Here is a 57,044-nt window from a genome sequence, read left to right as displayed (position 1 = left end):
CTTGTACGCCGCAGGCTTCACATCCGCAAAATTCGCGGCGGCAAAAGCATTGCCGCCGCGAGTTGCCGGGGGATTCCCCCATCAATTGTCTTTCACAAGTGCATCCAGCGTCTTTCGCAGATTTTCCGGATCATAGGGTTTGCGCACAAATCCGCTGGCCCCCATGCGAATGGTCTTTTCCTCGCTGTCCCGGCTCTCCGACTGGGACAGCACTAGCACCGGAATCCCCCGCAGCGACGGGTCCTGCGTCTTTTTCCGCAGAAACTCATATCCGTCCATAATGGGCATGATGATATCCAGCAGAACTGCGGCGATATGCTCCTCGCTATGTAACATATCCAGCCCCACTTTTCCGTTGGGCGCCTCTAAAATACTGTAGTCCTGCGAGAGGATTTTTCGCAGGACCAGCCGATTCACCTGATTGTCCTCCACAATCAGCACCTTGCGGCAGCTGCCGCAGCCCAGCGCCCGGGGTGGTGCTGCGGGCGCAGATACCGTCTCCTGAATGCGCTCCGCCGACAGCGTCAGCTTCAGCAGAGAAATGTCCCGGAACAGGGCCAAAAACAGCTTTCTGTTGTCCTTTCGCCCCATATAGCACACGCTGACCATCAAACTTTTCGTGCGGTCCACGTCCATATATCGCCGAACCACCAGTTCCTGCCGCTCTCCGGTCTGGGCGGCGGCGTCCAGCGCCTGTAAAAACAGAGGGCGATCCTCCCGGTGGCCAACTGGCTGCTGCGGAACAAAAGCTCCGGCGAGCTCTCCATCAGCCTGTAATAGGAGTCGTTCACACACAGGACCTCCGCCATGTCGCCGGACTGCTCATAGAGCGCCGCGGCATCCATCCGTCCCCGCATCATCCGGTCATAGGCCGTCACCGCGCCCCACACCTCGCCGGTGTCCGCGCTCCTGTCAAAAACCGGCGGCTTTTCGCGGACGGACGTATCCCGATAGTTTTCCAGAAGACGCAAAAACTCCCACTTGGGAATCGGGCGGGAAAAATAGTATCCCTGCACCCGGTCGCAGCCTATCGCACGCAGATAGTCAATCTGTGCCTGCGTCTCCACACCCTCAGCCACCACGCCCATTTCCAGCCATTTCGCCATCCGCAGAATACTGTTGACCACGCAGTTGGCGCGCTCGTCACTGCCCACACTCCGAACCAGGCTCATATCCAGCTTCAGCGTGGACACCGGCATATCCATCAGCATATTCAGGGAGGAATAGCCGCTTCCAAAATCGTCGATCAGCACGGCAAACCCCGCCGCGTTTAATTGCTTCGTCATATCCAGCAGCTGCTGGGGGTCATCCATATAGGCGCTCTCCGTCACTTCGATGCGGAAAGCGGAGGGACTCACGTCATACTTCTTTGCCAAAGACGTCAGCTGGTTGCACACATCCGTATTGTAGATGTCAAGTCTGGACATGTTGGCCGTGATCGTCAGATCCGGATAACCCTCCGCCTTGAACTCGGCCAGATACTGAAACACCTTTTCCCAGATATACTGATCCAGCCGTGTAATGAACCCGTTGCGCTCAAAAATAGGGATAAATTGATTGGGCGGGATCACCCCCCGCCCCGGATGAATCCAGCGCACCAGTGCCTCTGCCGATACCGGCGCATTGCCGGAGAGGCTGAAAATCGGCTGGAGATACGCCTGAAACTGCCCCTGCTCCAGAGCCTCATACATCTGGGAGACCACTTCCTGCTCCCACCGCAGACTCCGGCGCAGTTCCTCATCATAAAGTACCACGCTCTGGTCGCTCCGCCCGGAGATCGTCTCCTGCGCGATTTGGGCGCGGTCACAGATCTCGCCCACCGGAATCGTCAGATCGTCGATCTCATAAATACCGCAGCAGATATGCAACCCGTATTTCAGGTGCAGGCGGCGCATCAGCTCCGGCCCCAGCTGGCGGAACCGGCCCAGTTCCAACTCCTCCATGCGGCACAGCAGCACAAACCGATCTCCGCCCACACGGCCCACGCAATGGACGCCCTTCATCACGATCAGCCTCGCCGCCAGATTCCGCAGGAGTTGATCCCCCATCGTCCGTCCGAACAGGTCGTTAAACACCTTAAATCGGTCTACATTTAAAAAAACCATGGCCCATTGCTCGGGTCTTCTCTCCCGTTCCGACTGTTCCAGAATATCCCGGCATTTTTGTAAAAACGGCTCCCATTGCAAAACACCGGTCAGCATGTCGCAGTCCCGGTCAGACCAGACAAGACCCACCAGATTCTGAATTTGGTAAGAGATCAGATACGGTTCCTTGGGCTGCTGGACGAAAGCCACCGCGCCCAAAGACAATGCTTTCAGCTCATCCTCCGCCCCGCCCATGGCGATCACAGGGATGCCTACCAGTGACCGGTTCGTGTGAAGGAAGCCCATCACGTCAAACCCGCTGAAGTCAAACAAGCGGCACTGCAATACAATCGCCGCAAAATCCTGACGGCTGTGTAAAACATCCACCGCCATCTCTCCGTCAAATGCCGGTATCACATGGAACACGCTTTGCAGTACCTCGGTCATCTGTCGGCGGCGTTCGCCGTCTCCGTCCACCAGCAGGATCTTCTGCTTGCCCCGCGTGTTTTTCACGTCTCTCCCTCTTTCCGTTAGGACAAGACCCGTCCCGTTTTCTTTTCAATCCGTTTCACGATCCAGCTGGCTGCAAATCCCAATGCAGTTCCCAAAACCGCTCCGGCCAGCACATCGCTGGGCCAGTGAACGTACAGATATAGCCGGGAAAAGGCAATCAGTACCGCCAGAACAAAGGCCGGTTTTATGAGTGCGCTTCTTTCCGCCAGCAGCGCCCCCACCGCGGCGAAGGACGCCGCCGTGTGTCCGGATGGAAACGACCAGTCCGTTGGACGGGAAACCAGCAGCACGACCGCCTCATTCACATCGCAAGGACGCACCCGCGCCACCAACGGCTTGAGAATCCCGTTGCAGGAAAGGACGTCCAGCACCAGAGCCAGCATCAGCACGATGCCGGTCCGCCGGTGCCGCTTTATCATCAGCAGAATCACCGCCAATAAAATCCAAATTTCTCCGTGCGCGCACAGCGCGCTGATTGCCGGCATCACCGCGTCCAAAAACTCTGTCCGGCAGTTTGCCTGTATCCAATTCAAAACGCCAAGTTCAATCACTTCCACGCATGTACCCCATTCATCCGACCAGCGTAAACACCGCTTCGCCGGATCCTACCTTTCGTTCTCACTATACCATTTCCCTCCGGCTTTGAAAAGCATTTTTTAAAAATATAGCTGTTCCAACCAAAAACGAGTGAACGGATTGCGCGCATTTTTGCGCAGCGCACGGCGAAGGATGCAGACGGGCTGGCATCCGCCAAGGACTCCAACATCACAATGCAAAAAAAGCCACAGGCGTAAGGCTGCTTTTAATCGGAACAGCTATCGCTCCGCAGCAAAGAAAGGAGTCTGAATGTCTCATCTCCCCCGTTAAAAAAGTGTTGCACTTTGCACAAAAATGCAGAAAAACCTTGGGAGCGGAGTTGACAGAACCCATTTCCCGTGGTAGGATACGTAAAAATTGAATCGCTCAGATAGAGGCGCGAGGTTCATCAGTACCGCGGATTGACGGCAGGCAGCCGTCGCGGGAAAGGGAACATCGCCGAAGGGTTTTGGAGCTGCCTGCTCCGAAGTGCCTGGGCTGTCGGGGAATACCCGCCGGACTGTCACATTTTTTGTGAAGCGCTATCAATGGCTGAGAACGGATAATGACAATGGAACCGGGAGTACGGGTTCTGTTGTTTCCGCTGTTTCCATGAACCGCTTTACGCAAGCGGTTCATTTTTTTCGTCTTCCGCCGGAACAGCGCCGGCGGGAAACGGTCCTCTCCGCTGACCGATACGATTAGAAAGGAAGCAGTTTTCATGAAGAAGTTTTTAGCTCTTGCCATGGCTCTGGCCATGACCGCGTCTCTGGCCGCCTGCGGCGGCTCCGGTTCCGGGTCTGCGTCTTCGGCCGCCGGTTCATCCACTTCCGGCTCCGCCGCTCAGGGCGTTGCCTCCGGTGTGGAGGATGGCGTTCTGACTGTCGCCATGGAGTGCGGCTACGCACCCTATAACTGGTCCCAGCCCGACGATTCCAACGGGGCCGTTCCCATCAAAGACTCCAATGAATATGCCAACGGCTACGATGTGATGATGGCTCAAAAGCTGTGCGACGCCAACGGCTGGCAGCTGGAGATCGTCCGTCTGGACTGGGATTCCCTGATTCCCGCCGTCCAGTCCGGCACGGTGGACGCCGTTATCGCCGGTCAGTCCATGACCGCCGACCGCGCCCAGCAGGTGGATTTCGCGGGACCCTATCTATACGCCTCCATTATATGCCTCACGAAGGCCGACAGCGCTTTTGCCTCCGCCAAGGGTCTTAGTGACCTGAGCGGCGGCAGTGCTACCTCTCAGCTTGGCACCATCTGGTACGACACCTGCCTGCCCCAGATTGAGGGCGCGCAGATTCAGACCGCCGCAGAGTCCGCTCCCGCCATGCTGATGGCGCTTGAGACCGGCGCGGTGGACTTTGTATGCACCGACATGCCCACCGCACAGGGCGCTCTGGTGGCCTATCCAGACTTCAAGCTGCTGGATTTCTCCGGCTCCGACAACAATTTTGAAGTTTCCGACGAGGACGTGAACATCGGCATCTCCGTCATGAAGGGCAACACCGTTTTGAAGGACGCGCTGAATTCCGTCCTGTCCACCATGACTGCCGACGATTTCAACGATCTCATGGCGCAGGCCGTGGCGGTGCAGCCCATCGGCGGCTGAGGCATTTCCGCCTGCGCACATCCACTAAAATCTGAGGGAACGAGGAATATTTCATGGACTGGTCAAGATTTCCACAGCTGGCCGAGGACATTGCGGGCCTCTGGGCCAAATACGGCGTTGTCAATTACCTCAGCGGCATGGGCCGCACGCTGACGCTGGCAGTCGTCGCGACCCTGATCGGCTGCGCCATCGGCCTTGCCTGCGGCATATTGCAGACCATTCCCCACGTCAAAACCGACCCTCCCGCAAAGCGGTTCTTTCTGGCTGTGATCCGGGTGGTTCTGCGGATTTACATCGAGGTTTTCCGGGGCACGCCCATGATTTTGCAGGCGGTGTTCATTTTCTACGGCCTGCCCTACTTCACCAACAACACCGTCCGGTTTGACAGCATCTGGACGGTCTCCATTCTGGTGGTTTCCATTAATACCGGCGCATACATGGCCGAATCTGTCCGGGGCGGCATTCTCTCCATCGACCCCGGCCAGACAGAGGGGGCCAAGGCCATTGGCATGACCCATTTCCAGACCATGATGAGCGTGATTCTGCCGCAGGCACTGCGCAATATTATGCCTCAGATCGGCAACAACTTCATCATCAATATCAAAGACACTTCCGTTATGTTCATCATCGGCTTTACCGACTTCTTTGCCGCCCACAAGGCGGTGGCCGGGGCTACGTTCACCTACTTTCCCTCTGCCACCATTGAAATGGCGGGCTATCTCACCATGACGCTGATTGCATCCTTCCTGCTGCGGTGGATGGAAAAGCGGATGGATGGCTCTGACAGCTATGAACTGGTTCAGACCGACTCCCTGACCATGACCGCCGGAACCTACAACCACCCGGCCAAGGGCAGCAATTACGACGAGCACAGCAAAGAGTATCACACCAAGCAGAAACGGGCGGGCCGGAACCTTCGGAAGCACCGCCAAAATGACGGGGAGGAACGCTGAGATGGGTGAGATGATTTTGGAAATCCGGCACCTCGGCAAGTCCTTCGGCTCCCACGAGGTACTGCGGGATATTGACTTCACCGTGGCAAAAGGCGATGTGACCAGCATCATTGGGGCTTCCGGCTCCGGAAAATCCACGCTTTTGCGGTGCGTCAACCTACTGGAGACTCCCACCTCCGGCGAGATTCTCTACCACGGGAAGAACGTGGCGGATCGTGGCGTCAACGCCCCGGCCTACCGTTCCCATGTGGGGATGGTATTCCAGTCCTTTAATCTGTTCAGCAACATGACGGTTTTAAAAAACTGCATGGTGGGGCAGATGAAGGTGCTGAAAAAAAGTCAGGAGGAGGCCCGTGCCTCGGCGCTGAAATATCTGGATGACGTGGGCATGGGGCCTTATATCAACGCAAAGCCACGCCAGCTCTCCGGCGGGCAGAAGCAGCGGGTGGCCATTGCACGGGCGCTGGCCATGGACCCGGAGGTGCTGCTGTTCGACGAGCCGACCTCCGCGCTGGACCCCGAAATGGTGGGCGAGGTGCTTGCCGTCATGCAGAGCCTTGCTCAAGCAGGGATGACCATGCTGGTGGTGACCCACGAGATGGCCTTCGCTCGGGACGTCAGCAGCCATGTGGTCTACATGAATCAGGGCGTCATCTGTGAGGAGGGTGCGCCGAGTGAGGTCTTCGGCAATCCCCAAAAGCAGGAGACAAAGGACTTTCTCTCCCGGTTCCGCAGTGTTTGAACCGTCGAAAAGCAGTAAAAAATCCCGCCGCTGCCCCGAAAAGGGGCGGCGGCGGGATTCCTTTTATGGAAAGACATCCGCTTTTAGCCGTGTTCCATCGTTCAGCTCATTGCCTCCGGGATATACACCGCCACAGTGACGCCGGTGTAATAGTGGGTGATGATGTCCTTCCAGCCGCTGCCGTCCTTGGCCATCTGTTGTGCGCCATATTGGCTCATGCCCACGCCGTGGCCGTATCCGGTGACGAAAAAGACAATTTTTCCATCCTGAATCTCTGTTTCAAAGGTCGTGGAACGCAGCGAGAAGATGGTCCGCATCTGCGTCCCCCGGACGCTGACGCCGCCCACGGTAACGGAGTCCACATTCCCGTCCCCGCTGACCTTTCGCTCTCCAAACCAGCCGCTGACCCGTCCAGACAAATCCGCTTCGGGATACGCCGCCATGAACAGCTTTTTAAATTCCGCAAACGTAAACTCCACGCGGCTGTAATAATTGGGAACGCCCTCCCCCTCCGGACTGGAGACGCTTTGCAGATAGGGCAGGTCGCTGGTCCACACCTCGCCGGATTTTTTCGTCTGCCCCGCAGAGGAGGAATGGAACACCGCCAGAACCGGCACACCGTCGTACAAAATTGTCTGCCCATCGGTCAGCGAGACGGCGTTTTCCACCTTGGCCTCGTAATTTTCCGCGTTGTCTCCCCAGTTTTTGGTGGCAGTCTCTTTGTCCAGATACGCCTGACAGCAGGTGTGGTCCGTGCAAATATCGGCCAGATCACCATGGTTCCCGCCGGAGGCCATTTTATATAAGGTATACGTTCGCGCCGCCACCGCCTGCGCACACAGGGCCTGCTGCTCAAAAGAGGCGGGCATCTCCGCCCGCACCACGCCCTGCAAATATTCGCCCATGGTCATCGTCTCCACCTTGTCCCCCTTCAGGACCCGAATGGTGTAAGACCCGTCCGTCTCGCCCGGGGGCAACAGCTCAATCTTTGTCTCCTCTTTCGCCGCCGGCTCCTCCGCCGCCTCCCGGCGGACCACATGCGTCACCACCGTGGCCAGCGGCAGCAAAAAGAGCAGACACAGCAAGACAATTGAAACGCCCAGATACCGTTTCATTCCGTTTTTCCTTTCCCAAAGCAACTGTCAAAAGCGACCTCCGCACAGCGGCGGTCCGACAGCCTGTACATTTTTACGTCAGCGCTCACCGCGCCTTTTTTTCCAGCATATGCGCAACAGTCCAAAAACAGTCCTGTGCGAAAAGCGTCAAATCCTGTTGCAGACGTGATTATAGCATAAATTGTTTCAGCAGGCAACTTTGCCGCCTCTTCATGCTGCCGCCTTTCCAGCAGCGCCCCGGAGTAGACAAACCGGCAGGGCCGGAGTATAATGAATCCAAATTTGCAAAACCCGCCGGGCGCTTTGCGTTCCGGCTTCGGAGGCTGATCCATATGAAGAACACCACGGCTCTCACGGTTTTCACGGCAGTAGGCGGCGCAGCCGCCTTAATCCTGCGGCTGGCGCAGGAGCGCATCGGATTTTCGGCGGAAACCGGCCTGCTCGTCCCCGGAAGCCCCCTGACATGGCTGCTGCCCGTTTCTTTGATTGCTCTGGGTGCGGCGCTCTTTTTTTTGGCCCGCTGTCTGCCGTCCCGCCATCCCGATCCCCGTGCATTTGAGGATATCTTCTCCATACAGGGAAGCGCGACCCTTCTGCTCTGCGGGGTCGCCCTGCTGATCCTCTCCGGCGCGGTGGAGGTATTGTCCGTCCTCGCCGATTCTGCCGGTCCCCTGCCCGCCGGAGCGCTGCCGTCGGCGGTGCTTTTGCTTTCCGGCGGCCTGACAGCCCTTGCCGGACTCTGCCTTTTGCCCCATGTTCTATCCGCATCCAGAGGGCGGCGTTCCCGGGGACGCAGAACCGCACCCCCGGCTCTGCTGCTGCTTGCTCCGGCGGCAATGGTTTTCCGTCTGGTCCTTGTCTACCGGACCCGCTCTTCCAATCCGACACTGAGTGCATACGCTCTGGAGATTCTGGCCCTGAGCTTTGCCTCGCTGGCTTTTTTTCAACTGGCTTCCTTTGCGTTTGGAGACGGCAATCCGCGTGTCTTTTCCTTTCTGTCCGGTGGAACCGTTATCCTGTGCGCGGCGTCTTTGGCAGATGGTCTGGGCCTTGTTGAAAATGCACTTTTTGGCGGATGCGCCTTCTTCTTTCTGGGGCTTCTCTACTCTTTGCAGCCCCTTTCCGTCCGTCTGCGGGGCGACGCCTATGAGGAAGCGAAACGATGAACATCAACGGACTGCAAAAACTGGCCCTTGTGGACTTTCCAGGGAAAATGGCCGCCACGGTCTTTACCGGCGGGTGCAATCTCCGCTGTCCGTTCTGCCACAACGCCCTGCTGGTCACCACCCCGGCGGAGCAGCGGGAGCATTACGAGATGCGGGAGGTGCTGGATTTTCTTGCCTCTCGCAAAGGATTTTTAGACGGGGTAGTGCTCTCCGGCGGAGAACCGCTGATTCAGGATGGGATCGGGGAATTTGCCGCCGCCGTAAAGGCGCTGGGCTTTGCGGTGAAGCTGGACACCAACGGCTGCTTTCCAGACCGGCTCCGCGCCCTTTTGGACTCCGGTAATATCGACTATGTGGCAATGGACGTGAAAAACAGTCTTCCCAAATATTCGCTCACCGTGGGGATTCCCGGGTTTGACGCCGCCTGTGTGCGGGAGAGCGCGGCGTTCTTGCTGGAGGGACGGGTGGATTACGAGTTTCGCACCACGCTTGTCCGGGAATTTCATACCACTGCGGACCTGCTGGAAATTGCCCGCTGGCTGAAAGGCGCCAAGCGCTACTTTCTGCAAAACTTTGTGGATTCCGGCGGTCTGATTCAAAGCGGGCTGCACGGATTTTCCCCGCAGGAAATGCGGGACTTTGCCGCGTCTATCCGTCCGTTCTTGGCGGAAGTTTCGCTTCGGGGTGTGGATTGAGCGCGGCAGAAATCGATCTATTCTGCCGGATTTGCCGGATAAAAAGCGGGCTTTTCCTGATCCGCCAGTGCTTTCAAGGCAATGCACCGCATTTCACAGTTCACTAAATCTGGGATGCAATTGACATTTTCCATGAATTCTCCCACAAGATATAGGGATTCTTCTAATTGACAATTCAAAATTGCCCCGCTAGAATAAGAACGGAAGGATGCTGTGGCATCTTTCCGTTCTATCTGTATGTCCACCTGCAAAACGGAAGAAGACCCTGCTCTTCTTCCCGTTTTCGGCGTACAGGGGCAAATTTTGTACGGAGAGAGAGTGGGAGCAGCATGTATCGAGTTTTGAAACGGGACGGCAAAGTCGTGGACTTCAACCTGTCCAAAATCAGCGTGGCGATCACCAAGGCGTTTGACGCTATGGAGAAAACCTACAACACCGACATCATCGACCTACTGGCGCTGAAGGTCACCGCCGACTATCAGGACAAGATCAAAAACGGCGCAGTCTCCGTGGAACAGATTCAGGACAGTGTGGAAAACGTTCTGATCAAAACCGGATACAGCGATGTGGCCAAGGCGTACATCCTTTACCGCAAGCAGCGGGAGAAGATTCGCAATTTGGGCTCCACCGTGCTGGATTACAAGGAATTGGTGAACAACTACCTCCACATCAACGACTGGCGCGTGAAGGAAAATTCCACCGTCACCTATTCTGTGGGCGGCCTGATCCTCTCCAACTCCGGCGCCATCACCGCCAACTATTGGCTCAGCGAAATCTACGATCCCGAAATTGCGGAGGCCCACAAAAGCGGCGACATCCATATTCACGATCTTTCCATGCTGACGGGGTATTGCGCGGGTTGGAGCCTCAAGCAGCTGATTTCCGAGGGACTTGGCGGGATTCCCGGCAAGATCACCTCCTCCCCTGCCAGCCACCTTTCCACCCTTTGCAACCAGATGGTCAACTTTCTGGGCATCATGCAAAACGAGTGGGCCGGCGCACAGGCATTTTCTTCTTTTGATACCTACCTTTCCCCCTTTGTGCGGGTGGACAACCTCTCCCAGAGGGAAGTCAAGCAGTGCATCCAGTCCTTTGTATACGGCGTGAACACGCCGTCCCGCTGGGGCACGCAGGCCCCCTTTTCCAACATCACGCTGGATTGGACGGTCCCCAGAGATCTGGCGGATCAAAAGGCCATCGTGGGCGGAAAAGAGATGGATTTTACCTACGGGGACTGCAAAAAGGAAATGGACATGGTGAACAAGGCGTTCATCGAGATCATGATCGAGGGCGACGCCAACGGCCGGGGCTTCCAATACCCCATTCCGACCTACTCCATTACCAAGGACTTTGACTGGAGCGAAACAGAGAACAACAAGCTCCTGTTTGAAATGACCGCAAAATACGGTACGCCCTACTTCTCCAATTACATCAATTCCGACATGGAGCCGTCCGATGTGCGCAGCATGTGCTGCCGCCTGCGGCTGGATCTGCGGGAACTGCGCAAAAAGTCCGGCGGTTACTTTGGCGCCGGCGAATCCACCGGTTCAGTGGGCGTTGTGACCGTCAATCTGCCCCGCATCGCCTATCTTGCCAAAGATGAAGCGGACTTCTATCAGCGGCTGAACCGGATGATGGACATCTCCGCCCGCTCCCTGAAAACCAAGCGCACCGTGATTACCAAGCTGCTGGAGGCCGGACTGTATCCTTACACCCGGCATTATCTGGGCGGGTTTGACAATCACTTCTCCACCATCGGCCTGATTGGCATGAACGAGGTGGGGCTGAACGCCAACTGGCTGCGCAAGGATCTGACCCATTCGGAGACGCAGGCCTTCGCCAAAGACGTGCTCAACCACATGCGTGAGCGCCTGAGCGACTATCAAGAACAATACGGCGATCTTTACAATCTGGAGGCCACCCCTGCCGAATCCACCACCTATCGTCTGGCCAAGCACGATGTGGAACGGTACGATGGCATCGCCACCGCCGCAAAGCCCGGAGACGCGCCGTATTATACCAATTCCTCCCACCTGCCGGTGGGCTATACCGCCGACCTGTTCGACGCGCTGTCCATTCAGGACGAACTGCAAACGCTTTACACCTCCGGCACCGTGTTCCACGCCTTTTTGGGCGAAAAGCTGCCGGACTGGCAGTCGGCGGCAGCTTTGGTTCGGAAAATCGCGGAGAACTTCAAGCTGCCCTATTACACCCTCTCCCCTACCTACTCCATCTGCGCGGAGCACGGATATATTGCCGGGGAACACTTCACCTGCCCCAAATGCGGAAAGAACGCGGAGGTATACAGCCGCATCACCGGCTATTACCGTCCCGTGCAAAACTGGAACGACGGCAAGACGCAGGAATATAAGGATCGCAAGCTCTATGATCCGGGCATGTCCCATCTGGAAAGCAGCCGACCCGACGACCGCGCCCGCAGCGAGGCGCTGCCCGCGTCCACCAACTCTCCTTTGTCGTCTGTGGAGCCGGACTCCACGGCGCAGGCAATGCGGGATGCGGTGGAGGAGTTATTTTTGTTCACTACCAAGACCTGCCCCAACTGCAAAACCGCCAAAGCGGAACTGGAAAAGGCCGGATTGGTCTATACGATCATGGATGTGAGCGAGCATTTGGATCTGGTGCGTAAATACCGCATCATGCAGGCCCCCACCCTGCTGGTCCGCCGTGGCTCTCAGGTGGAGCTTGTCACCAGCGTCCCCAGCATCACCAAATACGCCGCCGCACTTTAATTGCAAAAAAGCCCGCCGTCGCATTGCGACGGCGGGTTTTCCTCTCTTGCGCGTAAGTCTTCTTCCCTGCATTTCACCGGTTCAATTCTCCTCGTCGGTATGGTCCACGGCAATCTTTTCCAGCAGCGTCTTGATTTCACTGAGCAGCTCATTCTGATAACTGAGCGCACAATGTATGTATTGCAGCGTGGTTTCCGTGGGCGCGGGGACATAGGACTGCGGAATGGGGTGCGGCCACCGGTGAACATCAGGCTCGCATATCTCCGCCACAGGTGCGGCGTTAGACTCAGTCCGCCGGCGGTTGGAACGGTTTGCCATAGTATATCCCTCCAATTTTTCAACTGTGTCATATTATGCGCGTTGTCCGATTCGCGTCACCGGTGTTCATGCAGGTATTTCTCCTTGGTAGCGATGCCGCCGCGGATATGGCGCTCTTGCTTATTCACATCCAGTACCTGTCTTGCCTGTGCCGCCAGCGCCGGGTTCATTCTGGGTAACCGCTCCGTAATATCTTTATGTACCGTAGATTTGGAGATCCCGAACTTTCCTGCGGCGGCGCGGACCGTCGCGCGGTTCTCTATGATGTACTGAGCCAGCTGCACAGCCCGCTCCTCCATGTTTCCCTTCAAAAAGCAACACTCCCCGCCTTGCGTTGCTCCATCCTATGCAGTAAATCGGGCGGTTATGTGCGCAACCCCCTTGTCCTATGGAGTTACTGCGCTTTCTACGCGGATCATCCCATTGTTCTGAATTCAGCAATCCGCCTGATCCCGGAATTCGATGATTGTCCCCTCCGGCGCTTTCACCTTAAACAGATTGCCGCCGTTGACCTGATACACAATCTGTCCATTATGCAAAATGAAATCCGTAATATTCTTTGCTTGCAGTGCACGGCACGCCGTCTCCACGTTTTCCACCCAAAAGCACAGATGCGCAAGCCCTGCGTGGCCGCTGTTGATCGGGTCAAATGTTTGATCGCCCTTGGGCGTTTGCAGCTCAATCGCAAAGCGGTCTTTTTGCAGCCATGTGTTATAGGCTCTGCCATGAAATCCCGCAGTTTCTTTCACAATTTTCATATCCAGCAGATCACAGTAAAAGCGCAGCGATTCCTCATACGTATTTGTTTGAATGCAAACGTGATGAAAGATGACTTCGGGCATGGCTTCTGTCCTCCAATAAATTGCGATTTTGCGCCCGATTCTTGCCATATAGTGAGGTTTGGTAAAAGAACGGGCGCATCTTTCCAAAAGAATTGTTTCAATATTATATTGCGCCATACCATGCATGTCAATTCCGTGAAAAGGCAGTATCCCCGTCCCCCATGCCTGCTTTCGATAGAGTCTTTGTTTCCCGCCTCGATATGGTTCTTTTGGCAAGCAGGGGCCGATTGTAGCTGTTCTAGGTTTCAATGGGTGCAGTCGATGCGGCGTCACGTTGAAACCCCGAAGTCTGCATCAAGATCAGGCTCCGGGGTTCATTTTTCTTACTTATTTCCTTTTTCAAACTCGTCTCGCAGCTTGGCAAGCGCCTTGGATTCCAACCTAGATACGTAGCTTCTGGAAATACCAAAGGACGACGCCACCTCCCGCTGCGTTAAAGGCACAGTCCCCCCCAGACCATACCGCAGGCGGATGATCTCCGCCTCCCGGGTAGTCAATGTCTCCGTCACAAGGCGGCGGATGCGCAGGGCGTTGTCCCGATCATGGATGTCATCCAGCATCGTGTCGTCCGCACCCACCACATCCATGAGCTGCAGGGCATTGCCCTCCTTGTCCGTATCAATGGAGTCGGCCAATGACACCTCACCCTGCAATTTTTTCTGGCTGCGGAAATACATCAGAATCTCATTTTCAATGCATCTGGCCGCATAGGTGGCAAGGCGCGCACCCTTCGACGCGTCAAAGGTTGATATGCCCTTAATCAGCCCAATCGTTCCAATGGAAAGCAGGTCCTCCTGATTGCTCTGCGAACAATAGTATTTTTTCACCACATGCGCTACCAGCCTCAAATTCCGCTCGATCAGCGTGTCCCGCGCCTTCATGTCCCCCTCCGCCATACGGTTGAGATATTCCCGTTCCTCTTCCGCCGTCAGAGGTTTTGGAAACGAACCGCCCCCATTCAGGCGCAGGGAAAACAGCAGCGTATTGGCGAACAGCAGAAGCGCCGCAGTCAGCATAAAGCCCCCTCCTTCCGCGGCGCGTATCCGGGCGCGCCGCAGCTGCCGCTTTCACGGCGAGCGGCCCGCCGATTCAAGAGGCATTGCCCCTCCCGCTATCCTATGCGGCGGCGGTAAGCTCCTATGAGCGCAGATTCTCACCTTGCCAATCACGCTTCACGGATTCCCGCGCAGTAAAAGGCCGCCCATCCCGGTACGGCTGCTTCCCCTTGCCCCCCGCTTTACAAAGAGGCGCACACTGTTTTTCAAAACAGTGTGCGCCTCGTCCATTTTAAAGTGTATTCAAAAGCCTTTTCAAGTCTGATTTATTCAGATAGTCGGATTGCTGCCCCGCAGCACCCGGTCTAACCCCCGCCATTCTGCGGCGGAAAATCTTACATGTTCCCGCAGTTCTCGGTTTCCTTGGCCGAAGCACGCGCGCCGCTGCCTGCCAACGACTTGCGTCCCTTCACCTTTGTGGCAATATAATCTGAAACCTGCTCCACCGTTATCTCCAGAGCGGCAGCCAGTTCGCCGTTCAAAAGCTGCTCCGCCTGCTTCATAAAATGCTCATCGACTGCGCCGAACTTCTTTTTCGTCTGCTCCACATATGTTTTCTTTTCATAGATGGACATGACAAGCTCCACCAGATCGGCACAATCATTGGAATCCAGCAGATTCTGATAGTGATTCCGCAAATCCTGCGTACTGCCGCCATAATAAGCCTGCGCCCGGATGGTTGGAATCAGTTCCACCAGCTGCTTTGCCTCTTCCTTCGTCAAAATGGGGCGGATGAATACCCGGGGATTATCCACCAGCGCGTAAATTGTCCCGTCCTGATACAGCGGACTGAGCACGTAATACAGCTTTTTCTTCTCTCCGGGCTTGGCCAGGCAGAAATCAGGCGTGGTAATATCCATCACCTTGCAGACTCCCGTTTTCCCGTAAATTACCAGAGCATCTTTTTGAAACATTTCTCCTCCGCTTCCCGTCGGCAGGCAGCCGTCTGCCGGAACACCCAGAAAAATAACGCCAGTTATTTTTCCGCCGTGCGTAGCGGCCGTCTTTTTGGCGGCAGGCGCACGGCTTGGAAATTGCTTTCCTCATCTCTTAAGAAAAGCGTGCCGGTCCAGCGGCCGAGTCATCGGCTGCTGAACCGCACATCTAACATTTACTATTCTAGCACATTTTTAAGGAAAATGTAAGGGATATTTTTAATTTTTAAAAATTTTACGTCTTATCCTTTCACTTTTCCATAAATGCCGTCTTCCCCCGGCAGAAACCAACCGTCCCGCCGCAGCATTTTGAGCGGCTCCCGGCGGCGGCCGACTCCCCTGCAAAAAAGCAAAAAAGTCCGCCGGGACCCGTAGGTTTCCGGCGAACTCTCAGCTCCTCGTTTTTTAGGCTTGGGAAATCGCGCCCATGCTTTTGTGCCCTTTTTTAGCAGGCTTTTGATTTAAACTGTGACCCACGGTCAGCTTGTTCCGCTTGTCAAAGAGGCAGCGGCCCAGCATCGTCAGCATCAGGATGATACCCATATAACCGCTGGCGGGATAGATTGTGTTGACCAGTACGCTGAAATCCGTCATGCCCAGCAGGAAGGCCAGCACAGCCAACACCAGCGCCGCAACCTTGAATCTTTTGGTCCCCTCCGGTCCAAAGCAGCTGGCCGTGCTCCACAGCATGGGGACCGCCGTGGTATAGACGCCGCAGATGATAATTACGGAGAAAATCACACCCACAACGCCGCCCAGCTGATTTGCCAGCACCAGCGTGGGAACTTCCCGTCCCACCACTGCCGAGAAATTGGCCATCAGCCCCAGATTCATGCACAGTACCGCCAAACCGAACAGCAAGCCTCCCAGCAGTCCGCCGTACAGCGCTTCCTTCTCGTTGTTCGCGCCCGCACCGATGCCCGCCGCAAAAATCAGGACGCAGATGGCGTTGAACGCGGGATAGAGAATGCTGGAGAAGAACCAGCCGCCGGCGGTCTTCGTCAGGTCCATCGTGGCGGCCATCTCATTGGCGGCCATCAGCGCGCCGGGGTTCCGGAAAAAGCTGATCAGGCCGATGGCCACAGAGAAAACGATGATGACAACCCCCATACTGCCCAGAATATCCGTCAGCTTTCGCAGACTCAAAATAACGGACAAAAACGCGATGACAGTCATTATGACGCGCCCGACATAGGGGTTGATGCCGTAATATTCCGCAAGCGTAGCCCCGGCTCCCGCGATCATAATGACAAAAATGCCAAACAGGAACACTTGGAAAATAATCTCAAACGCCCTGCCCATCGTGTTGCCGAAATAGTAGCGGACGATCGCTCCCGGATCTTTCAGTTCCAAAGCCCGGGCGTGCTTCATAATTGTGCCGCCCACCCAGCCAAAAACGCCCATGGTCACAAGACACCCAAGGATGCTGGCGATCCCCTGCGCTGTAAAAAACTGCATGATCTCCTGTCCCGTGGCGAAGCCGGAACCGATGGCGCAAGCCACATATGCCCCCGCGAATTTCACAACATTGGTCAGACTGACTTTCTTCATGGTGCTCCCTCCTATTTTTTTACTGCAAGATCAGCCATGCAGGTATTATCCTGCCTACTTGTATGGCGCGTTGCTGTGTTTGTATTCAATTTATCGGGGAAGTTCCGAAATCTTCAAAAAGTAACAAAAAGAAAGTGTCAAATTTTTAATTATTGTCATTTTTGTAGTACTTGTATAAATATTGCATTTCCTTTTGTGAATAACCGGTAGTACATAATTTCATATAATTGAATCTCCACATGCCAAAAGATTTCATATGGCGCACAAACGGCAGAAAAACCGCGCCCCCGGATTTCTTCGGAGAGCGCGGTTCAGGCGATAATCTTTTTTTAGTTTTCTTCGGATTCAGGACACTAAAAGGCTCCTCGTCTGTCAGCGTTCGCTGGAAAGCGCAGCCAGCGCATAAAGAAATTTTTTCAAAGAGGCGCGGCCATGCTGTCCACTCTTGCCGCGGATACAGTCCATCTCCCGCCGCACCTGCTCAAAGTGATACAACGTCCCAGCATACTCGGTAAACGTATCGTTGCCGTAATCCTCAATGCCAAGGTTGGCGAGATTCACCATGCCTGCGGCGGCGGCACGGCGAATCCTCTGCTCCATGGATTTGGGCGAGGCGCTGAAATGGGCGCAGCACTGCGCCACCGTCACAGTCTCCGCCTGCGTTCCACAGTCGGCCAGATACTCCGCCGCCTGAATAATTTCCCGACAGGCTGGGTCGCCGCCAAGACCGATCTTCTGAAGGATGGCGGTCAAGGCCGCCTGCCTCCGCCCGTCTCCCTCCTGTGGTGCGGAAGAGCGAACGGACGCTTCTTTCTGAAGCGCGGGCGTATCCTGCAAAAGAGAGCGGAGCTGGTCCAAGGTGCGGTCCATAGTCAGCAGTTCCCCCACCTTTCCGATCACGCTCAAAACCTCCACACTGTTCACGGGCTTGGAGATAAAAAAGTCCACTCCCGCGTCATATGCCTCAGCCACCATATCCTTGGAGGACACTTGGGAGAGCATAACAAAGCGCACCGCCGGAAACAGCTTTTTTGCCCGCCGCACAAATTCCACGCCGTCCATCCCCGGCATCAAAAAATCCGCCAGCACCAATTCTGGCCGGACATGACGCAGGTCCTCCAGCGCCTCCGTGCCGTTTTCTCCGCAGCCCACCAGACAGCACCGCTCGTCCCGTTCTAAAATCAGCTGCAGCACATTGCGCACAGCGGGGTCATCGTCCACAAGATAGATATCCATGTCAGTCCTCCTCCGCCATCAGCTCCCGCCGCGAAACGCGAACGGCAAATACCGTTTTCCCCTCCTCGGAGCGGACGCTGACGCTGCCGTGGAGCCGATCCTCCACCAGCTCTTTGACAATGGTCAGCCCCAGTCCCCGATTGACTTCGCCGGTTGTCTCGTTGATCTTGCTGGAAAAGCCCGGCAGAAAAATCTGCTCCAGATGCTGTGGCAGAATACCGCCGCAGTCGTCCTCCACCTGAAAGACAAGCTCATCCCCCTCGCTTTGTACATGGAGCGTGAGATGAGCCTCTTCGCCGTCGGGTGCGGCCTCCACGGCGTTGTTCAGCAGGTTTCGCAGCACAGACATCAAATAGTGGTGCTGGCGCAGGGTAATCTTTTCGGTGCAAACGGTGGTAAGGGATACGGTTTTCCCTGCCGCATGGGCGGTTCGCCGCGTGCTTTCCCCCATGATCCGCAGCAGCTCACCCAGCTCCATGCCGCCGCTGTCAACGTCGCTCTCCAGCGCTTCCATAATTCCACGCACAATTTGAAAATATTCTTTTTTCACCTCGTGGATGTCCTTGGCAATCGTGAGTGCCGCCTCCACCTGCCTGCTCTGCGCCCCGCTGTCTCTTAACTCGCCGTACAGGTGATAGGCCGTGTGCATCGTGTCCTCGATCAGCGCGGTTCCCTTTGTCATCCATGCCACCTCGCTTTTCAGCGAGGCCGTCATCAGCAGCAGCCGCTGATAGCGCTCCGCTTCTTCCCGGCGAAGAACCTGAATGCTGTAAGCGTCCAACATCCGCAAGGTGACCCAAACCAGAAACGTCCGCACGGCGGCCACGCCCAAAAGCTGCAAAAGGGACAGCGGCGCAAACGCGGCAACCCCCGTGCGCACCAGCAGCTCCGCCACGTTGGAGATCATGTCGATCCCCGCCAGCGGCAGGAATTTTTCCGGCCGCACCGGCCGCAGAGGAACGCGGCGGAGATAGAGTGACAGCAAAACGCAGTCAACCAGATAAAACAGCATCTCCGGCGCGTGGACCTGACAGCTCTGTGCAAAACTTCCCCCCGGCTGCAGCAGCAGCCGCAGCAAAAAAATGCCTACCGATGCAAGCAGAGCGGACGGCATCAACAAAAAATCGGGCCACAAAAAGGCCAAAATCGGCAGCAGCGCCGCGGCGACCGTAATCAAAAGCCGCCCGGAAAACAAACTGATATAGATTTGGGATGCAAGTATAATCAGGAGAATACCGGGGATCAGGGAGGAGACGTGCTTTCCCCGCAAGTCGGCCTTTTCGCCCACGGAAGCCCTTCTCTCTGCGCCAGAGCGGCGGTTTTCTATTTACTCTATCACACAATTTTGTCTGTTTCAACCAAAAACCGGTGCATCGTTTCATTCAAAACCGTTTGAACCGCTCGAATTTTGTCGCTCCTCCACCCCGTTTTTCCCCTCTGCCCCTGAAGGCACGCCCATCCGAACGGATTTTTTTACCGAAGATTTCTGTCCAGCCCTTTGCATCGGGGTCCGCGCCCCACCTGCTTGACATCTCCCAAAAGCGGTGCTATATTGTCAGGGACAAGTGAATAAAATCTTCAGGGCAGGGTGCAATTCCCTACCGGTGGTAAAGCCCACGAGCCGCAAGGCATGATTCGGTGTGATTCCGAAGCCGACAGTACAGTCTGGATGAAAGAAGATGCGATAATTTTGCGCAGATGCTGCGCGTATTTTTGTTGACCTGCTCTGGGATGATTGCGATCATTCCAGAGCTTTTTTGTCAAAAATACGCCTGCTCCGGCGTTCCTTTTCCACATGCCTTGAACGATTTTGTTCAAGGCATTTTTTTGTGTGGAGGCACTGCATGGAAGACAGAGACTACATGGCTTTGGCACTGGACTTGGCCCGCAAGGGCTGCGGCAGTGTCGCGCCCAATCCCATGGTGGGCGCGGTGCTCGTGAAGAACGGACAAATCATCGGGCGGGGCTGGCACCAACAATACGGCGGCCCTCATGCGGAGCGCAGCGCGCTGGCCGACTGCAAGACCTCCCCCGCGGGGGCGACGCTGTACGTGACGCTGGAGCCCTGCTGCCACCACGGGAAGACACCCCCTTGCACGGAGGCAATTTTGGAAAGCGGCGTCGCAAGGGTGGTGATCGGCTCTTGCGACCCCAATCCGCTGGTCTGCGGAAAGGGCGCGGCAATTCTGCGATCCTATGGTGTAACGGTGACGGAAGGGGTTTTGCGGGAGGCCTGTGATCGGCTCAACGAGGTGTTTTTCCACTTTATTCGCCAAGGAACCCCCTTTGTCGTGATGAAATACGCCATGACGATGGACGGAAAAATCGCCGCCTATACCGGCGCTTCCAAGTGGATCACCGGCGAGGCGGCCCGGGCGCGGGTGCAGGCCGACCGACACCGTTATTCGGCCATTATGGTGGGAATTGGAACGATACTGGCGGACGATCCCCTGCTGACGTGTCGGATGGAGGGCGGAAAGAATCCCGTCCGTGTGATCTGCGACACCCACCTACGCACGCCGTTGGATTCAAAAATCGTGCAAACGGCGGCGCAGGTCCCCACCATTCTCGCCGCTGTCCGCCCGGATGAGCGCAAACGGCTTGCCTATCAGCAAGCGGGATGCGAGGTTTTGGACCTGCCGGAATGGGACGGACATGTGGGCCTGCGGGCCTTGATGGCGGAGCTGGGTGGAAGAAAGATCGACAGCGTTTTGCTGGAGGGCGGCGGATCGCTGAACTGGTCCGCGCTGAAAAGCGGAATTGTACAAAAGGTACAGTGCTACCTTGCGCCAAAGCTCTTGGGCGGCGCGGAGGCCAAATCCCCCATCGGCGGCCGTGGCGCCGCCGCTCCCGGAGACGCTTGGCATTTGGTCAATACCACCGTGACCTGTGTGGGAGAGGATTTCCTTTTGGAAAGCGAGGTGGAACCGCCGTGTTCACAGGATTAATCGAGGAGCTTGGAACCGTGCGCAGTCTGCGGCGCGGGGGCGAATGCGCGGTACTGACCGTGCAGGCCGAACGTATTTTTGACGATCTCAAGCTGGGGGACAGCGTGGCGGTCAACGGCGTATGCCTCACCGTCTCCGCCCTTGAACAGCGGGTATTTTCCGCCGACGTGATGCACGAAACACTGAACCGCTCCTCGTTGGGCAGTCTCATACCCGGAAGCCATGTCAATCTGGAGCGGGCCATGTCCGCGGGCGGACGCTTTGGCGGACACATCGTCTCCGGCCACATTGACGGAACCGGCAAACTCCTGCGCATTCGCCGGGACGGAAATGCCGTGTGGTACACCGTGTCCGCAGAGCCGAAAATCCTCCGCTACATCGTGGAAAAAGGCTCCGTCGCCATTGATGGAATCAGCCTGACGGTGGCGTCCATGGGACGGGAGGATTTTTCTGTCTCCATCATCCCACACACAGCGCAGGAAACCACCCTCTCTGAGCGCCGGGTGGGCGACACCGTCAATCTTGAAAACGACGCAATTGCAAAATATGTAGAAAAGTGGATGCAGCCGTGTCGCCCGGCCGGTACTGGCATTACCCCCGCCTTTTTGGCGGAATCTGGATTTTAAGGAGAACAACCATGTTTGCATACAACACCATTCCCGAAGCGCTGGAAGCGCTGCGCGGCGGCGAGATCATTCTGGTAACCGACGACGAGAGCCGGGAGAACGAAGGCGATCTCATCTGCGCCGCCCAATTCGCCACCACGAAAAATGTCAACTTTATGGCCGCTCACGGCAAGGGGCTGATCTGCATGCCCATGGGTAAGGCCCTTGTCCGCAGACTGCAAATTCCCCAGATGGTGGCGGACAACACGGACAACCACGAAACCGCCTTCACCGTTTCCATTGACCATGTCTCCACCTCCACCGGCATCTCGGCGGCGGAGCGCAGTGTGACGGCCATGGCGTGCGTAGCAGAAAACGCACAGCCTGAGGACTTTCGCCGTCCGGGCCACATGTTCCCCCTGCTGGCGAAGAAAAACGGCGTGCTGGAGCGGGATGGGCACACAGAGGCCACTGTGGATCTGTGCCGTTTGGCGGGGCTGAAAGAATGCGGCCTGTGCTGTGAAATCATGGGGGAGGACGGAACCATGATGCGGACAGCGGAACTTGGCGAACTTGCTAAAACTTGGGGGCTGAAATTTATCACCATTCGGGCGCTGCAAGATTACCGCAAGCAGCACGACTCTTTGGTGGAGCGGGCGGCGGTCACGAAAATGCCCACCAAATACGGGAATTTTACGGCTTACGGCTACCGCAACAAGCTCAACGGCGAGCACCATGTAGCTCTTGTGAAGGGCGACGTGGGCGGCGGAGAAAATCTTTTGTGCCGCGTCCATTCCGAGTGCCTTACCGGGGACGCCTTCGGCTCCCTGCGCTGCGACTGCGGACAGCAGTTTGCCGCCGCCATGGCGCAGATTGAACAGGAGGGCCGGGGCATCCTGCTGTACATGCGGCAGGAGGGACGCGGCATCGGGCTTTTGAACAAGCTGCGGGCCTATGAATTGCAGGACGGCGGCATGGACACGCTGGAGGCAAATCTCGCGCTGGGCTTTGCCGGAGATCAGCGGGAGTATTTCATCGGGGCACAGATTCTGCGGAATTTGGGAGCCAAAACGCTGCGCCTTCTGACCAACAATCCCGACAAGGTGTATCAGCTGGCGGATTACGGCATGGAAATCGTGGAGCGGGTTCCGATCCAGATGAGCGCCACCGCCCACGATCTCTTTTATCTCAAGACCAAGCAGGCAAAAATGGGGCATCTTTTGAACTATTGAACATTTAAAAAAGGAGCAGGAAAAGTATGAAAATTTACGAGGGAAAACTGGTATCCAAGGAGATCAAAGTTGGTATCGTCGCCGCCCGGTTCAATGAATTCATCACCGGCAAACTGGTGGAGGGGGCGCTGGACGGTCTGAAGCGCCACGACGTTCAAGAGGAGGACGTGAGCCTCGCGTGGGTTCCGGGTGCGTTTGAAATTCCCCTGATCGCCTCTAAAATGGCAAAAAGCGGGAAATATGATGCGGTGATCTGCCTTGGCGCCGTGATTCGCGGCAGCACCTCTCATTATGACTATGTATGCAGTGAGGTGTCCAAGGGCGTTGCGTCCGTTGCTCTGAACAGCGATATTCCGGTGATGTTCGGCGTGCTGACCACGGAAAACATTGAACAGGCCATTGAACGGGCGGGCAGCAAAGCGGGCAACAAGGGTTTTGACTGCGCCGTGGGCGCGATTGAGATGGTGAATCTCATCCGCCAGATCGAAGTTTGACCAGATCCGTGCCTGTCTTTTTAATGCGGACAGTCGACACATGTCAGACCACTTAGGGCGCACACCCGCATACGTGGCTCCGTTGTGTAAAATCTTGTGTACATAAATATCAAATAAAGTGTGGATATGTTCTCTTTTTTGGGAGAGTTTTTCCGGATCGGCTCTTGACTGTTTCGACATTCTGCGTCATAATACTTTAAACGACTAAACTTTTTTGACAGCAGCAATGAAATTGTTCTATTGAAACCGAACATAGGAATGGCAGGACTAAGGCGTCTGTGCGAACTCGTGTGAGAGGGATTTTTGCGGATGTTTTGCAAAAATCCCTCTTTTATTTTATTTTTTAACCGTTCAGGCGCTGTTGCAGGGAGATTTGGCGCTGCCCTTTGCCGTTTTTTCAGCGGAGCTTTTGCCCCCTCCCGTGCTCTTCGCGGCCTGCGCGTTGGACGGTGTCCGGCGTTGGCCGCAGAAATGCAAGTGAAAGGAATCTGATGAAATGAGTACCATTCAAACCCGGTCAGAAGCATGTATCGACGAGATTGTCTCTATTCGGCGGGATATTCACCGCCATCCGGAGATCGGCCGGTCGGAGGTCCGCACCTCTGCGCTGATCCGTGAAAAGCTGGCGGAATACGGCGTGGATAAGATCGAACAGCCTGTTCCCACGGCGGTGGTCGCTCTGATCCATGGCACGATGGGAGTCGGCAAATGCGTTGCCCTGCGGGCCGACATTGACGCTCTTCCGGTGACCGAGGATACCGGCCTCCCCTTCTCCAGCGAGACGCCGGGCATGATGCACGCCTGCGGACATGATATGCACGCGTCCATGCTGCTGGGTGTTGCCAAGGTGCTGTGCGGGATGCGGGAGCAGTTCCGCGGAACGGTAAAGCTGATCTTTCAGCACAGCGAGGACACTCTTCCCGGCGGAGCCAAGGAGCTGGTGGAAAAAGGCGTTTTGGAGAATCCCCATGTGGACGCGATTTACGCCATCCACATGCTGCCGGATGAAACCCTGCTGGGCAAAGTCGGTATGCGCGCCGGTGCCATGACCACTTCCGTGGACCTGTACGATGTGACGGTGACAGGCCGGGGCGGCCACGGCTCCGAGCCGCAGAAGACGGACGACCCCATTCTGGCCGCCTGCCAGATGATCGTGGACATGCAGCAGATTGTCGCCCGCCGAATCGACCCGCTGGAGACAGGAATTCTCTCCATTGGCAGTATCCACAGCGGCGACGCGCCCAACGTGATTCCCGGCGAGGTCAAATTCGGCGGCGTATCCCGCGCTTTTTCCGAGGAGGTGCGGGAAACCATCCGCCAGCAGATGTTCGCCATCAGCAAGGGGATGGAATCCATTTCCGGCTGCAAGGTGGATATCTACCACTATTACGGCTATCCCGCCGCGTACAACGATGAGGAACTGGTGGACTGCGCCAAAAAAGCCGTGGCGGATGAGCTGGGAAGCGACGCCATCGTGGAGCTGGAGCGCCCCATGGGTTTCAGCGAGGACTTTGCCTACTTCCGTCAGATGACCGGTACGCCCTCCGCCTACTTCATGCTCTTTGGCGGACAGGGCGGCGATGCGCTTTATCCCCTTCATAGTCCTAAAATGACTCTGCGGGAGGAAGCCATGCCTTACGGCATTCGAGCCATGGCCAGCATTGCCGTTGAGTTCCTGAACCACTAATCGCGCATTCCTGCCCCAAAAGGAAGGAATTTCGGGCATGTGTCCTGCCAAAAGCGCCCGATGTCCGTCCGGCGGGTTTTAAATAGAGACAATCTAACACAGAAAGAGGAGAGGACATGTACAACTTTGCACTTGCATTCGTCATCTGCGCAGCCGCTTTTATCATTGGCGAGGTCGTTTCCACCGTGACGAAGGCATGGGTTCCTTCCGTCTTTGTCACCGCCGTGGTGATGCTGATCGGATACTGGACCGTGCTTCCCCCCACCTTGGTCAGCGACAGTATGCTGATTCCCTTTGGCAGCACCATCGGTATCTATCTGCTGATCACCCACATGGGTACTGTTATCAGCCTCAAGCAACTCCAAGAGCAGTGGAAGACCATTGTGGTCTGCCTGTGCGGCCTTGGGGGCATGTGCGCGCTGTCCCTGTTGGTCGCTCCCCTGCTGATGAACCGGAATCTGGTGATCGCCGGCCTGCCCCCGCTGACCGGCGGCATTGTGGCTGCCACCATTATGCGAGACGCCGCCGCGGCTGCCGGTTTGCAGACCGCCGCCGTGTTCGCCATCACCATGTACTGCATTCAGGGATTTGCCGGTTATCCCATCACCGCCGTCTGCCTTCAGGTGGAAGGCAAGCGTCTGCTGAAGAAATACCGCTCCGGCGAGGTCACCATGAGCGACGCCGACCGCGCCGCCGTGAGCAAGGCCGAAGCCGCCACCGCCTCTGCCGCCGCTAAGAAGAAGCTGATTCCGCCTCTGCCTGCAAAGTTTGACTCCGCCGTGGTGGTCTTGATCAAGCTGGCCTTCGTGGGCTGGATCGCCACACAGATGGGCAAGATCGCCTTCCCCTACATCGGCACCATCAGCGGCGCCATCTGGGCGCTGGTTCTGGGTATTCTCTTCACCACCATCGGCTTTTTGGACACCAACTCCCTGAACAAGGCCAATTCTTACGGCATCATCATGTTCGCTCTGATGATGTACGTGTTCGACGGTTTGAAGGACTGCACCCCCGAGATGCTGGGTGCCATCATCGTCCCCATGATTATCCTGATCGTCATCGGCGTGGTCGGCATGGCCGTCATGTCCTTTATCGTGGCCAAGGTTTTGCGGATGTCCTTCCCCATGGCGTTTGCAAACGGCCTGACGGCGCTATATGGCTTCCCCTGCGACGCCATCATCACCGAGTCCACCTGCACCGCTCTGGCCCAAACCCCCGAGGAGAAGGAATATCTGATGAGCAAGATGTTCCCGTCCATGATCGTGGGCGGTTTCGTCACCGTTACCATCACGTCGGTCTTTGTTGCCGGCGCGTTTGCGAAAATGTTTTAATTGATCGAAATAAGGAGTGCTGAAAGTTGAATCGCAAAGAAGCTGCCGCGAAATACGGCGATTACCTGATTGAGATGCGGCGCTGGTTCCATGCCCATCCGGAAGTCAGTGGAAAAGAATACGAGACTAGCAAGCGTGTCAAGGCCGAGTTGGACAAGCTCGGAATCTCTTGGCGGCCCTGCGGTCTGGAAACCGGCATTTTGGCCACCATTCAGGGTGCAAAGCCCGGCAAGACCATCCTGCTTCGGGGCGACATGGATGCGCTGACCGTTCAGGAGGAGACTGGACTGCCCTTTGCCAGTGAGAATCCGGGCGTGATGCACGCCTGCGGCCACGACTGCCATATCTCCACTCTGCTGACCGCCGCGCGGATGCTCAACGATCTGAAATCCGAGCTGTGCGGCACGGTTCAGCTGGCGTTCCAGCCTGCGGAGGAGATTGCGCAGGGCGCAAAGTCCATGATTGAAAACGGCGCGCTGGACGGCGTGGACGGCTGTTTTGGCATTCATGTCTGGTCCGACGTGCCCGCGGGCAAGGTGGCGTTGGCCCCCGGTCCCCGGATGGCCGCCGCCGACATGTTCACCATTGACATTCAGGGCAAGGGCGGCCACGGCTCCGCGCCCCATCAGTGCGTGGATGCCGCCGTCGTCGCAAGCGCCATGGTGGGCAACCTCCAAACCATCGTCAGCCGGGAAATCGAACCGGGCGACCCGGCCGTTCTGACCGTTGGCCGGATGGATGTCGGCACCCGCTGGAACGTGGTGGCGGAATATGCCAAGCTGGAGGGCACCACCCGCTATTTCAGCCGGGACCTGCAAACGCGGTTCGAAGAGATGATGGAGAGGGTCGTGACCCAGACCGCCCGGACCTTCCGGGCCGAGGCCAAGCTGACCTATGACCGCATTGTGCTTCCCACCATCAACGATGAGACTATGACCAAGCTGTCCATTGGAGCGGCTGAAAAGGCCATCGGCCCCGACTCGGTAATTGCCATTGACCGGATCACCGGAGGCGAGGATTTCTCCTTCTTCATGGAGAAGGTTCCCGGCGCCATCGCCTTGATGGGCGTGGGCGGCGAGGCCTGCGGCGCCATCTGGCCCCAGCACTCCGGAAAATACCGGGTGGATGAGGACGCGCTGATGAACAGCGTGCTGCTCTACACACAGGTTGCCATGGATTTCAACGCGGGCTGATTCCGCGCGGCTGCTATTTTGCAGAAAGCAAGACCCTGATGCTTTGACATCAGGGTCTTGTCTTACTCCAAATCCCCGGTCTAGACACGGGGATCCGATCAGAAGGAGAATCAAGTATGCTCATTGGAACAATTGTAAATACGGCAACCGTCATTCTGGGTTCCCTCATCGGCATGTCCCTTGGCAACATCCTGCCGGAGCGCCTGCGGGACACGGTGATGAAGGGACTTGGCATGTGTACCATGTTTATCGGCGTCACCGGGATGCTGGGCGGAAAAAACGCCCTCATCACCATTATTTCCATCGCGGTGGGCGCGGCCATGGGCGAACTTTTGGATTTGGACGGACGGTTGAGCCGCTTTGCCGGAAAGCTGGAAAAGAAATTTCAAAAGCCCGGTGAGAAAACCTCTCTTGCCGAGGGCTTTGTCACAGCCTCGCTGGTTTTTTGTGTGGGGACGATGACCATTGTGGGCGCTTTGAACGACGGCCTTTCCGGAAATCACGAGATGCTTTTTACCAAAGCCGTGCTGGATTTTGTGTCGTCTATGATCTTTGCCTCTTCCCTTGGTATCGGCGTTTTATTGGCGGCGGGAGCGGTCTTTTTGATTCAGGGAAGCATCGCGTGTCTCGCCAGCTTTGTCGCGCCGCTGCTCCAGCAGGGCAACACCATCGAGGAGATGACCGTGGTCGGTTCCGTACTGATTTTAGGACTGGGGCTGAATTTGATCGGGGTTTCTAAGTTAAAGGTCATGAATTACGTACCCGCCATCTTTCTGCCGATTCTGCTGTGCCTTTTCATGTGAGCGAAAGCCCCGGCTCTATGGCCGGGGCTTCACGCTTTTGTTGACACCTGCGCCGCCATGCGCTACAATTATCCGATCAAACCAGTAATGTGAATGGCTCCGCCGCAAGAACGGCGGTCAAAAACGACGACAGCCGCGCCGGTGCGGCGGATTCATACGAAAAAATTGACAGCGCAGACAGGATTTCCGGCATCCCCAAAATGAGATACATGGCTTAGGCCTGCCCTTGGTTGACACTTTGATCGCAGGAGGAACTTTTTGATTGCATACGCAGTTTCACGAAATTTTGGAACAGGTTCAGCGCGGTGCGTCCGCGGCCTACTCCTTTGAAGCCGAGGGTATGCGGTACATTCGCAACTTCCGCCCCGCGGAGCGGTTGATTCTCCTTGGCTGTGGCCACATCGCCCAGCCCCTTTGCCAATATGCCGCTGATCTCGGCTTTTCGGTGACAGCGGTGGACGACAGGCCGTCTTTTGCAAACCGCACCCGCTTTCCCGATGCAGCGGAAATTGTTTGCAATTCTTTTCCAGAGGCGATAAAAAGCCTTCAAATTGGTCAAAATGACTATGTGGCCTTCATCACCCGGGGGCATCGGTACGATGCGGAATGCCTGCGGGCAATCCTGCCGGGTCCGGCTCCCACGTATCTGGGGATGATCGGCTCCAGACGAAGGGTGGTGGCGCTGCTGAATCTCTTGGAGGAAGAGGGGTTTCCCCGGTCCGCGCTGGACGATATCCACACGCCCATCGGTCTGGACATCGGCGCTTTGACCGTGAAAGAAATTGCCGTCTCCATCGTGGCGGAGCTGATCGCATGTCGGCGGCAGCGCACAAACCGCCGCGCAAAGGGAACCGTTCTGGTGGCAGAGGACATTGATCTGCCCCTTCTGCGGTTTTTGGCCTGTGATCCCGCACCCAAGGCTCTGCTGACGGTATATGCGACCAGCGGCTCCACGCCTGTGAAATCCGGAGCCATGATGGCGGTGGATCAGACACTTCGCTCGGCAGGCACCATCGGCGGCGGATGCGGGGAAAGCGCCGTGCTGCGGGACGCCTGCCGTCTGATCGGGTCCGGCGGCAAATGCAGTGTAACCGTGGATATGAGCAACGACGTGGCCGAAGAGGAAGGCATGGTCTGCGGTGGACAGATGAAGGTGCTGATCGAAGATCTGGGCGCGGCGGACGGAATTTTGGAACAGGTGGAGGCAGAGAAATGAGTTGTGACCACAATCAGTGCGGCTCCGGCGGATGCGGCGGATGCGGCAGTTCCGGCGGGTGCAGCGGTGGGGGCTGCTGCGGCGGAGACCGGACGCTGGAAATGACGCAGTCGGAAATTGAATTGCTGCTGGACTTTGCTCAAACCCCCTTTCTCCCCGTGGCCCGGCGGGCGGATTCGGAGGTTCCGGTCTATTTGGAAAGCGCGCGGCACACCCCGGAGGAATTCGGCGTCCTTCTCACCGCCCTCTCGCAAAAGCGGCTGATTCGGCTGGATTTTGATTTGCCGTTGGTGAATTTTGACTACGCGGCCTATCAGACCTATCCCCACAAGGGCAGCATGGCGCTTACCGCTGCCGGGCAGCGCGTTTTGGAGCTATTGGAAATTCAGGGAATCCCGCAGGAATAGGACCGCCGCCGCGCAAGCCGGGCAGGTCTTTTCCCGCGCCATGCACGAAATTTGAACAGGCTTTTAAAATTTGTGCTTGACAAGTTCTCCCTTTTCCGCTACTATTGCAACTAATCAAATCACAAGAAATGCTGTGACAGGGAAAAAAGTTCCTTTGCAACGCTTCAGAGAGCCGTCGGTTGCTGCGAGACGGCGCAGAGCAAAGCGGACGTTACTGGCCCTTGAGCATTCCCTCCGAACCGGTTTTCCGGATTAGGCGGGAACGGATTTCCTCACCGTTACCAAAGAGGCGGGATTCGTCTGGCGCAGGCCGGGCCGATCTTGTAAGCGGGCATGATTTCCATCATGCCAACCGGAGTGGTACCGCGGGAGTTTCGACTTTCGTCTCTGTAATCAGAGACGAAGGTCTTTTTTTGTGCAAAAACAGCTGTAATGAGGAGGAATTATCACATGAACCGCATTAAAATCTTTGATACCACGCTGCGTGACGGGGAGCAGTCTCCCGGGTGCAGCATGAATCTGCCCGAAAAGGTGGAATTGGCCCCCTAGCGCCGCAGGCGCGTCACCTCCGTGGACAAGGCCAACGTGCTGGACAGCTCCCGCCTGTGGCGGAAAACCGTCTGCGCCGTGGCGGAGGAATACCCCGATGTGGAACTGCTCCACATGTATGTGGACAACGCCGCCATGTAGATTGTCCGCGATCCCAGCCAGTTCGACGTGATCCTGACGGAGAATCTGTTTGGAGACATCCTCTCCGACGAGGCCAGCCAAATCACCGGCTCCATCGGTATGATTCCCTCCGCCAGTCTGGGTGAAGGAACCTGCGGTCTTTACGAGCCGATTCACGGCTCCGCGCCCGACATTGCCGGACAGGACAAGGCCAACCCCATCGGAACGGTCCTAGCCGCCGCCATGCTGCTGCGCCACAGCTTCGGCATGGAGCGGGAGGCCGCCGCCGTGGAAGCCGCGGTGAAATCCGTGCTGCGCGGCGGCTATCGCTGCGGCGACATCTGTCAGCCCGGCTGTACGCCAGTGGGCTGCCGGGAGATGGGCCGCCTGCTGCGGGAAGCCATTTGCTGACCCTCTGCACTATCACCTAAGCATCTGCCCCGCCAACAACCACTTACTCATTGGGCGATCTGCCGCACTATCCCGCAGAAGCGGGCGTTCAAAGTCCTTTTATGTCCCGCAAAAATGGCCCCATGGGTTCGGTATTCGCATACCGCCCCATGGGGCCATCTTCTTTTCTCGCGTATCACTTCTACCGCGGAATCCCGGCGGACATTTCCATTACTTTTGCTTCTGAGCCTCCAGATAATCGTTCAGTTCCGCATTTTTCACGTCGGTGATGAACATATGCCCCGGGGCATGGGTGATGACGATGGGTGGCTTTGCGTTCTCCACCGCCGCCTGCGGCGTGACACCGCAGGGCCAGAAGACGGGAATCTCACCGGGGTGAATTTCCACCGCGTCGCCATAGTCCGGCTTCATCACGTCCGCAATGCCGATCTCCGCCGGGTCGCCCATGTGAACGGGCGCGCCGTGGACATTGGGCATCTTTTCGGTAATGGCTTTTGCAATCTGCGCATTTTCCGGGGTCATGGGCCGCATGGAGCAGACCATGGGGCCGAAAAACGGCCCCGCCTGCACCGTTGCGATGTTGGTCTTGTACATTGGCACGTTACAGCCCTGCGTGATGTGGCGCACCTCTACCCCGGCGGCGATCAGCGCCTCCTCAAAGGAGAAGGAGCAGCCAATCAAAAAGCCCACGTAGCCGTCTTTCCAATAGTCGGAGACATCGGTCAGCTCATCAGTAAACACGCCGTCCCGGTAAATGCGGTAACGGGGAATATCGGTGGTGATGTCGCCGTCCTCGCCCATAGTATGGGTCTTGGGCGTTCCCTCAATGATCTCCAAAATCGGGCAGGGAAAGGGATTACGCTGCGCAAATTCTTTAAAGTCCGCCGCATAGTCCGGCGGCAAAATCACCAGATTTGCCTGTGCATAGCCCCGGCACATACCGGCCGTGGGAAAGTCGATCTCGCCCTTGCGAATCTTGGCCCGCACCTCGGCGGGGGACACGTTGATATAAGGGGTGATATCAAAAGCCATGGAATGATCCTCCTTATGTTTATGAGCGGGCGGCGGCAGCAATGCCGCTGCCTCTGCATTTACGCATCCAAAACGTGGCGCAGCAGCCGCAAAGACGCCCGCTGGGCCAAAAGCGCCTCCTGCGCGGTGGAGAGAGAAACCTTTTCAAACCGAACCTTGTCGCCGCTTTTCAGCTGACCGAGGATGCGGAAATCGGCGGAGATCACGTTGGCAATTTTGGTATAGCCGCCGGTGGTCTGCCGGTCGGAGAGCATGATGATCGGCTGGCCCGAGGCCGGAACCTGAATCGCGCCAAAGGCGATTCCGTCGGAAATGATATCGCCGGAGGTCTTGTGAGCGATTTCCGGCCCCTCCATGCGGCAGCCCATCCGGTCAAACTCGGCGGTCACGCCGTACACGCCGGAGAGAAACGTTGCGATTCCCTCATCGGTAAACGCGTCGTCCTGCGGGCCAAGAACCACCCGGAGGGTATACGTTGCCCGCGCGTGGAATTCCGGCGCGATGAACCGCGCCTCCAGACGCTTCGGCTCCGTTCCCGGGGCGCGGAGCTTCAGCTCGTCTTCCTTTTCCAGCTTTCGGCCCTGAAGACCGCCGATCTTGGCCTTCATATAGGTGGAACGGCTGCCCATTACCTCTGGGACATCCAATCCGCCCGCCACGGCGATAAACGCCCGGCAGCCGCATTTCGGCCCGGTAAAGCGCAGCGTCTGCCCCGCCGCCAGCCGGAGGGCGCGATAGTTTTCCACGGGAACGCCGTCCACCGTGGGGCCCAAGTCCGCGCCGGTAATGGCGATCACCGCCGGCTCGTCAAAGCGGAGCTGGGGGCCCATGACCGTGCATTCCAGCACAGCCTCCCCCTCCGCATTGCCCGCCAAAATATTGGCCACGGCGGCAGAGCGGGGGTCCACCGCGCCGGATACCGGCACACCGAACTGCTGATAGCCCGTCCGACCCTGATCCTGAATGGTGGTCAGCATACCGGGATGCAAAACCTTGATACTCATTTTGCCCCCTCCTCTCTGGCGTGGCGCTTGCAGACGTAAGTTCCGGCGGCTTCCTGTGCCGCTATTTTATCATATTCCGCCCGGGTGATGGGATAAAATTTAATATATTGTCCCGCCTCCGGCAAAATGGGTTTCTCCCGCTCCGGGGCATACATCCGCACCGGCGTTTGGCCGATGAGCTGCCAGCCCCCCGGAGAGTCGATGGGATACACGCCGGTCTGCGCACCCGCAATGCCCACGCTGCCCGCCGGAATTTTCACCCGGGGTGTTTTCAACCGGGGTGTGACGATGGACTCGTCCATGCCGCCCAGATACGTAAAGCCCGGCGTAAAGCCCAGCATATAGATGAGATATTCCGGGGCGCTGTGGATCGCAATCACTTCATCGACAGACTTTCCTGCGTGCTCCGCCACAAAGTTCAGGTCTGGGCCTTCTTCCCCGCCGTACAGCACAGGGATTTCCAGCACCTCGCTGGGTGGAATCTGCACCTTGTCAAGACTGCCCAGCAGCCCCTTGAGCGCCTTTTCCAGCGCGGGGTAACGGATCACGCCCGGATCGTAATGCACCATCAAAGAGCGGTAGGTGGGCACCGTCTCCACGATGCCGGGAATCCCGCTGTTTTGCAGGGCAATGTTAAACGCACGGATGCGTCCGTTGATTTCTTCGCTGATCTTGTTTCCAAATTCCACCGTCACGGCGGTGTCGCCCGCGTTTAAAAATCTAACTTCGTTCATTCTTGCTCCTTTCCGCCGGGGCGGCGCACGCCGCCCCGGTAAGCGATGATTAGCCGAACAGGTTCAAAATGCCGGGAACAGCCTTCACACCGGCATAGAGGGAGATGCAGACCACAATCACACCCAGCACGATCATCCAAGTGGGATGCTTATAGTCCTCGCCCACGATTTTCTTGTTGCGGCACGCCAGCAGCATCACGCCGAGGCTGACGGGCAGAATCAGACCATTGAAGGCGCCCGCGATAATCAGCAGCTGGGCGGCGTTGCCGACCACGACCATCATCACCGTGGAGAAGGCGATAAAGGCCACCACAAACTGGCGCTCATACTTGGCAATAAAGGGATGCAGCGTTTTGAGGAAGGAGACGGAGGTGAATGCCGCGCCCACCACGGAGGAAACGCCGGCGGAGAACAGGCACAGGCCGAACAGCCGATAGCCAAGGTTGCCCGCAGACAGACGGAACGCTTCGGCGGCGGGGTTGCTGGCGTTGATGATGGCGTCGGCATTGACCGCGTTCCACTGAGAGCCGATCATGCAGGTGCCCAGCACGGCCAGAAACAGCAGAATACGCACGCTTCCGGAGGTAGCGCAGCCCTGAAGCACGCTCTTGCGCACATGGCCCACATTTTCGGGGCCGGAAATGCCCGCGTCCAGCAGACGATGCGCGCCGGAGAAGGCGATGTAGCCGCCGCAGGAGCCGCCAAGCAGCGTGGTCAGGGCCACAAACATGGAAGGAATCTCATTGAACTTGGTCAGGCTGGACGCCACAACACCCATAGGGGGCTGGGAGATAATCGCCACCACCAGCACGGTGACCAGAATGATGGCGGCCAGCACGGTGGCAACCTTGTCCATAATGGTCTTGGCGTTTTTGTTGATAAAAATAATGATGCCAAGGCATCCGGCGATGACCGCGCCCGCCTTTTCATTCAAGCCGAACATGGCGTTAAAGCCCAGCGCCACGCCGCCCACGTTGCCCACATTGAAGGCAAGGCCGCCGATGGCCACCAGAATGGCGAGTGCCACGCCAAGGCCCGGCAGCACCTTGTTGGCCACGTCCTGCGCCCGCATCTTGGACACGCTGACGATGGACCAGATATTCATCTGCGCCGTAATATCCATCAAAATTGCCAGCAGGACGATCAGGATCAGAGGGGCTCCGTACTGTGCGGTAAACTTCGAGGTCTGGGTCAAAAAGCCGGGGCCGATGGCGGAAGTCGCCATCAAAAAGGCTGCGCCGAACAAAACGGACCGGCTGGGCTTTGCAGTGTTGTTGAGATTGTTGGGGTTACTCATATTCATACCTCCGTCAAATTTGCTTTTGAGCAAGGGGACCTTACACGATAGCGGAAATGGGGGCAATTTTGACCCCCTGCTCCTCCAGCGCGGCGCGGATGTTCTTCACAAATTCCACCGCAGAGGGGTTGTCGCCGTGAACGCAGATGGAATGTGCATCAATGGAGACTTCCTCGCCGGTGATAGCGGTGACTTTGCCCTCCGTCACCATACGGACGGTGCGGCGGATGGCCTCGTCCTTGTCGTGGATCACCGCGCCGGGCTGCTTGCGGGGAACCAGAGAGCCGTCTGCCTGATAGGCCCGGTCCGCAAACACCTCGCTAGCGATCCGCAGACCCGCCGCACGGCCCGCTTCCAGCATTTTGCTGCCGGCCAACCCCAGCAGGATCACGTCCTTGTCCACTTCGGCAATGCCCTCGGCAATGGCGGTGGCCAGCTCCAAGTCCTTGCCCGCCATGTTATAGAGTGCGCCGTGGGGCTTTACGTGCTGAAGTTTTACACCAGATGCTGCGGTGAACGCCAGCAGTGCGCCCATCTGATACTGGACATAAGCCTTGGCCTCTTTGGGGGAACACACCATGTTCCGCCGCCCAAAGCCCATCAAATCCGGAAAGCCCGGATGTGCGCCCACGGCCACGCCTGCCTCCTTCGCCATGGCGACGGTTTGAGCCATCACCAGCGGGTCCCCCGCGTGATAGCCGCAAGCCACGTTGACGGAGGATACGTGCCGAATCACCTCGCTGTCAAGTCCGATGGTATACGCGCCGAAGCTCTCTCCCAAATCGCTGTTCAGATCTACCAGATTCATACTGTAAGCTCCTTCCTTTTTTCGCCCCGCAGGGCGCAATACAGATGTGTCTGTTAAATTTATAGCAAATCTCGTGCCGGAGTTTTTCGGCCTTTGTGGAAAATCCATTGGTATTTCATGTTCTTTTTTAAAATTCTGTGTAATTTGCCAAATTTTAACCCGCATATTTTGTAATTTTCACATTGGTTTTTGCGTGCCCTTTTTAAAGGAAAGCACGCCCGCTCGGGAAAACAAGTCGATTTCCTGAGCAGACGTGCGATTTTGCACGAATTATGCGTTCAATTCTGCACGGATTCATCCTCCAGCCGCCGTTTCAACGTAAACCGGCTGATGCCCAGCAGTTCCGCCGCCGCGGTGCTGTTTCCTCCGCTGAGCGCCAGCGCCCGGCGGATATAGGCCCGCTGGAACGCCGCCGTCTCCGCTTCCAGATCAATGGGGCCTTTGGCAAGGTCCTTCAACCCGCCAATAACGGCAGGCCCGCCGCCCGGAGACTCCAAGGGCGCGCCCCGAAGCCTTGTCCCCTCGCAGAACAGCACCTCCCGCTCCAAAACGTTTCGCAGTTCCCGGACATTGCCCTTCCAGTAATAGCGGCGCATTTCCTCCAGATACGCCGGATCGATGGAGGCGATCTCCTTGGAAAACTTTCGGTTGAAATGGCGCAGATAGTACTCCGCGAGGACAGGAATGTCCTCCACCCGCTCCCGCAGGGGCGGAATGAAAATCTGCATGACGTTTAGGCGGTAGAACAAGTCCTCCCGAAACGCTCCCTTTACAATTTCGTCCTCCAGTCGGCGGTTGGTGGCCGCAACCACTCGCACGTCCACAGGGATGTCGGCAAGGCCGCCCACCCGCTTGAAACAGCGGTCCTCCAAAAATGTCAGAAGCTTAGCCTGCATGGCAAGGGGCATTTCGCCGATCTCGTCGAGAAACACCGTGCCGCCGTCCGCCAACTCAAAAAGGCCCTTTTTCGTTTTCAGCGCTCCGGTGAACGCTCCCTTTTCGTAGCCGAACAGCTCCGCTTCCAACAGGCTTTCCGGAATCGCGCTGCAATTGATTTTCACCATGGGGCCTGCCTGCCGGGCGGAGGAATAGTGGATGCTGTTGACCACCACCTCTTTGCCGGTGCCGGTTTCACCCCGGATCAAAAGGTCCACATTGTCGTTTTTCGCCAGCAGTCCGATCTGGGAGCGAATCGTCTCCGTGGCGGGGCTGACGCCGATCAGCTCCCGCTGCTTGCCCTTCACCGCCTTCAGGCTCCGGTCCTTTTTCAGCTCGTCCAGACTCCGGCGGATGGTGAGATGCAGTTCGTCCAGATCAAAGGGTTTTTGCACAAAGTCGTAAGCGCCCCGGCGGATTGCCTCCACCGCCTGCGCCACGGTGCCGTAAGCCGTAACCATAATGATGCGGATGTCTTCGTCCAGCCGGTGAATGGCCTCGATATAATCGGTTCCCACGTCGCTGCCCAGCCGATTGTCCAGCAGGACTACATTGGGCCGCATTCGTTCCACCAGCCCAAGGCCCGCTGCAATCGTTTCCGCCGTCTTCACCTCATACCCAAGGTCGGAAAGGCCCGCCTCCAGCGAAATGCGGATGAGGCTTTCATCGTCGATGACCAGTACCCGTTCTTTCATAGCGTCTCCTTTTCCCCGGCTTCTGCCCGGCGAAACCGCAGTTCAATGCGGGTTCCTCCGCCAAGACTGCTGAGAATTTTCATTTCGCCGCCGTTTTGCTCCAGCAGACGGCTGACAATGGCAAGGCCGTACCGTCCCGTGCCGCCAGAGGTGATGCCCCGTTCCACGGAGCGGAGTTTTTCGCCGTCCATCCCCGTGCCGTCGTCCGTCACGGAAAGAAGCGCGCCCTCCGGGCTGCTTTCCGCACGCAGTTCGATGCGTCCACCCCAGCCCACGGCTTTCAACGCGTTGCTTACCAGATTCACCAGCACCTGTTTCATCTCCGTCTCGTCGGCATAGACAGATAGACCCGGCTCTGCCGCTGTCTCCATGGCGACGCCGTGGTTCCCGGCCAGCTTGGAATAAAGCATCGCCACCTCGCCCAAAAGCGGCTTCAGCTCCACCAGTGTCTTGTGGCTCTCCCGCTTGCGGGAGAGGTTCAAAAGACCCTCGATCAGTTCGTTGATGCGGTCCACCTCTTTGATGACGCTTGCACACAGTGTCTGATCCCGCTCCCGTTCCAGTCCGCGCCCCACCACCTGAATGGACGCGCGGATGCCCGCCAGCGGATTGCGGATCTCGTGGGCCAGCATGGCCGCCAGCTTCCCGATATAGGCCAGCTTTTCACTCTCTCCCACCTTTTCTTCCATGATTTTATCATAGGTCACGTCGTCAATGGTGCAAAGTGTTCCGGAGTCCGCCTCCGCGCCGGTGCGCCTCAGCCGCCACACGCCGATCTGGTAGAACCGCGCATCCCCATCCCCGTTTTCCAGACGGATGGCCTCGTGGGGAACGCTTCCCTGCGTAAGATGCCGCTCCAGTACCAGCCGCAGCGTCTGCCCTGCGGCGGAAAACTCCTCATCCGCCAGCATGGCGTTGGCCCGGTCGTTGACACACAGCACCCGTCCATCCGCGCTATAAGCCACTACGCCCAAGGGCAGGTTTTCCACGATGCTTTCATTCAGTGCTTTTTGCTCCGAAAGCGCGGCGTTATACCGCCGCAGTTCCTCCAGCATCCGGCAAAACGCATCGGCCAGCTGCCGCGTCTCCGTACTGCCCACGTCCGTGGGGATCAGCTCCGGCATGGCCTCCTGGGGATGCGCCCTGATGGCGGCGCAGGCAACCGCCAGCCGCCGCACCGGCTCAGAAATACTGTAAGACACAAAAACGCCCACCTGAATGGTGATAATCAAAAGGGCAATGGTGGCAAGTATGGCGTATTTTTGCTCCTCCACCAAACTGTTTTGAAACTCTGCCTCGTCCAGCGTATAGCACAGCCGCCAGCCAAAGCCGTTGTCGCTCCGCTCCGCCAGCACGCTGCCCTCGTGCGCCAGCGCGGCTCCCTGCTCTGTTCCCAAAATGGACGTGCCGCGACTGTTGAAAATGACAAGGCCGTCATTTTCCAAAGCGGCGCAGCCTGCCAAAATCGCTTCCTGCCCCACCTCGTCTCCAAACTGGCGGATGTCCCAGCTGATATAGGCCAGCAGCTCTTCCCCCTTGTCCCGCTCTTGCGTCAGCTTGCTCTGATATCCCTCCCACAGCATCAAAAAGCCAAAACACAGCACGGACAGCACGCAGATCCCCACCACCGCCATAAGGATTTTGTTCTCAATGGTCAGCGACCGTTCCCGTTCGCGCTTCACGCCTCCGCCTCCTTTTTCCGGCTCAGAAGCGATCCCAGCCACAACGCCGCGATGGAGATCAGCGTTCCCGGCAGAGCCGGATGAAAGGGCAGCACCCCCTGATAGTACGGGGGATAGAACACCGCGAGCGCCGCAAGGCCGGACCCCAGCGCGGCATATACCCCGGTGAGGGTTGTCCCCTTCCACAAAAGCGTTCCGAACATTGGGGCCAGCAGCGTCACACTGAAGACCCCCCAAACATCCCCGCCGTAAGTCAGCAAAGAGGCGGGGGGCGACAGCGCCAGCAAAAGAGAAAGCGTCCCTCCCGCCATCACCGCTCCCCGGCTGAGATTCACCAGCGTGCTCTCCTTCAAGGGGCGGGGCCACAGTGCCCCCACCACATCGCAGGAGCAGCTGGACGCGATCAGAAGCAGCTGGGAGTTGGCGGTGGAGATGCACGCGCCAAGAATCGCGAACAGCAAAAAGCCGCTCCAGCCGCTGTACAGATCGTTGTTGAGAATGTAGGTGAAAATTTCGTCGGTGGAGAGCGTCGCATCCACCGTGGGAATCAGCACCCGCATTCCCAAGCCGATGCTGCTGAGTGTGAAGTAGATCACCGCCAGCAGGCCCAGAGAAATCCAGATCATACGCCGAGCGGAGCGGGCGTCCCGCGAGGCCAAAATCCTTACGGCGTATTGGGGGTTCACCGCAAGGCCCAGTCCCCAGCCGAAAAACATGCTGATGCTCATGAGCGGGGCAAAGTCCCCCTGCCCAAAGGGTTTCAAGAGATCGCCCGCCTCCGTGGCATACGCCATGCCCCTGTGGGCATACCCCGCCACCTCCGCCGCACCGGTATAGATGCCGTCAAGACTCCCCACCCGGGCCACCACCGTCACCAGCAGAACTCCCAGACCCACAATCATTAAAATCAGGTTGAACACGTCGCTCCGGGTCACCGACTGATATCCGCCGAAGGAGGTGTATAGAATAAACAAGTATACCAGAAGAATCGCCATGCTGTACGGGATGCCGAACAGCGTAGAGGCCACAATGCCAAAACCCTTGATCTGAATCACCAGATACAGCACATACACCGCCGCCAGCAGCACGCCGTAAGCCGCCTGAAGGCCCTTGGACCCGTATCGGACACGGAACAGCTCCGGCACCGTGGTGACCCCTGTGGCATACAGCCGGTCGCTGACCAGAACGATCAGCAACGCCCCTAAAAACCACGGAACCACGGAGAACACCATCGCAGAAAGGCCGCTTTCGTACACGGACCCGGTAAGGCTGAGGATGCTGGCCGCCGAAATCCAAGTCCCGGCAAACGTGCACACACAGCGCCACAAGGGCAGCTGCCGCCCGCACATGAAAAATTTACTGATACTATCGCTGTCCCGCAGGCTGCTTTTGCCAATGACGAGTAAAACCGCGGAATAGGCTGCGAAATAAATGAGATAGAGCAAGGTTTTGTTCATAACGGGTTTCCCTCCGTACGCCTGCGGCGGCTTTCTTTCCGCTTGCTATCCTATCATACCCCGTGGAATTTGAAAACCCCCGGCGGCAGCCTCCCAAGGAGTATCTTTGACAATTTTCCTTCCCTTTTGACAAAATATCTGCTAAAATAAAAGCAATATTACTCAAAATCACTCGAACAAGGAGGCAGGCCCATGGCTTTTCAGCAGCGGTTGGAACAGGCACAAAAGCAAATTCTGACGCAGGCAATGCTGCAATCCCTGCATTGTTTGCAGATGCCCTCCATGGAACTGAGGGAATTTCTTCAGGAAGCCGCCCTGTCCAACCCTCTTCTGGATGTGGAGGACACACCCTACGACGGTCCCCAGCCGGAGACGTTGGAGCCTGCCCCCGCCACAGATATTCCCATTGAGCGGCGGGAACAGCTGATCTGGGACGGAGGCGGTGCGGAAACGGACTTCACGTCCTGTCTGTCCCGTCCCCAGACGTTTCGCGAATATCTGAACGCCCAGCTGGGCCAGACCGCTCCTCTGGACGCAGAAACGCTGGTTTTGTGCCGGTATCTTGTGGGCTGTCTCAACTCCGCCGGGTATCTGGACTGTGAGGTGCCGGAGCTTGCGGAAGAGTTGAATGTCAATGCGCAGGATTTGGAGCAGGCTCTTTTCGTGGTGCAATCATTGGACCCGCCCGGTGTGGGAGCCAGAAGCCTTTCCGAATGTCTGCTTCTCCAGCTGGCACAGGGCAATGAATTCACCGAGGTGAATATCCACCTCATCCGTTTCGGCCTTCCTCTTTTGGCGGAGAACGACTATGCCAGCCTTGCCCGTCTGCTTTCCGTCCGTCCGGCGGAGGCCCGCCGGGCCGGAGACGTGGTGCGCGCCCTGAATCCCATTCCCTCCAGAGGGTTCAGCTCCGAGCGGGGCGTAGCCATGGTCGCACCGGAAGCCGTTATCCGCCGCACAGGCGGCTCTTTGGTGATTGAAATGAACGAGGGCGCTGTTCCCCACGTTTCCCTGAACCGAGACTACTCCGCTTTGGTTGGCGACCCCAATTGTCAGGAGGCCCAGCTTTATTTAAAAGAGAAAATGGCCGAGGCCAAAAATCTGCTGAACAATCTGGAAAACCGACACGATACCCTGTTCCGTCTCCTTTCCGCCCTGATTCGCAATCAGGAGGGCTACTTTCTCCGGCGGGAGGATTTGCAGCCTTTGACCATGGGCCAGCTGGCGGAGGAGCTGGATGTGAATGTCTCCACGGTCAGCCGGGCCGTGAAGGATAAATATATCCAGTTTGACGGGCAGGTCTTTCCCCTGCGATCCCTGTTTTCCACCGCGCTGCCCGCGGGCGGCTCCGCCGAGGCGGCCCGCCGCCAGTTGCGCCGCTTTGTGGAGGCCGAGTCCCCGGACCGCCCCCTCTCCGACGAGGCGTTGGCTCAGGCGCTGGCGGGCGTTGGCTTTGCGCTCTCGCGCCGCACTGTGGCAAAATACCGGGGGGAATTGTCCATTCCATCCGCCGCCCAGCGGCGGCGCAAATCGTAAATCAGGCGGTCTGCAAAAGCAGACCGCCTTTTCTCTTTCATGCAGAGCAACGTTATTTTTTAATTTTCTTGCTTATTCTTGCAACTTTTCTCCGTTTTATCATGTGCGCTTAAACGCGTATTTTTCATAAAATTGCCACGGTTGCTTTCTCTTTGCAGGGTCATACTAACGCAGGGTATCGCAATGCAACAATAGTCCACACAAAGGAGGAAACGACTTGAAAAGGACATTTGCACTTTTGCTGACCGCCCTGTTGGCTCTGAGCCTGACGGCCTGCGGAAACGACAAAAACAACGGCGTGGTAAGCGAAACGCCGGGAAGTTCTGTGAATGACGGCGGCGTTTTGGATGGAGGAACCAGTTCCGGTTCCGCCGCCGGCAGCAATGTAACCAATGGCACGGATGGAAACCGGGTGGAAAACGGTGCACCCGGCACCAGCGCCAACGCAGCGGACAACAATACGCTGGGTCTTGAAAACAAGGGCGCCGGCGCGCCCAGCGCTTCTGGCTCTAAGGCCACCGTCGTGCCCAGAGCCTCTGGTACCACGGCTTCTGCCGTGCCCCAGAGCAGAACGACTAACAACACCGTGATTCGGGGCGCGAGCTATGGCCAGATGCTCCGCAACGCCCGCGTTCATGACCGTGACGGCTTTTTGCTGGACGGCGAAAACGCGGTGACACCCGGCGCAGCATATCGCTAAACGCGAAGGCCGGAAAATCAATCACACCCTCTCTCATCTCCGAAATGGAGAAAGGATGGCAGACGCAAACGCGCCTGCCATCCTTTTTTATCGTTCCGCTCACAGAGGGCAGGACGTCGGCCCGTTCATGGTCAGAATCACACTTTCGGTAAATCCGGCGGTCTTTGCCGCCTCCGCCGCCTGATCGTAGCCAAACAAAACGGCTTCCGCGCTGTGGGCGTCGGCCGTTAAAATCACTTGCCCGCCCATGGCCCGCCACTCCCGCAGCAAAAACGGCGCGGGGTAAGGCGTTTTTCGATAGCCCCGCTGAACCGCCCCGGTATTGATCTCCAACAGCGTGGAGTGCGGGTCGGCGCTGTGGAGCGCCGCCAGCGCGGCGGAGCGGTAGCGGGGCGCGTTTTCATCAAAAAACGCCCCGGTTTGATTGAGCTTTGTGATGAGATCAAAATGGCCCAGAATCGTGGGCCTCTGCCGGGCCACGGCGGCCACATCCCGGTAATACCACTCCGCAACGGAGAGAAAGTCCCCGCCGCAGACCCTATCCCGGCAGACGGTCAGGCTTTCCTCATTCCAATCCATACAGTAGTATTCCCCGGTCTTGAGGGAATACAGCTCATGGACAGAGCCGATCCAGTAGTCCACTTCGCCCCGGACTCCGTCGGACTGACTGTCCCACTCAATGCCGAGCAGCACTTCCATCCGCCCGGCATACTCCGTCCGCAGGCGCAAAACCTCCGCCCGATAGGCGGACAAGTCTCCGTCCAGCACATTGCCCACGTCGGAGGGCGCGGGCGTGTGGGAGTGGCCCGATGCACCGAAATAGCGAACTCCGGCGGCATAGGCCGCCGCCGCCATTTCCGCCAGCGTATTTTTTCCGTCGCACAGCGTGGAGTGGGTATGGACAGAGCAGAGTTCGGCGTTCAGCTTCATTGCATCCGCTCCTGTTTCACCTTGTGATCCACCACATGGCGCTTTTCCAGTTCCGCCGTGACCTCCTGTGTGGAAATCCCCATCTGCACCATCAGCACCAGAATATGGTAGCATACGTCGGCGATCTCAAAAACCGTCTCCGCCTTGTCGCCCTTGGCAGCGGCAATAATAACCTCGGTGGACTCCTCGCCCACTTTTTTCAAAATTTTATCCATGCCCTTATTGAAAAGGTACGTGGTATAGCTGCCTTCCTGCGGGTCGGTCTTCCGGCCCTTGATGAGGTCATACAAGCCCTCGTAACTGAACGGTTTCAGTTCCTCGGAAAGATAAAGCCGATCAAAAAAACAGCTCTCTGCCCCGGTGTGGCAGGCGGGGCCGTCCTTTACAACCTCCACCACCAGCGCGTCGCCATCGCAGTCGGCGGTGATGGACACCACATGCTGAAAATTGCCGGAAGTCTCCCCCTTGCGCCACAACTCTTGACGGCTGCGGCTGAAAAAGCAGGTTTTCCGCTCGTCGATGGTGATGGCCAAACTCTCGGCGTTCATATAGGCCAGCGTCAGAACCTCTTTCGTATAGTGGTCCTGCACGATGGCGGGAATCAGACCCTTTTCGTCAAATTTCAGTTCCATATGTCCAGATCTCCCCTCGTTTTGTGCCTTAAAGTCGTATCTCCACGCCCTTCGCCCGCAGATACTGTTTCAAATCCCAAATCTCCACCTGCCGCGTATGAAAGATGGAGGCCGCAAGCCCCGCGTCAATACCCGGGTGGGTGAACAGCGCACCAAAGTCCTCCCTGTTTCCCGCACCGCCGCTGGCAATCACAGGGACGCTGACCCGGCTGGTCAGCGCGTCCAGCATTTCAAGGTCGAAGCCCTGCTTCACGCCGTCGGTGTCGATGGAGTTTAAAACAATCTCGCCCGCCCCGTTTTGAACGCCCCGCACAGCCCAGTCCATCGCGTCGATGCCGGTATCCTCCCGGCCGCCCTTTGCAAACAGGCGGAACTGCCCATCCACCCGCTTCACATCCATGGACAGCACCACGCACTGGTCGCCGTATTTTTTTGCCGCTGCCGCGATCATGCCGGGGTCGGCAATGGCCCCCGAGTTGACGCTGACCTTATCCGCCCCGCATTTGAGCACCCGGGCAAAGTCGTCCAGCCCCCGAATACCGCCCCCCACCGTGAGAGGGATGAAAATTTCCGAGGCCACCCGGCGCAGCACGTCGGTGAACAGATTCCGCCCCTCGGCGGAGGCGGTGATGTCGTAAAACACCAATTCATCCGCGCCGGAGTCGTTATAAAACCGGGCCATGTCCACCGGGTCCGCCATATCCCGCAGGCCCTCAAAATTCACGCCCTTGACCACCCGCCCGTCCCGTACGTCCAAGCAGGGGATGATTCTCTTCGCCAGCATGGTCGATTCTCCTTTCAGACCGCCCCGCACCATTTGGGGCGCGGGCTCCGTGGTGAGCTTTAAAACAGGGCCGGTTCATCGTCGGACTCATCCCGGCGGTCCTCCGCCGCATCCAGACACATGCCCAGATCCAGCTTTCCGTCGTAGACGGCCTTGCCCAAAATCGCGCCCGCCGCGCCGATCTCCCGCAGCGCCCGAATCTCACAAATATCGCTGATCCCGCCGGAGGCCACGATATCCAGCCCCTCGATCCCGCTCAAGCGGCGGTAGGCATCCAGATTCGTGCCGGAGAGGGCGCCGTCCTTGGAGATATCCGTGTAAATGACGGTCTGAACCCCCGCGTCCCGCAGGCGGCGGCAGAAATCAAAGCTGTCCGTATCGCTAGTCTTCAGCCAGCCGTGGGTGGCGACAAGGCCGTCCCTTGCGTCCACGCCTACGGCAATCTTTTCCCGATACCGCTTTGCCATCCGCTCGGTAAAAGAAAAATCCTCCACGGCGGCGGTTCCCAAAATGCAGCGGTCCACGCCAAGGTCCAGATACTGCAAAATGCGCTCCTCCGTGCGGATGCCGCCGCCCACCTCAATGAACGCGTGGCCCTGCTGCACCAGCGCCCCGATCTCCACCCAGTTCGCCATGCTGGGCGTGCCGTCCTTCGCGCCATCCAAGTCCACCAGATGGAGCCGCCGCGCCCCGGCGCGGATAAAGCGGCGGGCCACGCCGCAGGGCTGGGCGGAATAGACGGTCATTTGCTCGTAATCGCCTCGCAGCAGCCGGACGGCTTTGCCGTCCCGCAGGTCGATGGCGGGAAAAATCTGCATGAAAACCTCCCCGCGCCCAAGGGCGCTTCCTTCAAGATCAGCCCCTTACGGGGCGTTTGCCGAAAAGTCCGGTACCTTGCTCACAGTTTGCAAAACGTTTTCCAATGTCCGGTATTTTTCCTCAAAGCTCGCAAAACGCCTTGAGCAGCCGCAGCCCCGCATCCCCAGACTTTTCTGGATGGAACTGGGTTCCCCAGACGTTTTCCCGGCGCACCGCCCCGGGAACGGCAACACCGCCATAGTCAGAGACGGCCAGTGTACTGTCGGCGCAGTTTTTTGCGTAATAGCTGTGGACGTAATAGACGTACTCCCCGTCTCGGAAATAGCGAAACAACGGGTCGTCCTTCACGATATGCAGGCTGTTCCATCCCATATGGGGAACCTTTAGCGTTGAAGTGTTCAAATCCGGCTTCAAGCTGCCCACCTCGCCGGGGATAAAGCCAAGGCCCGCGTACTCCCCGTATTCAAAGCCCTTGTCGAACAAAAGCTGCATCCCAAGGCAGATGCCCAGCAGCGGCTTTTTCTCACGTTCCTCCCGGAGAACCGGCCCAAGCCCCGTGGCGTCCAGCTTTGCCTTTGCGTCGCCAAAGGCCCCCACGCCGGGAAGGATGATGCGCTCCGCCGCCCGGAGCCGCGCCGGGTCCCGGGTGATCTCCGGTGCAAAACCCAGCGCCTGCAAGCTGGAGGACAGGGAAAAGAGGTTCCCCACCCCGTAATCCACAATGGCAATCATATCACAGCGTCCCTTTCGTGCTCGGAATTTCTCCCGGCCGCTCCGCGTCCATGGATACCGCCATGCACAGCGCCCGGCCCGCGCCCTTGAACGCGGCCTCCAAAATGTGATGGGTGTTCTCCCCGGACATCTGGCGGAAGTGGAGCGCACAGGGACACTGGCGCACAAAGCCCAGCCAAAATTCCTTGGCAAGCTCTGTGTCAAAGGTTCCCACCTTTGCGGCAGGAAGCGTCAGCCCCCAGCCTAAGAAATCCCGGCCTGAGAGGTCCACGGCGCAGAGCACCAGCGTCTCGTCCATGGGCAGGAGGAACTGCCCATACCGGGTAATTCCCCGCTTGTCCCCCAGCGCCCTGGTAAACGCCTGCCCCAAGGCAATGCCGATGTCCTCCACGGTGTGGTGGTCGTCCACCTCCGTGTCGCCCCGGCAAGAAGCGTTCAGATCAAACCGCCCGTGGGCGGCAAACAGCGTGAGCATATGGTTTAAAAAACCGCAGCCGGTATCAATCTGGGACTTACCCGTGCCGTCCAGCTCCAGAGTCAGATTGATTTTTGTCTCGTTGGTGTTCCGCACAATCTCCGCCTGACGCATGGCTCACATCTCCCCCAGCAGTTTTTTGATCTCGTCCACCAGACGCTCCATCTGTTCCGGGGAGCCGATGGTAATACGGCAGAAATCCCGAATGCGCTCCTCATCAAACCAGCGCACCAAAATCCCGTTTTCCTTCAGCTTACGATACAGTTCCCCGCCGGGGAACTTCTCCGATCTGGCAAAAACGAAATTGGCGTTGGAGGGCAGGACGGTAAAACCGAGAGCTTCCAGTTCCTTGACCGTCCAGTCGCGGGTGGTTTGAACGGCGGCAATACATTTCTGGAAGTACGCCTCGTCTTCCATCGCCGCGGCCCCCGCCACAATGGAAAGCCGATTCACGTTATAGGGGTTGAAGCTGTACTTCACCCGATTCAAATCCGCGATCAGCGCGGGACTGCCCAGCGCAAAGCCCAGCCGCCCCCCGGCAAGATTCCGGCTCTTGGAAAAGGTCTGCACCACCAAGAGATTATCATACCGATACAGCAGCGGCGCGCAGCTCGTTCCACCGAAATCCACATACGCCTCGTCCACGATCACCACCCGGTTTTCGTCCGCTTCCAGCAGGCGCTGGATTTGGGCGATGGGCAGCTCCATACCGGTGAGGGCGTTGGGATTGGCGATGAAAATTGCACCGGGATAGTCCATATAATCGTCCACGTCGATGGTAAAGTCGGCTTTTAGAGGGATGATCTTGGCGCTGATCTCGTAAAACGCCGCCCAGACCTTATAAAATCCGTAGGTCACGTCCGGGAAGGCCGCGCCCTTCCCCTCGCCGCAAAAGGCCCGGAAGGCAAAACTCAGCAGTTCGTCCGATCCGTTGCCCGCCAGCACCTGCTCCGGATTCAGCTCATACCGCTTGGCGATGGCGCGAACCAACTGCCCGCAGGTGGGGTCCGAATAGAGATTCAGTTTTAAAAGCTCCGCCCGGGAAACGGCCTTCACCACCTTGGACGAGGGCGGGAACGGGCTTTCGTTGGTGTTCAGCTTGATATAAGGCACATCCACCGGCTGCTCGCCAGGGGTGTAAGGCTCCATCCTTTCCGCCTCGCGGGAGAGAAAACGGCTCATTGGGCGTCCTCCTTTTCGCGTTCCCCGTCCCGCACCGCAATGGCGCGGGCGTGGGCCTCCAGTCCTTCCTGCCGGGCAAAGTTCTGCACCTGAGAAGATACGGCCTGCAATGCCTCCTGCGTATAGTAAAGGAAGCTGGACTTCTTTACAAAATCGTCTACACTCAGAGGGCTTGAAAACCGGGCCGTTCCGCTGGTTGGCAGCGTGTGATTCGGACCGGCGAAATAATCGCCCAGCGCCTCCGGGGCATTGCGGCCCAAGAAGATGCTGCCCGCATTGCGGATGCGGGGCAGCAGGGCGAACGGCTCGTCCACACACAGTTCCAGATGCTCCGGGGCAATGCGGTTGGCGGCCTCCGCCGCTTTTTCCAGCGAATCCGTGACGATAATCTTGCCGTTGTTGTCGATAGAAGCCCGTGCCACGTCCTTGCGGGGAAGTGACTCCAGCTGAATCTCCAGCTCATCCCGGACGGCCTCGGCCAGAGTGGGGCTGTCCGTCACCAGCACGGCGGAGGCCAGTTTATCGTGCTCCGCCTGCGAGAGCATGTCCGCCGCCACCCACTTGGGATTGGAATTTCCATCCGCCAGCACCAGAATCTCACTGGGGCCGGCGATCATGTCAATGCTGACAAGGCCGAAGACTTTCCGCTTTGCCGCCGCCACGTAGACTCCGCCGGGGCCGACAATTTTATCTACCTTCGGCACGCTCTGCGTTCCATAGGCCATGGCGGCCACGGCTTGCGCTCCTCCGCATTTCAAAATCTTTGTGACCCCCGCGATTTTCGCCGCCGCCAGCGCCGCCGGGGCGATGGTTCCATCCGGGGCGGGAGGCGTGGCCATAATGATCTCCCGCACACCCGCGATCTTTGCCGGGATTACATCCATTAAAACGGTGGAAGGGAACGCCACCGGCGTTCCCGGCACGCATACGCCCACAGACTCAATGGGCGTGTACCTCTGGCCCATCACCACGCCGGGCTTGTCGGTGAGGATGAAATCGCTGTGGGTCTGGCGGGCGTGAAACGCGCGGATGTTATCCGCCGCCTGCCGCAGCGTCTCCAAAAGCTCCGGGGACACCTGAGACTCCGCCGCGTCCAGCTCCGCCTGCGTCACGAAAAGATCGTCCAGTTCCGCGCCGTCAAACTGCTTTTCAAAGCGCCGCAGCGCCGTGTCACCCTCGGTCTGGACGGCGGAGAGTACCGCGTCCACCGCCGCGTCCACGTTTTCCTCCGCCAGAATCGCCCGAGTCAGAATTTCTGACGTGGGAACCTTGTCAAAATCAAAGAGTCGAATCACTCTCCGTCACCTCCGAAAGTTTCCGCACCAGTGCGGTGATTTCCTCGTTTTTAAACTGAAAGCTGGCCTTGTTAGCGATGAACCGAGCGGAGATGGGCATAAACTCCTTCAAAACCTTCAGGTTGTTTTCCTTGAGGGTGGTTCCGGTTTCCACAATGTCCACAATCACGTCGGAAAGGCCCAGAATCGGGGCCAACTCAATGGAGCCGTTCAGCTTGATGATGTCGATGTCCCGGCCCTTGGCGGCGTAATACGCCTTGGCGATGTTGACAAATTTGGTTGCCACCCGCAGCGTCCGACCGGGGTCGTCGGCAAAGTTCTTTGGCCCCGCCACGCACATCCGGCACCGGCCGAGCCCCGTATCCAGCAGCTCGTATACGTCCGCGCCCGACTCCTGCAAAATGTCCTTGCCCACGATGCCGATATCCGCCGCGCCGTGTTCCACATAAATTGCCACGTCGCTGGGCTTCACCAAGAAGTATCGGATGCCTGCCGACGGGTTTTCCACCACCAGCTTCCGGGTATCGGCGTATCCGGACTGGCAGCCGTATCCCGCGCCGGAGAGCAGGTCGTATACCTTGTCACCCAAGCGGCCCTTGGGCAGCGCCACGTTCAGCATTACCTTTTCTCCGCCGGACTTTTCCACCGGAGGCTCCGGCGCTTCCAGCCGCTGGAGTTCGTCCTGATACAGGGCGAAGCCCACGGCCCGCGCGCCGGGGGTAAACTGCTCCGCCAGCGGGTCGTACTGTCCGCCTCGGAGAATCGCCCGGGGAATGCCCGCCAGATATCCCTGAAACACCACGCCGTTATAATAGCTGATGTCGTTGACAAGGGACAGGTCCAGTTTCAGCTTTTCCGTCTCGCCCCGCTCCTCCAGCATGCCGCACACGGTCTTTATTTCCGCCAGCGCCGCGCCCATGGGTGCGTTCAGCGCCAGCGGCGCGGCCTTTTCCAAAACGGTTTTCCACGAGCCGGACAGCGTGATCAAAGAGCACAGCGCATCCGTCCCCTGCGGGGAGAGTCCCGCACGGAAGGCCAGCGCCTGCAGCTCATGGGCATTTTTATCCCGGATACAGTTCAGCAGCTTGGGCCGGACGGACTCCGGTGCGCCCACTGCGTCCAGCAGTCCCGCCACAAAGCCCATGTGGCTCAGTTCCAGTACAAAGTCCGGCCCGGCCAAGGCCAGACTGTTCAGCGCCAGAGACAGCACCTCTGCCTCAACCTCGTCGTTCAGCGCCCCGATGTACTCCAGACCCGTCTGGCCGATCTCCTGAAAGGTGTGACTTTCCTGACTGGGGCGGTAGACATTTTCCGTGTAATAATACCGCTTGCACTCCCCCGGCTCCGGCTGGGCGCTTTTTGCGATGGACAGCGTCACGTCCGGCTTCATGGCCAGCAGCCGCCCGTCCAAATCTGTGAAGGTAAGCACCTCCTCATGGGAGAGGAAACGACGGTATTCCTGATAAAGGCTGTATTCCTCGAATCGGCCCAGATGGAACTTGCAGCACCCGGCCTTTTCATATAGTAGACGCAGGCGCAGCGAAAGCAGCTCCTGCGGTTTCAATATCCCCAGATCCAGCTCCATATGTCCCTCCGTTATCCGCCTATATCGGACAGTTTAATGGATTTATCATACTTCATCTTGTTATCAAAGTAAAGTACATTTTTTTATATGGCGGAATTTCCTCTTTTTGCACAAAGATGCGCAGTCCCGCTTCCCGCGCCCCGTCATTATTCACACGCCCGCACCGTGAAAAGACCCCGGAACACAGCTGTTCCGGGGTCTTTTCCCATCTCATGTCATCAAAAGGATCATATAGCCGACATACAGCGCCAGCAGTGCAAACCCCTGCCAGCGGTAAAACCGCCCCATCAGCAGCGGCGGCAGCATGGACACCGCTCCCACCACCAGACAGGCGGGCAGATCCAGCGCGGTGGTCTGGCGCCCGATGGCAAGACTTCCGCCGGAAATTGCGGAGCACACAGGCAAAATCAGCGTTAAATCAATCACGTTGGCTCCCACAATATTGCCGATGGACATGGACGCCTCTTTTTTTATGATGGCAGTCACAGTGGTCACAAGTTCCGGCAAAGACGTTCCAATCGCCACCAGCGTCACACCGATGATGCTGGAGGGAACCCCCAGACGGAGGGCAAGCTCGCTGCCATAGTCGATCAGCAGCTGGGAGCCAATGATAATACCTGTCACGCCAAGGGCAAACATGCCAATCTTTGAAAGCACTTTCTGGTGAGAAGCTGCCCGGCGGCGGGAGCCGCCCGCCCGGTCCGCAGCCATGCTCCGTTTGGCATCGTATACGTTGTTCACCAGATACAGCGCAAAGATCACAAGCAGCAGCAAACTGGGAACCAGCGGCAGGCTTCCGCCCCAGCATAGGATGGTCAGCACGGTCGCGCCGCCAAGCATCAAAATCGCCTTCACGGTGAATTGCTTCCGGTCGATGACAGATGGAATACACAGCACGGAGATGCCCAAAATCAATCCGATGTTCGCGGTCACAGACCCCACCGCATTACCCACAGCCAGATCGACCTCTCCTTCCAGCACGCCGGTGACGGACACCGTCAACTCCGGCAGTGTTGTTGCGAGGGACACCACCGTGGCCCCCACGATAAACCGGGGAATGCCGGAGGCTTCCGCAATCCAAACCGCACCATCCAGAAACCAGTCTCCGCCCTTGACGATCAGTCCAAGGCCAAGCAAAAACAGCAAAATCACCACAGCCAGATTCACAACGCGCCCCATCCCTTCTCTTGCCCCGTGCTTTTCTGCCGGGACCTCGTCTATCAGGATATGCAGTTTTGGGGCAAAATAAAATTGGAATTTGGGCTGCGTGTAAAAGTTACTCTGTTATGCCAGCTCCGGCGTCCACTCTCTGGGGCGAATATCCTTTTCTAAAATCAATCGATCTTCCGCTCCGCCGTTCACCGGGGAAAATCCATATTGAGAGAAAAAGCGCAGCGCGGAATCATTGCTCCGTTGGATGGAGAGCCGCAATTTCTCTCTCCCCAGCGCCCGGTAACGCAGAACGGCCTGTCCCAGCATCTGAATGCCAAGGCCCCGGGAGCGGCAGGCGCTCTCCATGCAGTAGAGGGAGATCCAGCCGTTTTTCTCCGCCGCCTCCTTCTCCGGATTCAGCTGCAAAATGCCTGCGGGCGCACCTTCCATATAAGCGCCCAGCGTGGGGCGCTGCGCCGCCTCCTGCAAAAGAAGGTCCGCATCAAAATCCCGCGGCTCGCCCGCGGCAATCCAGCTGTCCCGGACACAGGCAGACAACGTCTCCGCCTGCGCCGGCAGTTCCACCGGGCGAAAATACAATCCCGGCTCCACCCCGTTGGGGTGCTTCCACCAGCTCTGCTTTGCGAAGGTGGAGAGCGCTTTGACATGACTGTTGTCGTCTCGGTAAATCAAACGAAGCGCTCCGTTTTCATACACCACCTTGGATACGGCGGTATTGTCGCCGTGAGGCGTTTTCCCAAGCTCGCTCAGGTCATAACCCTCCAGCTCGCCCAGCACCAGCCGCAGCGCGCAGCCGTGGGAGAATACCGCCACGGTTTTGCCGTCGTTTTTTTCTCCAATATCCCGCAAGGCCGCCATCATCCGGTCCCGGACGGCGGTCATATCCTCTCCGCCCTCCACATGCCACAGGTCGGGCCGGGATGTGAACAGGCCCAGCTGTTCCGCCTCCTCAATGCCGATCTCTCCCCATGTCTTTTCCTCCCATTCGCCCACACAGATCTCCCGCAGGTCCTTCCGCTTTTGGATGGGCAGATGTTTGGTGTTGGCAATCGCCCCGGCCGTGATGCAGGTGCGGGTCAGATCGCTGGAGTATACCGCGTCGATGGGTTCATCCCGAAACCGCTCCGCCAGCGCGGCAATCTGCTGATAGCCCCGGTCGGTGATAATGCTGTCGCACTGTCCCTGCGCGATGCGGTATAGATTCCCCTCCGCCTCGGCATGGCGGATCAGATATAGGGTGGTCATGGCAAGTCCTCTTTTCTTTCCGTTTTCATATTATTTTTATTATATAGAATCCGGTTGTATTTGGCAAATCAAATTGCAGCATAGAACCGGCCTGCCGTGAGATACTACTCCAAGACCATAAAAGGAGTGACGAGTATGAGGAACGATGCCGAGTTTTGGTTCGGCATGGGCGCTGGAATGGCTGCGGGCGTTTTATTGGGAATGATGATGCCCTGCGGAAAAAACTCCATGAAAACGCAGGTGGGTAAAAGCATTCAAAAGCTGGGTATCGCCGTGGATCACACCGTGGACAACCTCGTTTCCAATATGCGCTGAAGTGAAAAGCGGAGGGGGTGAAGCCCCTCCGCTTTTTCCTGTTTTCCGGCGCAAAAAAATCTCCGTCCTTCCTCTCTCTGCGCAAATATTGGGGAATCAAAAATTTCTTCTTGACATTCATGCGAATTTTGTTATAATGATAAAGCTGTCGCACGACAGTGACCGATATATCGCTCTGTTTTCCTGAGCAGCTATGGAGAAGTCGCCTAGTTGGTCGAGGGCGCATGATTGGAAATCATGTAAACCCGCAAGGGTTTCGAGAGTTCGAATCTCTCCTTCTCCGCCAAAATGAATCTCAGACAAAGGTGCAAATAGTTTGTGCCTTTGTCTCAGATTCGTATTCAAGAGAAAAGCAGCAAAGAAACCGCCATAGTGATGGCGCATAGATCTGCACTCCGATGCAGTCTCCCCGTCAAGTCTGTGCGGGGCCGTGAGGAAGTATCATTATCAATCGGCGTTTCATCGCAGCTTCTCAGGTCACGCTCCTCTCTAGGAGCGATTGCCTGTTAGGAATCGTTGCGCCTCGCCCGGCGTCGTTCCCAGTGCTGGCCGTCCTCGCGGTACAGCCCGTCGATTGTCTTGTTCAAATTCTTCGCTGTATGGCCAAAGCATGAGTTTATACACAACCAGAAAGAATGCGCTTTCGCGCAACAACTTTTCTATAATTGTGGACAATAGCTGCTGGTACAGCTATTATCGAATAAAGCACTTTGGATTTTTTCAAGGTGCAGGTGCGTTTGAGGTAAAGGGTTCTCTCCGAAAGGGGAGGGCCTTTTACTTTACCTCAAACATTTATGTTACAACGCCGATGGGGGCCGTTTGGCCAAAGCAATCCTTTAGAAAGACGCTTCTTCGGCGTAATAACCGTGTGTACTTTGCAGTACCCCGTCATTTTAACGCCAAACTGGACAAATAGCAAGAAATATGTGGAATTGAAAACGAAATTAGGAAAAATATCTTTTCCACTCTGCTTCTGTGCTTGCAGTGATCTACCGTCTTGCCTTACGGCGTGGCCGGTCGATATAATCCAGAAGGCGGAACAACCACGCAATCAGCGTTCCTGCGCCGACCGTGCATAGAAGAAGCGACATCATTGGAGCGCTTTGATCTCGTCGTCCGCTGCATGGCGGGATTCGCTGGTACAGTAAAACGCATCATCCACATACAAGATGTACGGGGCAGCTCCGGCCAGAATCAGATCCGGGTGCCGCCGCTTCAGCTCGAAGAGATGCCCATTGATCGCGCCGCTCTTTACAGTCTGCTCTCTCATAAGAAGGTCCCTTCTCCCCGTTTGCCCGGTAGGTCAGGCTGATTCCATATCCTCGTAATCTTCAGGGTCGGCATTCGATTAATGATTGACCTTCCAGTCGATCCATGCGTTGTATTGCTCTCGCGTCATCGGCTCAGGCGAATCCGTTTCAATATAATCCTTCGGCCCGAAGATTACTAGCTCGCTGGAGAGGAAGTCCGCCTGCGTGATGACCTTTGCCGGGCTATGTCCATGGCTGCTCGGAACCTCAATACGGTAGAGGAACAGATTGCTGTCATAGTACCAATCAGACTGGATATAACGCTCCTCGGCGTCTGTCATTTCAATCTCATTGATGTATTTTGCCAGTGCTCCATGCGCCTCCACACGTACCGGGGGCTTGTTCCAATTTGTGATGTCGCCCAGAATTAGATCCGCTGTGCTGCATCCCTTGCTGCTAAAGCCTATGCTCGATACTGTGCCCACTTTCCCTTGATTCCTTTATACTGATTGTACACGATAATAGACAATACTTCAATTAGCCAATTACACGAAAATAGACAATCTTTCTGTAAGCATTGTACATTGAAATAGACAGTATAAATTGTTACACTATTTGTGGGAGGGGTTGCTTTGATCACATATGACAAATTGTTTGCATACCTTGCAGCAAATGGAAAAACAGCCACATATTGGCTCCGTCAAAACGGATTTCACGCAGCTACTGTCAATAAGCTACGGAAAAATGAACTGATTCGGACAGATACACTGAATCATCTTTGCCGGTTACTGCACTGCCAGCCCGGCGATCTGATGGAGTACGTTGAGGATGAGTAGTCCAATCCTTCTTCTTTTTTCTTTTGTAGCTCGCAACGCTCTTGATCATAAAGCAAGGCGGCCTTCGGAAGTGATTCTTCCGAAGGCCGCCTGTTGATGCGGGCACAATTATAAACATAACGCGAAGTTCAAAGGGAAAGGATAACAACGCGCGCTTACATTGCCAGGCCAGTTTACAAAGAATTATCTCTTAAGTTTATACAGCGGGCCTTCTTCACCGTACCCATCGCGAAGAAAACCATTTTTAAGTAGTACTTTTTGTGATATCTTGTTGATTGGTTCTGTCTGTGCTATAACAAGTCGTACACCATCTTGTGTCAGCGCCCAATTTACAATTCCGCTAACCGCTTCCGTCGCATATCCCATGCGCCGATATGTTTCATCAATGCCGTATCCGATTTCAACAGCTCCCTCTGCATCCGGAGATCCTTTAAAGCAAATGTCTCCTACTGACACTCCTGTTTTTAAATTGATATTCCAATCTGCTCCCCGTTCTTCACGTCCATCCAATTTTTGTATAGTATCCAGCATCTCCGCGTATGCTTTTTTCATCTCAGGGTCAGACTCGATATTACACAGGACTTTCATTTCTTCTATGCTTTTCGGGAAAATATACAATCTTTGGGTTTCAATCACAATATGGTCCATGTGAGATACAGGAACAGTACCGTCTCAGCGAGCGCCGCGCGTGCAGGCTTATGAACATATACCGAAGCAGCAAGAGATACAATCCAAGTGACAAAAGCGAAGATGCCGCAATCACAG

General features: G+C 57.1%; 54 protein-coding genes, 1 tRNA gene, 2 pseudogenes, 2 riboswitches and 1 other annotated feature. Of the genes and pseudogenes, 23 read left to right on the top strand and 34 right to left on the bottom strand.

The window, feature by feature from the left end; genetic code table 11:
* Window positions 1-81: 81 nt before the first annotated feature.
* From ON16_RS14875 to ON16_RS02580, 3 genes are read right to left on the bottom strand one after another with little or no spacing between them, the layout of a single operon-like run.
* On the bottom strand, window positions 82-630 hold the full coding sequence (locus ON16_RS14875; protein WP_158441600.1) for a response regulator: 549 nt from the start codon (window positions 628-630) through the stop codon (window positions 82-84).
* Entirely contained in the window at window positions 609-2,597 is a 1,989-nt protein-coding gene (locus ON16_RS14870) for a two-component system response regulator (RefSeq protein WP_051131484.1), read from the bottom strand. Before ON16_RS14870 ends, ON16_RS14875 begins: the two co-directional genes overlap by 22 nt.
* A gap of 17 nt (window positions 2,598-2,614) precedes the next feature.
* Window positions 2,615-3,154 (bottom strand): phosphatase PAP2 family protein, encoded by a 540-nt coding sequence (locus tag ON16_RS02580; RefSeq protein WP_243441748.1) that lies wholly within the window; start codon window positions 3,152-3,154, stop codon window positions 2,615-2,617.
* A 403-nt stretch (window positions 3,155-3,557) separates the two neighbouring features.
* Window positions 3,558-3,726, top strand: a riboswitch (Lysine riboswitch).
* A 168-nt stretch (window positions 3,727-3,894) separates the two neighbouring features.
* On the opposite strand from ON16_RS02580, the gene ON16_RS02575 reads away from it, so the two are divergent.
* Genes ON16_RS02575 through ON16_RS02565 form a run of 3 tightly spaced genes read left to right on the top strand, consistent with a single transcriptional unit; the run spans window position 3,895 to window position 6,486 of the window.
* Complete coding sequence (locus ON16_RS02575; RefSeq protein WP_040659130.1) at window positions 3,895-4,791, top strand: transporter substrate-binding domain-containing protein; 897 nt, start codon at window positions 3,895-3,897, stop codon at window positions 4,789-4,791.
* Between the two features lie 53 nt (window positions 4,792-4,844).
* Window positions 4,845-5,744 (top strand): amino acid ABC transporter permease, encoded by a 900-nt coding sequence (locus ON16_RS02570; RefSeq protein WP_051131483.1) that lies wholly within the window; start codon window positions 4,845-4,847, stop codon window positions 5,742-5,744.
* Window position 5,745: 1 nt separating this feature from the next.
* Complete coding sequence (locus tag ON16_RS02565; protein WP_144032033.1) at window positions 5,746-6,486, top strand: amino acid ABC transporter ATP-binding protein; 741 nt, start codon at window positions 5,746-5,748, stop codon at window positions 6,484-6,486.
* Window positions 6,487-6,587: 101 nt separating this feature from the next.
* Here the strand turns inward: ON16_RS02565 and spoIID are convergent, their stop codons facing one another.
* Window positions 6,588-7,601 (bottom strand): stage II sporulation protein D, encoded by a 1,014-nt coding sequence (gene spoIID, locus ON16_RS02560; RefSeq protein ID WP_040659126.1) that lies wholly within the window; start codon window positions 7,599-7,601, stop codon window positions 6,588-6,590.
* Window positions 7,602-7,933: 332 nt separating this feature from the next.
* On the opposite strand from spoIID, the gene ON16_RS02550 reads away from it, so the two are divergent.
* The 3 genes from ON16_RS02550 to ON16_RS02540 all read left to right on the top strand — a co-directional run bounded on the left by ON16_RS02550 (window position 7,934) and on the right by ON16_RS02540 (window position 12,212).
* Window positions 7,934-8,767, top strand: coding sequence for a hypothetical protein (locus ON16_RS02550; RefSeq protein WP_040659123.1), 834 nt, complete (start codon window positions 7,934-7,936; stop codon window positions 8,765-8,767).
* A complete protein-coding gene (locus tag ON16_RS02545; RefSeq protein ID WP_040659121.1) occupies window positions 8,764-9,462 on the top strand; it encodes an anaerobic ribonucleoside-triphosphate reductase activating protein in 699 nt (232 codons plus the stop codon). Before ON16_RS02550 ends, ON16_RS02545 begins: the two co-directional genes overlap by 4 nt.
* Window positions 9,463-9,791: 329 nt before the next feature.
* Window positions 9,792-12,212 (top strand): ribonucleoside triphosphate reductase, encoded by a 2,421-nt coding sequence (locus ON16_RS02540; protein WP_040659119.1) that lies wholly within the window; start codon window positions 9,792-9,794, stop codon window positions 12,210-12,212.
* Between the two features lie 81 nt (window positions 12,213-12,293).
* Here ON16_RS02540 and ON16_RS02535 read toward each other — a convergent pair whose 3' ends face one another.
* The 8 genes from ON16_RS02535 to ON16_RS14865 form a co-directional block, all read right to left on the bottom strand.
* Window positions 12,294-12,530 carry a hypothetical protein gene (locus ON16_RS02535; protein ID WP_040659117.1) on the bottom strand — a complete coding sequence of 79 codons (237 nt, stop codon included), beginning with the start codon at window positions 12,528-12,530 and terminating at the stop codon, window positions 12,294-12,296.
* Window positions 12,531-12,586: 56 nt separating this feature from the next.
* Complete coding sequence (spoIIID, locus tag ON16_RS02530) at window positions 12,587-12,841, bottom strand: sporulation transcriptional regulator SpoIIID (RefSeq protein ID WP_040659115.1); 255 nt, start codon at window positions 12,839-12,841, stop codon at window positions 12,587-12,589.
* A gap of 123 nt (window positions 12,842-12,964) precedes the next feature.
* Complete coding sequence (locus tag ON16_RS02525; protein ID WP_040659113.1) at window positions 12,965-13,372, bottom strand: VOC family protein; 408 nt, start codon at window positions 13,370-13,372, stop codon at window positions 12,965-12,967.
* A gap of 323 nt (window positions 13,373-13,695) precedes the next feature.
* Complete coding sequence (sigK, locus tag ON16_RS02520) at window positions 13,696-14,388, bottom strand: RNA polymerase sporulation sigma factor SigK (protein ID WP_040659111.1); 693 nt, start codon at window positions 14,386-14,388, stop codon at window positions 13,696-13,698.
* Between the two features lie 374 nt (window positions 14,389-14,762).
* A complete protein-coding gene (locus ON16_RS02515) occupies window positions 14,763-15,341 on the bottom strand; it encodes a CarD family transcriptional regulator (protein WP_051131482.1) in 579 nt (192 codons plus the stop codon).
* 426 nt (window positions 15,342-15,767) lie between these two features.
* Window positions 15,768-16,913 (bottom strand): YkvI family membrane protein, encoded by a 1,146-nt coding sequence (locus ON16_RS02510; protein ID WP_051131481.1) that lies wholly within the window; start codon window positions 16,911-16,913, stop codon window positions 15,768-15,770.
* A 372-nt stretch (window positions 16,914-17,285) separates the two neighbouring features.
* Window positions 17,286-18,149, bottom strand: coding sequence for a DNA-binding domain-containing protein (locus tag ON16_RS02505; RefSeq protein ID WP_040659110.1), 864 nt, complete (start codon window positions 18,147-18,149; stop codon window positions 17,286-17,288).
* Window position 18,150: 1 nt separating this feature from the next.
* Window positions 18,151-19,437 (bottom strand): sensor histidine kinase, encoded by a 1,287-nt coding sequence (locus tag ON16_RS14865; RefSeq protein ID WP_051131480.1) that lies wholly within the window; start codon window positions 19,435-19,437, stop codon window positions 18,151-18,153.
* Window positions 19,438-19,719: 282 nt separating this feature from the next.
* Window positions 19,720-19,834: riboswitch (FMN riboswitch) on the top strand.
* 159 nt (window positions 19,835-19,993) lie between these two features.
* On the opposite strand from ON16_RS14865, the gene ribD reads away from it, so the two are divergent.
* The 12 genes and pseudogenes from ribD to ON16_RS02445 form a co-directional block, all read left to right on the top strand.
* Window positions 19,994-21,097, top strand: a complete 1,104-nt coding sequence (ribD, locus tag ON16_RS02495; protein WP_040659108.1) for a bifunctional diaminohydroxyphosphoribosylaminopyrimidine deaminase/5-amino-6-(5-phosphoribosylamino)uracil reductase RibD — start codon at window positions 19,994-19,996, stop codon at window positions 21,095-21,097.
* Window positions 21,082-21,723 (top strand): riboflavin synthase, encoded by a 642-nt coding sequence (locus ON16_RS02490; protein WP_040659106.1) that lies wholly within the window; start codon window positions 21,082-21,084, stop codon window positions 21,721-21,723. Before ribD ends, ON16_RS02490 begins: the two co-directional genes overlap by 16 nt.
* Window positions 21,724-21,734: 11 nt before the next feature.
* Entirely contained in the window at window positions 21,735-22,934 is a 1,200-nt protein-coding gene (locus ON16_RS02485; RefSeq protein WP_040659104.1) for a bifunctional 3,4-dihydroxy-2-butanone-4-phosphate synthase/GTP cyclohydrolase II, read from the top strand.
* 26 nt (window positions 22,935-22,960) lie between these two features.
* The gene (gene ribH, locus ON16_RS02480) at window positions 22,961-23,428 is read left to right on the top strand and encodes a 6,7-dimethyl-8-ribityllumazine synthase (RefSeq protein ID WP_040659103.1); all 468 of its coding nucleotides are present in this window, start codon (window positions 22,961-22,963) and stop codon (window positions 23,426-23,428) included.
* A 496-nt stretch (window positions 23,429-23,924) separates the two neighbouring features.
* Window positions 23,925-25,115 (top strand): M20 metallopeptidase family protein, encoded by a 1,191-nt coding sequence (locus ON16_RS02475; RefSeq protein WP_040659101.1) that lies wholly within the window; start codon window positions 23,925-23,927, stop codon window positions 25,113-25,115.
* 116 nt (window positions 25,116-25,231) lie between these two features.
* The gene (locus ON16_RS02470; RefSeq protein ID WP_040659099.1) at window positions 25,232-26,446 is read left to right on the top strand and encodes a hypothetical protein; all 1,215 of its coding nucleotides are present in this window, start codon (window positions 25,232-25,234) and stop codon (window positions 26,444-26,446) included.
* 26 nt (window positions 26,447-26,472) lie between these two features.
* Entirely contained in the window at window positions 26,473-27,639 is a 1,167-nt protein-coding gene (locus ON16_RS02465; RefSeq protein ID WP_040659098.1) for an amidohydrolase, read from the top strand.
* 116 nt (window positions 27,640-27,755) lie between these two features.
* On the top strand, window positions 27,756-28,442 hold the full coding sequence (locus ON16_RS02460) for a DUF554 domain-containing protein (protein WP_040659096.1): 687 nt from the start codon (window positions 27,756-27,758) through the stop codon (window positions 28,440-28,442).
* A gap of 262 nt (window positions 28,443-28,704) precedes the next feature.
* Window positions 28,705-29,658, top strand: coding sequence for an XdhC family protein (locus ON16_RS02455; protein WP_051131479.1), 954 nt, complete (start codon window positions 28,705-28,707; stop codon window positions 29,656-29,658).
* Window positions 29,655-30,065 (top strand): hypothetical protein, encoded by a 411-nt coding sequence (locus tag ON16_RS02450; RefSeq protein ID WP_040659094.1) that lies wholly within the window; start codon window positions 29,655-29,657, stop codon window positions 30,063-30,065. The genes ON16_RS02455 and ON16_RS02450 overlap by 4 nt, the downstream gene beginning before the upstream one ends.
* Window positions 30,066-30,189: 124 nt before the next feature.
* Window positions 30,190-30,457 (top strand) — a binding site (T-box leader).
* 58 nt (window positions 30,458-30,515) lie between these two features.
* A pseudogene (locus ON16_RS16450) lies at window positions 30,516-30,608 on the top strand (hydroxymethylglutaryl-CoA lyase-like TIM-barrel protein); the annotation flags it as partial.
* 6 nt (window positions 30,609-30,614) lie between these two features.
* Window positions 30,615-31,145: pseudogene (locus ON16_RS02445) on the top strand (isocitrate/isopropylmalate family dehydrogenase); the annotation flags it as partial.
* Window positions 31,146-31,355: 210 nt separating this feature from the next.
* Here the strand turns inward: ON16_RS02445 and ON16_RS02440 are convergent.
* From ON16_RS02440 to ON16_RS02405, 8 genes are all read right to left on the bottom strand, one after another.
* On the bottom strand, window positions 31,356-32,177 hold the full coding sequence (locus tag ON16_RS02440; RefSeq protein WP_040659093.1) for a putative hydro-lyase: 822 nt from the start codon (window positions 32,175-32,177) through the stop codon (window positions 31,356-31,358).
* A gap of 59 nt (window positions 32,178-32,236) precedes the next feature.
* Complete coding sequence (locus ON16_RS02435; protein ID WP_040659091.1) at window positions 32,237-33,181, bottom strand: 5-oxoprolinase subunit C family protein; 945 nt, start codon at window positions 33,179-33,181, stop codon at window positions 32,237-32,239.
* On the bottom strand, window positions 33,178-33,915 hold the full coding sequence (gene pxpB / locus ON16_RS02430; RefSeq protein WP_040659090.1) for a 5-oxoprolinase subunit PxpB: 738 nt from the start codon (window positions 33,913-33,915) through the stop codon (window positions 33,178-33,180). Before pxpB ends, ON16_RS02435 begins: the two co-directional genes overlap by 4 nt.
* Window positions 33,916-33,964: 49 nt before the next feature.
* On the bottom strand, window positions 33,965-35,212 hold the full coding sequence (locus ON16_RS02425; protein ID WP_040659088.1) for an NRAMP family divalent metal transporter: 1,248 nt from the start codon (window positions 35,210-35,212) through the stop codon (window positions 33,965-33,967).
* Between the two features lie 40 nt (window positions 35,213-35,252).
* Window positions 35,253-36,020, bottom strand: coding sequence for a LamB/YcsF family protein (locus tag ON16_RS02420; RefSeq protein ID WP_040659085.1), 768 nt, complete (start codon window positions 36,018-36,020; stop codon window positions 35,253-35,255).
* 278 nt (window positions 36,021-36,298) lie between these two features.
* Window positions 36,299-37,651 (bottom strand): sigma-54-dependent transcriptional regulator, encoded by a 1,353-nt coding sequence (locus ON16_RS02415; RefSeq protein ID WP_040659084.1) that lies wholly within the window; start codon window positions 37,649-37,651, stop codon window positions 36,299-36,301.
* Entirely contained in the window at window positions 37,648-39,333 is a 1,686-nt protein-coding gene (locus tag ON16_RS14860) for a sensor histidine kinase (RefSeq protein ID WP_051131478.1), read from the bottom strand. The genes ON16_RS02415 and ON16_RS14860 overlap by 4 nt, the downstream gene beginning before the upstream one ends.
* A complete protein-coding gene (locus tag ON16_RS02405; RefSeq protein WP_040659082.1) occupies window positions 39,330-40,790 on the bottom strand; it encodes a sodium:solute symporter family protein in 1,461 nt (486 codons plus the stop codon). The genes ON16_RS14860 and ON16_RS02405 overlap by 4 nt, the downstream gene beginning before the upstream one ends.
* Before the next feature lie 192 nt (window positions 40,791-40,982).
* On the opposite strand from ON16_RS02405, the gene rpoN reads away from it, so the two are divergent.
* Together rpoN and ON16_RS02395 are read left to right on the top strand one after the other, a co-directional pair.
* Window positions 40,983-42,326: an RNA polymerase factor sigma-54 gene (gene rpoN, locus ON16_RS02400; RefSeq protein WP_040659080.1), complete on the top strand. Its 1,344-nt coding sequence runs from the start codon at window positions 40,983-40,985 to the stop codon at window positions 42,324-42,326.
* Window positions 42,327-42,543: 217 nt separating this feature from the next.
* A complete protein-coding gene (locus tag ON16_RS02395; protein WP_040659079.1) occupies window positions 42,544-43,026 on the top strand; it encodes a hypothetical protein in 483 nt (160 codons plus the stop codon).
* Window positions 43,027-43,125: 99 nt separating this feature from the next.
* Here ON16_RS02395 and ON16_RS02390 read toward each other — a convergent pair whose 3' ends face one another.
* From ON16_RS02390 to ON16_RS02340, 11 genes are all read right to left on the bottom strand, one after another.
* Complete coding sequence (locus ON16_RS02390; RefSeq protein WP_051131477.1) at window positions 43,126-43,956, bottom strand: PHP domain-containing protein; 831 nt, start codon at window positions 43,954-43,956, stop codon at window positions 43,126-43,128.
* Window positions 43,953-44,651, bottom strand: coding sequence for a bifunctional phosphoribosyl-AMP cyclohydrolase/phosphoribosyl-ATP diphosphatase HisIE (gene hisIE / locus ON16_RS02385; RefSeq protein ID WP_274531946.1), 699 nt, complete (start codon window positions 44,649-44,651; stop codon window positions 43,953-43,955). Before hisIE ends, ON16_RS02390 begins: the two co-directional genes overlap by 4 nt.
* The gene (gene hisF, locus ON16_RS02380) at window positions 44,617-45,372 is read right to left on the bottom strand and encodes an imidazole glycerol phosphate synthase subunit HisF (RefSeq protein WP_040659076.1); all 756 of its coding nucleotides are present in this window, start codon (window positions 45,370-45,372) and stop codon (window positions 44,617-44,619) included. The genes hisIE and hisF overlap by 35 nt, the downstream gene beginning before the upstream one ends.
* Before the next feature lie 59 nt (window positions 45,373-45,431).
* Window positions 45,432-46,190, bottom strand: coding sequence for a 1-(5-phosphoribosyl)-5-[(5-phosphoribosylamino)methylideneamino]imidazole-4-carboxamide isomerase (gene hisA, locus ON16_RS02375; protein WP_040659073.1), 759 nt, complete (start codon window positions 46,188-46,190; stop codon window positions 45,432-45,434).
* Window positions 46,191-46,311: 121 nt separating this feature from the next.
* Window positions 46,312-46,923 (bottom strand): imidazole glycerol phosphate synthase subunit HisH, encoded by a 612-nt coding sequence (gene hisH / locus ON16_RS02370; RefSeq protein WP_040659071.1) that lies wholly within the window; start codon window positions 46,921-46,923, stop codon window positions 46,312-46,314.
* A 1-nt stretch (window position 46,924) separates the two neighbouring features.
* Window positions 46,925-47,512, bottom strand: coding sequence for an imidazoleglycerol-phosphate dehydratase HisB (gene hisB, locus ON16_RS02365; protein ID WP_040659069.1), 588 nt, complete (start codon window positions 47,510-47,512; stop codon window positions 46,925-46,927).
* 3 nt (window positions 47,513-47,515) lie between these two features.
* Window positions 47,516-48,580 carry a histidinol-phosphate transaminase gene (hisC, locus tag ON16_RS02360; RefSeq protein ID WP_040659067.1) on the bottom strand — a complete coding sequence of 355 codons (1,065 nt, stop codon included), beginning with the start codon at window positions 48,578-48,580 and terminating at the stop codon, window positions 47,516-47,518.
* Window positions 48,577-49,875, bottom strand: a complete 1,299-nt coding sequence (hisD, locus tag ON16_RS02355) for a histidinol dehydrogenase (RefSeq protein WP_040659066.1) — start codon at window positions 49,873-49,875, stop codon at window positions 48,577-48,579. The genes hisC and hisD overlap by 4 nt, the downstream gene beginning before the upstream one ends.
* Window positions 49,859-51,460, bottom strand: coding sequence for an ATP phosphoribosyltransferase (gene hisG / locus ON16_RS02350; protein WP_040659064.1), 1,602 nt, complete (start codon window positions 51,458-51,460; stop codon window positions 49,859-49,861). The genes hisD and hisG overlap by 17 nt, the downstream gene beginning before the upstream one ends.
* Window positions 51,461-51,670: 210 nt before the next feature.
* Window positions 51,671-52,639, bottom strand: coding sequence for a calcium/sodium antiporter (locus ON16_RS02345; RefSeq protein WP_040659062.1), 969 nt, complete (start codon window positions 52,637-52,639; stop codon window positions 51,671-51,673).
* Between the two features lie 105 nt (window positions 52,640-52,744).
* The gene (locus tag ON16_RS02340; RefSeq protein WP_040659060.1) at window positions 52,745-53,878 is read right to left on the bottom strand and encodes a bifunctional histidine phosphatase family protein/GNAT family N-acetyltransferase; all 1,134 of its coding nucleotides are present in this window, start codon (window positions 53,876-53,878) and stop codon (window positions 52,745-52,747) included.
* Between the two features lie 135 nt (window positions 53,879-54,013).
* On the opposite strand from ON16_RS02340, the gene ON16_RS02335 reads away from it, so the two are divergent.
* Window positions 54,014-54,193, top strand: coding sequence for a hypothetical protein (locus ON16_RS02335; protein ID WP_040659059.1), 180 nt, complete (start codon window positions 54,014-54,016; stop codon window positions 54,191-54,193).
* A 195-nt stretch (window positions 54,194-54,388) separates the two neighbouring features.
* A tRNA-Ser gene (locus tag ON16_RS02330) sits at window positions 54,389-54,479 on the top strand.
* A gap of 804 nt (window positions 54,480-55,283) precedes the next feature.
* Here the strand turns inward: ON16_RS02330 and ON16_RS02325 are convergent.
* Together ON16_RS02325 and ON16_RS02320 are read right to left on the bottom strand one after the other, a co-directional pair.
* Entirely contained in the window at window positions 55,284-55,463 is a 180-nt protein-coding gene (locus ON16_RS02325; RefSeq protein ID WP_040659057.1) for a hypothetical protein, read from the bottom strand.
* 78 nt (window positions 55,464-55,541) lie between these two features.
* Window positions 55,542-55,928, bottom strand: a complete 387-nt coding sequence (locus tag ON16_RS02320; RefSeq protein WP_040659056.1) for a hypothetical protein — start codon at window positions 55,926-55,928, stop codon at window positions 55,542-55,544.
* Window positions 55,929-56,060: 132 nt separating this feature from the next.
* On the opposite strand from ON16_RS02320, the gene ON16_RS02315 reads away from it, so the two are divergent.
* Window positions 56,061-56,279 carry a helix-turn-helix domain-containing protein gene (locus ON16_RS02315; RefSeq protein WP_243441747.1) on the top strand — a complete coding sequence of 73 codons (219 nt, stop codon included), beginning with the start codon at window positions 56,061-56,063 and terminating at the stop codon, window positions 56,277-56,279.
* Window positions 56,280-56,462: 183 nt separating this feature from the next.
* On the opposite strand, the gene ON16_RS02310 is transcribed toward ON16_RS02315, so the two are convergent.
* On the bottom strand, window positions 56,463-56,915 hold the full coding sequence (locus tag ON16_RS02310; RefSeq protein WP_243441746.1) for a GNAT family N-acetyltransferase: 453 nt from the start codon (window positions 56,913-56,915) through the stop codon (window positions 56,463-56,465).
* Window positions 56,916-57,044 lie beyond the last annotated feature (129 nt).

It is taken from the genome of Oscillibacter ruminantium GH1 (assembly GCF_000307265.1).
Classification (GTDB): Bacteria; Bacillota; Clostridia; order Oscillospirales; family Oscillospiraceae; genus Oscillibacter; species Oscillibacter ruminantium.
The sequence above is the reverse complement of the archived record's forward strand: the minus strand, read 5'-3'. Positions and strand labels throughout refer to the sequence as shown.

What these genes read in the sequence shown, in the direction of transcription:
- ON16_RS02575 (WP_040659130.1), top strand. Translation starts at nt 3,895, where the DNA reads ATGAAGAAGTTTTTAGCTCTTGCCATGGCTCTGGCCATGACCGCGTCT.
- ON16_RS02570 (WP_051131483.1), top strand. Translation starts at nt 4,845, where the DNA reads ATGGACTGGTCAAGATTTCCACAGCTGGCCGAGGACATTGCGGGCCTC.
- ON16_RS02565 (WP_144032033.1), top strand. Translation starts at nt 5,746, where the DNA reads ATGGGTGAGATGATTTTGGAAATCCGGCACCTCGGCAAGTCCTTCGGC.
- spoIID (WP_040659126.1), bottom strand. Translation starts at nt 7,601, where the DNA reads ATGAAACGGTATCTGGGCGTTTCAATTGTCTTGCTGTGTCTGCTCTTT.
- ON16_RS02550 (WP_040659123.1), top strand. Translation starts at nt 7,934, where the DNA reads ATGAAGAACACCACGGCTCTCACGGTTTTCACGGCAGTAGGCGGCGCA.
- ON16_RS02545 (WP_040659121.1), top strand. Translation starts at nt 8,764, where the DNA reads ATGAACATCAACGGACTGCAAAAACTGGCCCTTGTGGACTTTCCAGGG.
- ON16_RS02540 (WP_040659119.1), top strand. Translation starts at nt 9,792, where the DNA reads ATGTATCGAGTTTTGAAACGGGACGGCAAAGTCGTGGACTTCAACCTG.
- ON16_RS02535 (WP_040659117.1), bottom strand. Translation starts at nt 12,530, where the DNA reads ATGGCAAACCGTTCCAACCGCCGGCGGACTGAGTCTAACGCCGCACCT.
- ON16_RS02525 (WP_040659113.1), bottom strand. Translation starts at nt 13,372, where the DNA reads ATGCCCGAAGTCATCTTTCATCACGTTTGCATTCAAACAAATACGTAT.
- sigK (WP_040659111.1), bottom strand. Translation starts at nt 14,388, where the DNA reads ATGCTGACTGCGGCGCTTCTGCTGTTCGCCAATACGCTGCTGTTTTCC.
- ON16_RS02515 (WP_051131482.1), bottom strand. Translation starts at nt 15,341, where the DNA reads ATGTTTCAAAAAGATGCTCTGGTAATTTACGGGAAAACGGGAGTCTGC.
- ON16_RS02510 (WP_051131481.1), bottom strand. Translation starts at nt 16,913, where the DNA reads ATGAAGAAAGTCAGTCTGACCAATGTTGTGAAATTCGCGGGGGCATAT.
- ON16_RS02505 (WP_040659110.1), bottom strand. Translation starts at nt 18,149, where the DNA reads ATGGATATCTATCTTGTGGACGATGACCCCGCTGTGCGCAATGTGCTG.
- ribD (WP_040659108.1), top strand. Translation starts at nt 19,994, where the DNA reads ATGGAAGACAGAGACTACATGGCTTTGGCACTGGACTTGGCCCGCAAG.
- ON16_RS02485 (WP_040659104.1), top strand. Translation starts at nt 21,735, where the DNA reads ATGTTTGCATACAACACCATTCCCGAAGCGCTGGAAGCGCTGCGCGGC.
- ribH (WP_040659103.1), top strand. Translation starts at nt 22,961, where the DNA reads ATGAAAATTTACGAGGGAAAACTGGTATCCAAGGAGATCAAAGTTGGT.
- ON16_RS02475 (WP_040659101.1), top strand. Translation starts at nt 23,925, where the DNA reads ATGAGTACCATTCAAACCCGGTCAGAAGCATGTATCGACGAGATTGTC.
- ON16_RS02470 (WP_040659099.1), top strand. Translation starts at nt 25,232, where the DNA reads ATGTACAACTTTGCACTTGCATTCGTCATCTGCGCAGCCGCTTTTATC.
- ON16_RS02460 (WP_040659096.1), top strand. Translation starts at nt 27,756, where the DNA reads ATGCTCATTGGAACAATTGTAAATACGGCAACCGTCATTCTGGGTTCC.
- ON16_RS02450 (WP_040659094.1), top strand. Translation starts at nt 29,655, where the DNA reads ATGAGTTGTGACCACAATCAGTGCGGCTCCGGCGGATGCGGCGGATGC.
- ON16_RS02440 (WP_040659093.1), bottom strand. Translation starts at nt 32,177, where the DNA reads ATGGCTTTTGATATCACCCCTTATATCAACGTGTCCCCCGCCGAGGTG.
- ON16_RS02435 (WP_040659091.1), bottom strand. Translation starts at nt 33,181, where the DNA reads ATGAGTATCAAGGTTTTGCATCCCGGTATGCTGACCACCATTCAGGAT.
- pxpB (WP_040659090.1), bottom strand. Translation starts at nt 33,915, where the DNA reads ATGAACGAAGTTAGATTTTTAAACGCGGGCGACACCGCCGTGACGGTG.
- ON16_RS02425 (WP_040659088.1), bottom strand. Translation starts at nt 35,212, where the DNA reads ATGAGTAACCCCAACAATCTCAACAACACTGCAAAGCCCAGCCGGTCC.
- ON16_RS02420 (WP_040659085.1), bottom strand. Translation starts at nt 36,020, where the DNA reads ATGAATCTGGTAGATCTGAACAGCGATTTGGGAGAGAGCTTCGGCGCG.
- ON16_RS02415 (WP_040659084.1), bottom strand. Translation starts at nt 37,651, where the DNA reads ATGAAAGAACGGGTACTGGTCATCGACGATGAAAGCCTCATCCGCATT.
- ON16_RS02405 (WP_040659082.1), bottom strand. Translation starts at nt 40,790, where the DNA reads ATGAACAAAACCTTGCTCTATCTCATTTATTTCGCAGCCTATTCCGCG.
- rpoN (WP_040659080.1), top strand. Translation starts at nt 40,983, where the DNA reads ATGGCTTTTCAGCAGCGGTTGGAACAGGCACAAAAGCAAATTCTGACG.
- ON16_RS02390 (WP_051131477.1), bottom strand. Translation starts at nt 43,956, where the DNA reads ATGAAGCTGAACGCCGAACTCTGCTCTGTCCATACCCACTCCACGCTG.
- hisF (WP_040659076.1), bottom strand. Translation starts at nt 45,372, where the DNA reads ATGCTGGCGAAGAGAATCATCCCCTGCTTGGACGTACGGGACGGGCGG.
- hisA (WP_040659073.1), bottom strand. Translation starts at nt 46,190, where the DNA reads ATGCAGATTTTTCCCGCCATCGACCTGCGGGACGGCAAAGCCGTCCGG.
- hisH (WP_040659071.1), bottom strand. Translation starts at nt 46,923, where the DNA reads ATGATTGCCATTGTGGATTACGGGGTGGGGAACCTCTTTTCCCTGTCC.
- hisB (WP_040659069.1), bottom strand. Translation starts at nt 47,512, where the DNA reads ATGCGTCAGGCGGAGATTGTGCGGAACACCAACGAGACAAAAATCAAT.
- hisC (WP_040659067.1), bottom strand. Translation starts at nt 48,580, where the DNA reads ATGAGCCGTTTTCTCTCCCGCGAGGCGGAAAGGATGGAGCCTTACACC.
- hisG (WP_040659064.1), bottom strand. Translation starts at nt 51,460, where the DNA reads ATGGAGCTGGATCTGGGGATATTGAAACCGCAGGAGCTGCTTTCGCTG.
- ON16_RS02345 (WP_040659062.1), bottom strand. Translation starts at nt 52,639, where the DNA reads ATGGGGCGCGTTGTGAATCTGGCTGTGGTGATTTTGCTGTTTTTGCTT.
- ON16_RS02340 (WP_040659060.1), bottom strand. Translation starts at nt 53,878, where the DNA reads ATGACCACCCTATATCTGATCCGCCATGCCGAGGCGGAGGGGAATCTA.
- ON16_RS02335 (WP_040659059.1), top strand. Translation starts at nt 54,014, where the DNA reads ATGAGGAACGATGCCGAGTTTTGGTTCGGCATGGGCGCTGGAATGGCT.
- ON16_RS02325 (WP_040659057.1), bottom strand. Translation starts at nt 55,463, where the DNA reads ATGAGAGAGCAGACTGTAAAGAGCGGCGCGATCAATGGGCATCTCTTC.